The organism is Listeria rocourtiae FSL F6-920 (assembly GCF_000525975.1).
GTDB classification, from domain to species: Bacteria; Bacillota; Bacilli; order Lactobacillales; family Listeriaceae; genus Listeria_A; species Listeria_A rocourtiae.
Genome location: NZ_AODK01000002.1, coordinates 1 through 46,991 on the forward strand (window position 1 = coordinate 1; position 46,991 = coordinate 46,991).

Here is a 46,991-nt window from a genome sequence, read left to right on the forward strand (position 1 = left end):
TTCATCCGCTATGGTGCCATAACAGGTGATACATTCAAAATCTATGCCTCCGATGTTGCCCTTATGAAATCAGAAGGCCAAACATTCGAAGTAGTCGCTGTTGATAACCTTGGCAACGAAGGTGAACGCGCTTCATCTGATGTCAAAGTGAAAAACATCAAAGGTAGTGTCATGCCTAACGAAACAACGACACTTTCCACGTACAATACTGGGACAGTCTCAGGCGATGTACACATGATTGCACTCTATGTAGATGGTAAATTTGTCCGCTACGGCGCAGTCACTGGAACAGACTACAAAGTATATATTTATGACGTTCCATCTTTACGCATTGCTGGCAACACTTTTGAAGTAAAAGCATTAGATACAGCTGGTAACGTTCTTTACACATCCACACAAACTGTTCAATAAGCCAACAAAAAATACCCCGATTTCTCACGTACCGCAGAGAAATCGGGGTATTTCTTTATCATGATGCCTGCCTAATCTTCGCCACATTACTCGTAAACAATCCTGCCACACAAATCGCAATAAGTACGAAAATAAAACGCGTTAAGCAAACCAAAATGATTCGCCAAAAATCCAAGCAACGGTGGCCCTGCAAGCGACGCGCTATACCCAGCCAGTGTAACCAAACTCACGCGCCTCACCGCATATTCGCTTTCGTCCCCAGCTGCTGAAATTGTCATCGGGAAACCTAGCGAAGCACCAAGTCCCCACAAGAAAATCGCGATGACACATAGTACAATCGAAATTTTTAAAATAACGAGTAGCAAACCAATTGCAGCAAGAGCTACAGCGATGCGAAGTAGCAACACTCGGCCATATGTATCAATCAAGCGACCACTCACCAACCGCCCGCTAATCATACCGGTCAAGAAAACACCATAAATAATCGTACTAAAGCTATGCGAAACGTTATAGCCATCCACCATCGCCAGCGGAATCCAATCATTCGCAGAACCTTCAACAAAAGCAAGGCACAACGCCATAATCGCCAGCGCTATCGTCCGTTTATTTAGCCATAATCGCCGATCCATAGTTCGCTCCTCCGTACCCGCCTTTTTGTCCTCCACTGAATCTTTACCAATCCCCGCTGGCACAAATCGTGTTGATATCATCAGAATCGCGAATAACAAGCACGCCACAATCGTCAAATGCAAGCTAACCGATATACCTAATTTAATAAAAAGCGCACCGATTCCCGCTCCCGCAAGCGTTCCAATACTAAACGCCGCATGCAAAACTGGCAAAATGGTCTTTTGAATCCGATACTCAATCTCAGTCCCTTCTAAGTTCATCGCCACATTACACATTCCTGCGCCCATTCCAAAAATGAACAACGCCGCGAAAACTATAAGTTGACCAGCCATAAGCGCACCAATCGAAAGCATCATAAAACCGCCAAACATGAAAAATGCACTCGTCATAATCGCAAATCGACCGCCCCGCGCCCGTACAAAAACATTAGCCAGTACCAGCCCAAGAATTGAGCCCATCGACAGCCCTAATAAAATGATTCCCATCGTCCCTGTTGTCGCATGCAAAGCATCGCGTAACTCCGGTGTTCGTGAAATCCAACTCGAAAAACTAAAACCACACGTCGTAAAAATAATCAAAATCGCGTAATACCATTTTTTCTCCATAAAAACTCCTTTTTTCTAGCACATTTACTGTAATGTTAAAATCTGCTGAATTGTGCGCAACACCCCGTCCTCATCGTTCGATCGCGCGATGAAATTAGCAGCCTCCTTCGTTTCTGGAAAACCATTACGCATCGCAAAACTATACAGTCCAGCCTCCATCAGCTCCAAATCGTTCAGTCCATCACCAAAAACCATCGTCTCATCATGCGTCACACCAAGAATCTCTTGCAACCTAGCCACCGTCGTTCCTTTGTGAACACCAACATCCGAAATATCAATCCAAGCTCCTTCTGAAGCAACAATATACGCCTTATCAAAAAAAATCTGCCAATTGCGTGCGCGTATGAAAACTATCCTCTTTCACATCGTAGACAGAAATTTTCACAAAATCAACATCAATTTCGTTAAAATCAGCGACCCGACTAACTTCCGAATAGGAATACTTCATCCGGTTAAAAAGCTCATCTGAAACCGTATCTTTCATAATCGCACCCGTTGATGTACAAGCAATAATCACATAATCTAGACGATGTGCTTCCAACTTTGCAATCATCTCAAGCCCCAACTGATTCTTAATCAGCGACTCATAAACAAACTCACCGTTTCGCTTAATCCGTGCCGCACTATCCCCCAAAATCCATAAATCTTTCGTATCCTCGGGTCCAAACAATTGCTCCACACGGTCACATTGTTTCCCAGTACAGGCTGCGAAGGCCACATTTTTCCGTACCATCATTTCCTTCACTTCTTGGTACAGTTCGCGATTGAACTCGCCCTTGCTATCTAAAAAAGTACCATCCATATCCGTAATCACTAATTTAATCATCTATTTCACCGCTTCCCATAATTTTGCAACCAATGTTTCATTTTGAATACTATACGTAAAACCAGCGTCTTGGAACTGCACTTTATCTCGATTACCCTCGCATGTCGCCAAGATTTTATGAATTGGAACAATCATGGCATAGTCTGATTCCTGATGAACTGCTATCATGTATAGACTATTTTGTGACAATTTACAAAACACATCATACTCCCACTGTTCGCGCTTTTTCTCGATTTTCAGCAATCCCCTCATTGCCAACACTCCTCACTATTTCAGGGTGAGATACGCTACATCTGACATTGCAAGCCACTGCAAGCCCGCCATTACGTCCTCATCAAAAGAATCTGCACAGAAAAATCTCGCCTTGTTCGGCTGTTCCTGCAAAATCCTATCCTCAGAAATTCGTGCCGCAAGCTCAGCCTGACTCAACCCTGCCATATGGATTACAAATGTATGCGGCGCTAAAAGACTATTGTAAATACCGATTATCTCCAACAAATTCTGTACCGACTCATCAAACGAACTCGCACATTCCCTACCAATCAGCTGTGGCAAGTACCGTGCTTCCCCAGCCAAACCATCCTGACCTCTGAAAAGTCGATTATTGTGAAAAAGGCTAGCACCAGGCATACTCATTGGCAAATAATAAATCCCAACTACATAATCTGTTTCCGGAATTTTCACCGCTTTGCAATAACCAATCGTTGCAAGATTTGCGTCGTTCTCCACATAAACAGGGATTCCGAATCTGCTCCCTATCTCTGTCTCCAAGTCCCATCCATTAAGTGCATTGCGCCAACTAACCGCAATTTTAGAACCGATTGTCTTACCAGGAATCGAGATTGCAATACTTGTAATCGCTATTTTTTCTGCCAAAATTTCTTTGACAGCATCTACAACTACACCTACTTCCACCTCTTCCATCGGATAACCTTTCCTCAACTTTACATCTCCACGCATGTTCACAACGCGAGCAACAATATGTAATTTTCCAGCCGTCTCTTGAATCGAAATTAACATATAGTGCTCAAAATTATAGTTAAAATGATAATGCACAGACGGACGGCCAATTTTAGGGTGAATCAGTTCCCCGCCGATAAATTCGCCAGCCTCCACTAGTTCTTTGACAAGCCCATTCACCGTAACCGTGCTTATATCCGACTCACTCGCTAATTTCGCTTTCGTCGCTGAACCATATTTGAACAAAATACTCCTGACTTTATCCAAATTTGCTACTTTCACCACATGCTTATTTTCCATTTATTTCACCACTTCAAAACATATTTAAATAACTTAATTAAGTTCCTTAATTATATAAAAATTAACCGGAAATGTAAAGCTTTTCTTAACGTAAAAAAATCACATACACCATAATATACTCTCCTGCAACGCATCGATGGCTAATATTTTTTGCGCACTCAAAGCAAGTTTCCTAATGTAGATAGCGACTCTATCACAACATAAAAAAACCCGTTCTCATTGTCAAAAACAACAAAAACAGGGCTTTTCTACGCGATTTATATTACCATTTAATACTTGACCTATAGTTTAATCGGGCGATCCAGTTCATACAAGTGACGATACCGCTCTTTGGTCCGTAATAATTCCTGATGCGTCCCATCCATAATCACATCACCATTTTCCAAGAACAACACCCGATCCATTTTCTCCACACCAACAAGATGATGCGTCACCCAAATGAGTGACTTCCCTTGTAGTGTCTCAAAAATCGTGCCGAGTAGTGATTTCTCCGTGATCGGATCAAGTCCAACTGTAGGCTCATCCAGCACAACAATCGGCGTATCCTGTAGTAAAACCCGAGCCAGTGCAATCCGTTGACGTTCCCCACCAGAAAAACGCGCACCCATCTCTGCCATCTGTGTACGATACCCATCCGGCATGCTCATAATAAAGTCATGTAGCTTCACCTGTTTCGCAACCTCTGCCACTTCCTCATCCGTTGCATCCTGATTTCCCATCCGAATATTATTCAACACCGTCGTATTAAACAAATGCGCCTTCTGATTCAACATCGAAATCATCTCCGAAATTTGTGGTCCAAGCTTCGCCACATCATCACCGTTCAACGTAACTGAGCCTGATGTCGGTGCCAAAGCCCCCTGCACTAATTTCAAAAATGTCGATTTACCCGTACCACTACGTCCCAGCATGGCGACCTTCTCACCCTGCTTCAACTCAAAATCCAAATCACGCAAAACTGGTACCTTTGACTCTGTGTAACTAAAAGTCAGTTTTTCCGTACGCAAAGTGACATTTTCTGAATTGATTGCTAGTTTTCCAAGTGCACCTTCCTCTTCCCAAGTCAGAAGTTCCGCGTCTTCGATTTCTTCCAATCGCGCAATCGAATCCTTATAAAGCGAGCCATCACTGACCGCATTACTCACCGGAATAAAGCTCTCTGATAATGCCAAAATCGCCAACACGAATGCTGCAATAAACGTTGGTTCAAAAACGCCGTCCACGACTTGCCCATTTGTCCAGTACACCATGGAAAGAACCATGACACCAATAATCAGTTGCCCAACAAAGTCTCGCAATGATGCAAAACGCGCCTGTTTCGTCTCTGCGACCAAAAGCTTTCTCTCATCCGCCTCATAATTCGCAATAAAACTTTTTTCGCGTCCACTAAACATCCAGTCACTAATCCCAAACACCGCATCTGTGAACTTTTGATACAGCTTATTGCGTTCCTGCTTCATGTACGCATTTTTTCCACGCGCGTAAAGTAACGAAACCCCAGGCATCACAAGCACAAGAAGCGCAATATACGCGAAAAATAAAATCGCAAACGGTATCGAAAAGACACCGAGTGAAATCACAATTCCGCCATATAACACCATCGCCACAATATTCGGGAGCAGCGTCGTCAAATAGTAATTTTGCAAATGCTCGATATCATCCGACAAAAGCCCCAAAATATCTCCTGTCCTGTAACGCGAACGCATCAACAACGCCTGCGGTTCAATGATTCGGTACAAACGCACACGCATCTTTGCCAAAATCCGCAAAACGAGCGAATGACTCGCCAAGCGTTCAATATACCGCGACACCGCACGCATAATCCCAAATGCCCGAACCCCAACGATCGGTACATAAATCAATAAAATCGTCTCCGGAATCGTTGCCGCTGTTGAAATCAAATACCCCGATGTAAACATCAACGCCCCCGTTGAAAATACTGTTAGCAAACCAAGCAAAATAACCCAGAGGAAAAGCATCCGATTTTGTTTAATATAAGGACCAATCCAGCTACTTTTTATCATCAGATCTCCTCCAATTGGGCTTTGATTAATTCCGCATAAAAGCCATTTTTCGCGAGCAATTCCGCGTGCGTGCCAACTTCCACAATCGCGCCATGATTCAGTACAATAATCCGATCCATTTCAAGCATCCAATGCAGACGATGCGTCGCAAAAAAAACAAGACGATTCGCAAACAAATCCAGCATTGGTTGTTTCAATTCATACTCCGTCTCAATATCCAAATGCGCAGTCGGCTCATCCATCAACACAATCCGACGGTCACTAAGAAATGCTCGCGCAATCGCAATCCGCTGCTCCTGGCCACCACTAAGCACACGCCCAGCCTCACCAACAAGCGTATCATAACCCGCATCAAGCTCCGCAACTAAATCACGCAACCCTGCCGCATTCGCCGCTCGCTCCACCGCTACATCATCACTATCCGGCGCATAAAAACGAATATTTTCTCGCACTGTCTCATGGAATAAATAAGGATGCTGTGGAATATACGTCACCTGACTCTGCCAAGCCGCATCTCGCAAACCCACACGCTCCTCACCATTCCATAAAAATGCACCATCCGTCGGTTCTAAAAAGCCACTTAAAACATCGATCATCGTTGACTTCCCAGCCCCCGTCGCACCGATAATACCAACTTTTTCAAAGCCTGACACCGTAAAACTCGCCGCATCAAGCGATATCGGAGAATCCAGCTGGTGCTGCACCGTCACCTTTTCCAAACTAAACGACGTATTAACGTCATAATCCAAAACCTGATCCGTCGCAACCTCCGCCATATCCTTATCAATAATCTCCTGAATCACGCGTCCAGCCTCTTGCCCATCCAGCGTCGCATGATAGTCTGAACCAACCTCACGAACCGGCAAAAAATACTCCGGAGCCAAAATCAGAATCGCAAGTGCTGGCTGCAAAATCATTGTTGACTCAATCAGGCCCAAGCCAAGAAACACCGCCACCGTTGCGACCGAGAGCATCGTAAAGAAGTCCAGCGCAAACGAAGACAAAAACGCCATCCGCAAAGTCCCCATCGTTGCTTTTCGATAATCCTCACTCACTTTCGCAATATTTCCCTCATGTGAGCGACTAATCCCCAGATACTTGAGCGTTTCAAGTCCTTTTAATGAATCCACAAAATGATTCGACAAAACCCGATGCGTCTCAAACTGGCGATCTGCCTGCGCCCTCGTTGCCAGCCCAATCATCACCAAAAATAGAATTAAAATCGGCAACGTCAAAATTAGAATCACGCCTGATGTCGTGTCTTCTATAAATACGTAGATTAAAATCATCGCCGGAATAATCGACATGTTCATCAACTTCGGCAAAAATAACTCCAAATAACGACGGAAATTAGCGACACCTTCCATGACCATCGTCACCACTTTCCCTGTCCCTTCCGCACTCGTAAATCGCGGCCCAAGTAGAAACAGTTTCGAAAGCAACGACTCACGCATTGCAGTTCCCGTTTTGGCGGCATAGTCATACACAATTTTGCGTTTCCATACATTCAAAAAATGCCGCACGAGATAAGCCCCCGCAAAGAGGCTTAAATCGAACAGCGCGTCTGCCCACGGCTCTCCATGAAACAGCGTCGTAATCGCAGTTGCTAAGTATTTCGCCATCGCAATGATAGCCGCGCCCTGAACTACTGTCAGGACGGCTAGCACGGCAAGGATTGGTTTGATACCTTGGTATTTCAATAAATCTCTACCCATCAGTACGTCATTTTCTCCTTACTGGATACACGCTTGCGGAACACATAATAGCTCCAGATTTGATAACCTAGTACGAACGGCAAAAGCGTCAGAGCCACGATTGTCATTACTTTTAGCGAATAATCGCCGGATGCTGCATTATGAATCGTCAAATCATACAATGAACTCGTCGAACTAATCATAACACGTGGGAATAATCCTGCAAAAATCGCACCGATTGTCCCAACAATTCCAAGTCCACTAAAGGCAAACGCCCAACCTTCGCGCCCCTTCCAGAGAGCAAGCGCAGAGATTACATAGAACACGACCGTTGCACCAATCATAATCGGTAACAACATCGGACGAGCTTGGAAAATATCTGTATAGAAGAATGCCATCACAACAAAAATGGCTAGTACAGGAACCGTTACAAACCACATCCGCTTAGCAATCCGAGTCGCACGCTCACGAAGATCGTCATGCGTACGAAGCGTAATAAATAGCAAACCGTGGAAGTAACAAATAAGCGTCACCGTAACCCCACCCATAAGCGAGAACGGTGTAATATAATCAAAGAAACCTGCATTCATATTCATTTCACTATTAATCGGCATCCCGGCAACAAGTGACGAGAACAAGACACCCAGCAAGAATGGCGGCAAAATACTACCGATAAAAATGACCCAATCCCAGGTTTTCACCCAAGCCTTCGTATCATGCTTCCCGCGGAATTCAAACGAAACCCCACGGCCAATGAGCGCCAACAAGAAGAAAACAAGCGGGATATAATAGCCACTAAACATCGTTGCATACCAGTGAGGAAAAGCCGCAAAAATCGCGCCCCCAGCCGTTAACAACCAAACCTCATTCGCATCCCAAAACGGCCCAATCGTATTAATCAAAACACGGCGTTCCAGATCATTTCGAGCTACAAATCGAGTTGACATCCCAACACCGAAGTCAAAGCCTTCCAAGAAGAAGAACCCGATGAAAAGCACAGCAACTAAAAGGAACCACAGTTCGTTTAACTCCATCTTAATTCGCCCCCTTTAAATCAAATGGATCAACAGACGCAGGCGCTTTTTTGCCTTTTTTCTTATCATGATTGTGCGCGTCAGGTCCAGCCTTAATTTCACGAACAAATAGCCACACGAGTACAAGCGCGAGTGCTAAATAAATCGCCGAGAATGCAATGAGCGAGAATAAAATCGAGCCTGCCGAAACGTTTGGCGAAACGCCATCTGCCGTTGACATGTAGCCAAATACTACCCATGGTTGACGCCCCACTTCCGTCATGATCCAGCCCATCGAGTTCGCGATGAATGGGAAAGCAATCATTGGAATCATCAAACGTAAATACCATTTTGAAGTCGTTAATTTCTTGCGCCACGCTAGGAAAGCTCCCCAAAGACCGAATAGAATCATTAACATCCCCGAGAGAACCATAATACGGAAACTCCAGAATGACGTTTTAACTGGTGGAATGTAGTTCATGTCCGCCCCGAAACGATCCTTATACTTCTCTTGATACTCTGCTTGCAGCGACTTCATACCTTGCACGCTACCAGAGAAAGTCGAATACGAAAGGAAACTTAGCGCATACGGAATGTTGAGTTCCCAGGTGTTCTTCTGGTTTTCGACATCAATACCCGCAATCATCGTCCACGGTGCCGGATCGGCCGTATCATCCCAAACTCCTTCTGTCGCCGCCATTTTCATCGGTTGCGTTTTAACAAGATATTGCGCCTGTTGGTGACCACTAAAAGCCGTACCAAAACCACCAATTATCACGAGCACCAGCGCAATCTGGAACGATTTCCGGAAAAAGTCGACATCTTGCTTTTTAAGTAATTTGTAAGCACTGACTCCGGCGACAAAGAATGCCCCCGTTGCGAACGCACCAAAAATAACGTGTGGGAACTCCACAAGTAACTGTCCATTCGTAATAAGTGCCCAGAAATCGTTCATTTCCGCACGACCATTAATTTCTTGGAACCCTACCGGATGTTGCATGAACGAGTTCGCTGCTAAAATCCAGAACGCAGAGAACACGGTCCCAAGAGCAACGAGCCAAATACACATTAAGTGTAATTTCTTGTTCAAGCGATCCCATCCAAAAATCCATAGTCCGATAAACGTCGATTCCATAAAGAAAGCGAGTAGCGCTTCAATTGCAAGCGGCGCTCCAAATACATCCCCCACGAATCGCGAGTAATCCGACCAGTTCATTCCGAATTGGAACTCCTGAATAATCCCTGTTACAACTCCCACAGCGAAGTTAATTAGGAATAAATGTCCCCAAAACTTCGACATTTTTTTTGTAGACTTCTTTTTTCTTCACAACATACAATGTTTCCATGAGAGCAACCATAAATACAAGTCCAATAGAAAGTGGTACGAATAAGAAATGGAACACGGTTGTTGAGCCGAATTGAAGCCTAGCTAAGAAAAGTTTATCCACCTTTTTTCCTCCTTTTTGTAATTTGGGTGTTTAACCCTTTTTGTTTGTGTTATTATAATTGGCCGACTCTTTACTTATACACATAAATTATTTGTGAAAAACTGTGAATACTGTGGCGCTTAGTTGTGCTTTAATTCACAAATATTTTTATGAGAAAATGAATACATGAAAATCCTCTATATCACGAGAACTATTTCTACTTTTCACACTTTGTCTATTTCCTCACATAAATAGGAAAGAGTCTTCTAATTAGAATAAGTTTCACCTAATCTTTATTCTATCTCATTTCCATGTAAATTTGTTTAGTCCTTTTGGTTCTATTTTCATAAGGGAAAACATGGAGGCGCGAAATGAGACAGGTGGCTTAGTTAAGTGACATCAGTTTATTGCGCACTTTTTCACATAATCATTTGTAATGGATTTTCCTTGCATTAATATAGGTATTAAGACTCTTTTCGTTGCTTTTTCTTTGCGCGCAAGTCTCGAAAGAAATTAGTGAGGATGGTACCGCATTCATCAGCTAAAATTCCAGCCTCAACTTCACATTGGTGATTGAAGCGCGAATCTTGAAGCAAGTTCATGAGTGTTCCTGCGGTTCCAGCTTTTGGATCAACGGCTCCGTAATAAACGTTAGCAATACGGGAAAGTAGAATTGCACCGCTACACATCGGACACGGTTCAAGCGTAACATATAGTGTAGCACCTTCGAGTCGCCATGCATCTTGATTTTTACAGGCATCTTGAATCGCGAGAATTTCGGCGTGTGTGATAGCATTTTTTGTTGTTTCGCGGAGGTTGTGGGCGCGTCCAATAATTTCGCCGTTTAGTACGACAACAGCACCGATTGGAACCTCACCTTTTTCACGCGCTTTTTCGGCTTCAACTAGAGCCTCACGCATGTAGGTTTCTTTAGACATGGATTGTTCTCCCCTCTTGATTACTCTTCATTTTAGCATAGGTATACGATTCATGTCTTTTATTTGCTTTGGGGATTCATATATAGTACCATGTATTAGTACTAGGTCATAAAAAAATGTCACCCTTTGGATACAAAAATATAAGGAGATGTTGCTACATGAAATCAGAAAATTTAATCGCCCCTGAATTTTATAATATTACGGATGAGATTGCACAATTTGACTCGGAGAAGACGGCGCTCATTTGGCAGGATGGAGATGGGGTTGTGAAAGAGTGGTCGTACCGCCATTTACTCGCAACAGCGAATCGATTTGCCAATGTGATGGCAGCTGCCGGAATCAGAAAAGGGGACCATGTGATTGTGATGATGCCGCGGTTGCTTGAGACATACGCGGTCTATATGGGGATTTGGCTGACTGGTGCAATTATTATTCCCGCCTCTGAGCTTTTAAAGGCGCATGATTTGGAATACCGGATTCACCATGCAGATGTGAAAGCGCTAATTGCAGATGCAAGCTGTACGAACGAGTTTGATAAAATCGGAGCCGCACCAAGTGTTGTGACACGGATTGTTATTGGTGCAGACAGCAAGATTGATAGTTGGCAAAGTTATGAGCAGCTAATTGATGGAGCCGCGACACAGTTCAAGAAAGTGCCAACGCGCAAAGATGATCCGTGTTTGCTTGCCTTTACTTCAGGCACAACAGGAAATCCAAAGGGTGTAGTACACGCGCATGGTTGGGGCTATGCACATATTCGGATTGCTGCGGATCACTGGTTGGATATTCGCGCGGATGACACGGTTTGGGCAACGGCTGGACCTGGCTGGCAGAAGTGGGTTTGGTCGCCATTCTTGTCAGTTCTCGGTAAAGGCGCAACTGGTTTCATTTATAATGGGCGTTTTCGTCCTGCCAAACAGTTGGAACTTCTGCAAGATAGGAAAGTGAATGTGTTATGTTGTACCCCAACAGAATACCGCTTGATGGCAAAAGCAGATCATTTGAATACGTATGATTTGAGTCAGTTGCGAAGCGCTGTTTCTGCCGGTGAGCCGCTAAATCGCGAAGTAATTACCGTTTTTCAAGATAATTTTGACCTAAAAGTTCGTGATGGTTATGGTCAGACAGAAAGTACGCTCTTGATTGGAACGCTTGTCGAGTTTCCAATTCGTCCGGGCTCAATGGGCAAACCGATTATGCCGGAGTACATGGCAATTATTGATGAGTTCGGGAAACCTGTCGCTGTTGGTGAAGTTGGCGATATCGCGATACGCAAGGATTTTCCGGCGTTGTTCCAAGAATACTACAAAGAACCGGAGCGCCTAGAAAAAGCGATTCGTGGTGATTACTTCGTTTCCGGTGACCGAGCGTATCGTGATGAGGATAACTATTATTGGTTCCAAGGTCGCAACGACGATATTATTATTAGTTCGGGCTATACGATTGGCCCTTTTGAAGTCGAGGATGCACTGACGAACCATCCGAGCGTGAAGGAAGTCGCTGTCGTTGCGAGTCCTGATGAGATTCGTGGCACGGTTGTGAAAGCATTCATCGTTTTGAAAGACGGGTTTATTGGCGATACCGAGCTCGTGAAAGAGTTGCAGAACTTCACGAAAGAGCACACCGCACCGTATAAATATCCACGACGTATTGAATTTGTAGAAAGTTTACCAAAGACCGATTCTGGAAAAGTTCGCCGCGTCGCTCTGCGCGATGCAGAATTCGCGAAAATCTCACAATAATCGTTGCTAAATACAGCAAAATTGGGTACAATCATTCCAAGTAACTTGCTTTTAAGAGAGGGAATGATATAGATGGAAACACGGTTTATAGAAGCCATCCAAACACACGATTTGCGCCACCGCGTGCTGATTCCAGATCACCCAGTGGAAGCACTTGTCTATCCAGGAGACGAGGATCAGGCGACGTTTCATGTTGGAGTGTTTGATGATGACAAGCAGTTGGTTGCGATTGGGAGTTTTTACGAAGAATCTGACAGCCACTTTAAAGGTCACAAACAGTACCGATTGCGTGGCATGGCGAGTGATCCTAAGGCGCGATTGCGTGGGCTTGGAAAAGCTGTCATTGTGTTTGCAGAAGAAGAGCTCGCGCGGCGGGGTGCTGATTTACTCTGGTGTAATGCACGCGTGATTGCGACTGGGTTTTATGAGAAAATGGGATTCTATTCAGTTGGCGAAGAGTTCGTGATTCCGAAGATTGGTGGGCATTATCGGATGGGGAAAGACTATAAATGAGGATTGGGGTGCCTAGATTTATTAGGCACTCTATTTTTATCTAGATTATCCGAGAAATTGATGACGCTGCAAAATACGACCTTCCTAATATGCTATCATTAAGAAGCCGTCTACCTCTAGACGAGAACAGCATCTAGGGAAGGAGGGTAGCATGTGGATATCTTTTCTACTATTCTTGCGCCGGTCATTGTTGGTTGCATCCTCGCGGTCTTCAATCATTGGTTAGAGACACGACGCAAGAAAAAGCAGCAGCAGACGATTTGCTAACCAAAAAGAGCCCCCACCTCCTGGACGAGGTGGGGGGGGGTCACTTTGGGTAGACTGTGAATATCTTTTTCCAACTCCATTATAGCATCTCAGTACTGATATGCCTATAAAAAAATTTTATCACGTCTAACTCGGGGTTTCTGATAATTTTACACAAGCAAACCCGCTATTATTTCGTCCTCTCATAACTCTGTAAAATAAATTGTTTCGCCTTTTGAAAATCAGCATTATTCTTTAAATCGATTCGTAAGTCACCCGTCCCAAAATGACCCACATTTCGAAGATCCCTCGTAAAACCTTCTTCTAGCTTAATTTGATCAGGATTGATATTTAGATTCAGTACTACATGCTTATTATGAATTTCAACACACGCGAAATTACGTATTTTTTTATAAGCAATATAATATTTCAATACCGTTTCTTGAACTTCATCCCCAAGTGATAATAAATATGCCTTCAGATCATCATACAATACCCTTGTTTCTGGGCAGCTTTTCTTACTTCGCTTTAGAAGAACTGTCTGGAGTATTAACTAAATTCAAAGAGATATCCAAACAGTTTATTTGCGCTTCTCATCATCATCTACTGCGTATATATCTTTTCACTCACTCCATTTTATCAATTACATTAGCTCAAAAATTGTCCAGCTCTTTTTGATAAATCCCTAGCTTTTCCCTTACGTCCCCCGCCCATTTCCCTTGAAAAGAATCAGCCAAGTGACTTGTGACTCCTGCAATGCGTTGGCTCGTTGTATCCGTTGTTGTATCTATGGTCACGCCTACCATTTGTTTTTTTGTTTTCTGTGGTGGTAATGGCTCCATTAGCCACTGTATATCTGACAATCATTTTTTCTATATTTTTCTTGATATCATCGAATATGTCAATCACTATTGTTCACCCCTTGTATCCAGTAACTCCTGCTCATATTCCGCTTGTTTTTTTTCGATGTTTTTTCTCTAGTTCTTCTATTTTGTATGTTAGTGCATCTTCTTCTTTACGATAAACCATTGTCACTTCGTCACTTGCTGAGCCAATCATGTGAAATGCTTGATTCAAATCACTTCTATCGGCTACAAAATCTTGCAGGTAATAACGCGTTCTATCTGCTAGGTCATCCAACGCTCGGATTGTTTCGATTTTCTGCTGATATAACGCTTCTCCTTGATTCATGAGCCCTTGTTTTTCACGAAGGAACACTGCCTCTTCCTCTTCTTGTTTCCTGCGAATACGCCGTGATTCCTCTGTCATAGCTGTAGCTCCTTTGCCAAAGCTGAATCAAGGGATAATTGTGCCTCAATACCTGCTTTGATTTCAGTCACAAGTGCTTGATATTCTTTCTTTATTTTTTCCGCTTTTGCTATCTTTTCTTCATAATACGTTACTGGTTCATCCATAATACGAGCTTTGGTTGCCCCACCGCTTGTTAGAGCATCCATTACTTCGTAGTAGCTCAAATGAGATGCTACGTTTTGTGCACGTTGTACCGTATCTTGCCAATGTTCCTCTGTCTCCTTTATCGCTTGTCGGCATACTTGAATGATTTCTGAGAAACTTGATTCCACCATCGATGCCACACCATCTACAATAATGAAAACTTCACTACTGTCTAAATAAATCTGTTCGGATGCCGATAAATGACCACCGCTTTTTGTTAGCCTGGTAGCTAGTAACGCTAACGTTTTTAATTGATCTTGCATCACGATGTCCACTTGCGCCATTTTTAACTGTATTTTCATATTCGTTGTTGTGCGAATGCTGCCATCCTTATCAAATTGATAGCCACCCCACATATGTTGTTCTATTGCATCACTAGCTTTTTTAGAATCAATGCGAATCAGCATGCCAACAGTACTAGCTTTCGCATAACCAATCGCTATGTAATCCTTGTCATCAATATAATTAAAAATCCGCTGGTTTAATTTTTCTGCCGTTTTCCGTTGCGTGTCGTTTAATAAGGAGTGGATATTGGGCCCTTCGTAGAGATACGCCGCATGAATCCGATCAGGATATTTTGTATCAGAAACCGCATATTGTCCATTCATAGAACCCAGAGAATGGCCATATACATCAAACATAGCATTTTTATAACGGCTCATGGCATTGTCTAGCGTTTGCGAAGCAGATTTAAATTGCGCAGGTGGTTTTTGTTGTCCGCCTCCAATAATCTGACTTCCGGCTGGCAAGTCGGTGTTAATCCAATCTTTGACCCAATCGTCTCCTTTGCCAGGCATCGTAGACCCGCGATACAACACGGTGACATTCGTAACTTTGTTTAAATCAGATGATGTTGGATTTTTGGGTAGCTTTTCTGGTGTAATGATATACGCTTGTTCTCCTGTTTCTTTGTTATCAACAATCTCCTCCACATAACCAACTGTTCCAATGTCTTTGATTTTTATTGGGTCCCCAACATCCAGAGAAGCGTATTCCCAGTTAGCCATCTCTACACGTTGTTTATCATTCAAATTCATAATCTATTCTCCTTTTTGAAGGAACTCATCTAATTTTTCTTTAGGGGATACATTGGATGTCTCGATTTTTTCCTGATATTCTTGGAGCCCTGCATTAAATGTTAGAGTAGGCTCATCATTAACAAATCCTTGAAACAAAAGCCCCCCCATCGGACTTTTTGTAATAGAATCATAATCAATAGATATCGATTTAATTTTATCGTATTTGTCATCCTGTTTTAAATCAGCCTTCACTAAATCCTGATTGGCTTTAACTACCTTCACCATCTCATCTTGTAATTTCTGTTGATCCATCTTATACTTCACTCCAAATCCTATGGCAATGACTGCTAGTATCACAACCACTATTCCGATTATTTTTATGTATTTCATAAGTCCCCCATTCTTCCATTTTTTAATATCATTTTAGCATAGTAGTTTGTTTTTGGAAATATCTAGTTTGATGAAACTAATATGTTGCTTTATAAGGAAAACAAGCTCTCTTATACCCCATACAAAAATAGCTGTTGCAGTCTATAAAAAATACTCCCTAGAACTTTATTTCTCTGTTCTAAGGATAGTATGATATTCCTTCGTTTTTAGATATTTAGATCATTCTCTCGCCTACATCAATAGTAGCAGAATATCACGCTCCTTCATGCCGTCAACAAACGCATTCACCGTCTCTTCATTGTAATCCGTACAAAACGAAGTACTGAGCCACAAGCCAAACGACCAAGCAGGTAGCAATGCTGGTTTCCCTGTCAAATCTGTATACTACCGCAAAATCTCCTCCATTACATGTACAGCTAAAAAAGCCACCCAACACGGAGCGGCTTTCTTATTTCGTAGTCGTTCCTTTTAAATTTACCGGATATTTACCACTAAATTTGTTACTGTTCAGTTTCAAAATATTAATTTTAGGAATCGTTGGTGCCTTTTCGCGTAGAAAAAATGCCTTTTTAGAGATAACACTACCAGCACGAGGTTTTATCGTATTTCCTGTAATTTGTACAAAACCAATCGTTGCCCTGCCCTGCAAACTAAACAAATTTTGATAATTAGCAAGGCCTTTTAGAATGAATTGATTTCCTTGGATGGTCAGCCGGTTCACTCTTCCAATCAGGATTGTATCGTAGTTCGCAGGTGCAGTATCTGTGTCTATTTTATTATTTGAAAAGTTGAGTTGTTGCACAGTATAGGCTGTATTGTTGCGCCATGCAATAATCGCTGGACGTAGCTTTGTTTTTTCATTTTTGATGGTATTATTCGTCACTTCTACACTTCTTGTTGTACCATTGATTGCAATGAATTTGTTTAGAACATTGTATGCACGGTTATTCGTGATTTTGAAGTTTCCACCAGAGAGAACAATGCCTTCGTCAGGAGAATTCGTGTTTTTTGTCTTGTTGAAGTCATTATTGTAAATGTTCGCTACAGGGATATTTAGCAGATATAGACTATTATCAACGACAGCATTAAACACGTTATTGTAAACGTTAAATTTACTTATCCTATTGCCATTTACGACGATTGCTTGGTTTACTTTTGTAAATTCATTGTTGGAAATTGTATAATTGTCACCGAAATTTCCTTGGATGGTAATGCAACGATTTAGCTCGTTTAGAACTCTGCCATATTGGTAGCCATTATTTATAAAGCGGTTATTTTGAATGATTATATTCTTGCTATCCGTGAAGCAAATAGAACTATCCACCGCTCGCCAGCCATATGTTTTAGAGTAGCCTGTGAAAAAACAGTTTTCTACGATGATATTAGTATTTTGATAAAAGTTTACAGCTCCTCTCCCAATTAATGCTAAATCAAAATGAACGTTCTTGATGGCAATATTGTCGATACCAGCCTGATAGTGAAGTAAGGAGGGCGTCTCTGCATTTCCATATCCTTTGAAGTTCGCCTTAATAACAGAACCACCTACCGCCCCTTGAATGCTACATCTCACATTCTTAATTGGCTCATTCACGACATAGGTAACTTCTTTTTTACTTTTTAAAATGAGTTTGCCACTACCGGCCTTTTCGATCAGCGGCTTAAGATCGACAATACTAGCAGATTTTACATTGACTGAAGAACCTAAACAAACGAAATAGAGTATAGTGAACAGCAAAGTAATGCCTAATAAATAAAATTTTTTCAATATCGCTCCCCCCTTACATATTTTTAATGGACGTCATGATCTTATGTATTAGTCAGTTCCCCAAAAACGGTAATAAAAAACTAATAATTATTATAATGATACATAAATAACTTTTTTCACTTAATGTCTTATTAGACAAACCCCTATTTTACAGCTACAATAGATAAGAGAATAAGGAGGTACCGCCATGTTTGCAAATCGAACAGGGATTAGAGAATCCAATGAACGCACGGTTTTGAGTGTCATCGTTAACGACGGTCCTCTTTCACGCGCGAACCTTTCTGAAAAAATCGGTCTAAATAAAGCTAGCGTTTCCGCAATCGTCAAGAAACTAATCGAACAGAACTTAATTAAAGAAACCGGTATCGGCGAAAGTACCGTTCAAGGTGGCCGCAAACCGATTATGCTCGAACTAAATAAAGCTGCGGGTTTCGGGATTAGTATGGATATTGGCTACGATTACATTGATACAATGGTTCACTATTTAGATGGCACAATTCAAAAACGAAAATTACTCCCTTTTCATACTATCCAAAAAGCAACAATTATTGCTAAATTAGTCACCATCATCCAAGAAATCACTGCCAAGCTACCAAAATCGCCTTTTGGCATCGTTGGTCTAACTATCGCGATTCATGGCGTCATCCACGATAATCAGATTATCTTCACACCAGCCTATGATTTCACTGATTTTCCATTAGTAGAAGAACTTCGAAAACACGTCGACTATCCTGTCTTCTTGGAGAATGAAGCCAACCTACTAGCAATGAGTGAACACGCCAAAAATCGACAAGATAGCAATCTTGTCTGCATCAGTATCCATGCCGGTGTCGGTGCTGGCATCATGATGAACGATACTCTGTATACTGGTGAAAATGGCTTGAGCGGTGAGATTGGCCACATGATTGTTCAGGCGAATGGTAATGCTTGTACATGTGGCGGAAAAGGCTGCCTCGAAACCTACAGTTCTGAAAAAGTCATTTTAGACGCGTACCGTGAGATTTCCAAAAATCCCAAAGCCATCATCCCTGATTTATATCGCGCCTACACTGCAAACGATTCAATCGCTTTAAAATTAATCGCTAATATGGTCGACTACCTAAGCATTGCTGTTCACAACATCATCACGCTCTATAATCCAAAAGTAATCGCCATCCACAGTGAGATTAGCCGCTTAATTCCTGATTTTCCAGAGAAGATAAAACAGCAATTACCACGTTTAACTGCGCAAAATATCGAAATGAAGAAGGTCAGCCTAGGCGAAGAAGCCATTTTATTCGGAGCTTCCGTCGTGACCATTTCCAATTTTTTAGAAATCCCAACGTTTGAACTAAAAAACTAGTATAAAAAGGCGCGTTCCCTCTGTCGATAAAAGTAGGTACGCGCCTTCCATTTATATAGAACTGTATCAATAAACGTCCATCACTTCAAACCGCTGGCACACCAACAATAAATCTGGCGTGAATGCAAGTCCATACTGCCCCAACTCCCACGTAAAAAAACCTCACGTGTCCGTCATACCAGTACTCATAACTCAAATCGCCTTCTCCCTCTGCGCTTGCAAAGTCCCGCGCCACCTCATTCATTTTCACCAATTCGACTTCGGTATATCGGATAATCGCCAATGGTTCATTTTTGCCATTCAAAACGATATTGTATTCACCAACTTGCGGAATTGCCTCTCCCTCTATTTCATGAATGCGATGTGCCGCACATGTAGCTGTTTTAACGCCATCCACAACAAGCGCGCCTAAGTTGTCCGCCATTTCAGCTCCATCACCAAACGCCCATGCTGCTGGACACGCAGAATCCAATCCGTTCTTTTTAGCAAACGTTTCCCAGTATGATTCAATCAACACAAACATCCCCTTCTCCTATTTCTGCAAATAGTATAACATATTCTGTTTTTTCTCCAAAACCAATAATACATAATAAAAAGCCAAGTCGCATAAAACTGGACTTGGCTTTAACATCTAATTTAATCGTTCGCAAATTGGCTTTGTAGCTGGGTAAATCGCTTGATACGTCGCATAAAAACCGTCATATTTTGCATGATTCGCCATATTTGGCTCAAACGTCGCTTTCTTCTTAATAAAGGCTGGAACTGCACTCGATAAGTCAGAGAATATGCCACTTCCAACAGCAGCAATCATCGCCGCACCTAATGCTGGGCCTTGTTCGCTTGCCAACGTCTCAATTGTCACACCTAAAATATCCGCCTGCATTTGAAGCCAGTCCTTGTTCTGCGCTCCGCCACCGGTTGAAATAACCGCTGTAAAATGCTTCTGTGCACGCGTCTCCATTAAATGCATCGAATCCCGCAATGAAAACGTAATTCCCTCCAGCACCGCTTTTGCAAAATGAGTTCGCGTATGACGCGCATCGATGCCAATAAAACTACCTCGAATTTTGCTATCCGCATAAGGCGTTCTCTCCCCGACAATGTACGGCGTGAACAGCAAACCATCAGCACCAACTGGGATATCCTTAATCCCATCCAGCAACTCCACATAGCTCTCGCCAGGTGCAAACTGCTCCTTGAACCAGCTCAAACTATAACCCGCTGCAAGCGTCACGCCCATCGAATAATATCCATCTGGACTTGCATGGTGAAATAAGTGCAAATCACCTTGATAATCCTTATCTGCATCCGATTCGTACGTCAAAAACACACCTGATGTTCCAATACTGAGTAATGCTTTGCCTTCCTCCAAAATTCCTGTTCCGACCGCTGCACACGCATTATCCGCGCCACCAGCGAAAACTGGAATCCCACTCGGCAAGCCAGTCATATCCGCTATCTCAGGCAACAATGTTCCAATCTGATCCGTCGAAGCAACTAAATCCGGACAAATCCCTTCAGAAATCCCGAATGCATCCAGGACCTCCGAGCTCCAAGCCCCTTGTGCCAAATCCAGCAACAATGTTCCCGCTGCATCCGAATAATCCATATGCATCGTGCCTGTCAATCGGAATCCAAGATAATCTTTCGGTAATAAAAACTTCGAAACTCGCGTCCAAATCTCCGGCTCATGTTCCTTCACCCATAACAGTTTAGGCAATGTGAAACCTTCCAACGCCTTATTTTTCGTAATATCCAGCAGCCGTGACTCGCCCAAAGTCTTCGTAATCGCCTCACACTGCCTCGTCGTCCGCACATCATTCCACAAAATCGCGCGCCGTAAAACTTCTGCCTTCGCATCTAATAGAACTAGACTATGCATCTGCCCCGAAAAACTGATTCCCGCAAGCTCCCGACTCTCCGGGTGCTTCCCTATCTCCGTAGCCGCAAACACAAACGCATCAAACCAATCACTCGGATTCTGCTCACTAAAGCCAGCCTGATCCGCAAAAATCGGATATTCCGCAGAAGCCTCCGCAACTTTTTCACCATTTTCCGCAAAAAGCACCGCCTTCAGCGCACTCGTACCTAAATCAACACCCAGTACATATTTCATTTGTCATGCCCACCTTCTTAGAATAAAAAGTCGTTCAAGCGCGATTTCACAAACTCCAAACGCGTTGAAGTATTTGTGATTTGATCATTCTCCATCGCATACTTACTAAGCGAATGAAAATCCATTTTGCCAGCCACAATATCCGCGCCCACGCCTGTTTTAAAACTAGCATAACGATCCGCAACCAAATTATCCAAGAAGCCAGCTTCCTTCATACGAGCCGCTGCTTTCAAACCACGCGCAAACGTATCCATGCCAGCAATATGTGCCAAGAACAAATCATCCATCTCAAACGAAGCCCGTCGTACTTTTGCATCAAAATTCACGCCCCCACGGCCAATACCACCATTCTCCAAAATCTGATGCATTGCCAGCGTCACCGCATATAAATCCGTAGGGAACTCATCTGTATCCCAACCAAGCAACAAATCGCCTTGATTCGCGTCAATCGATCCCAGCGCCCCGTAACAACGCGCCACATTTAACTCATGATCAAACGTATGCCCCGCAAGCGTTGCGTGATTCGCTTCCAAATTCAGCTTGAAACCCTTCGCTAAATCATATTTTTGCAAGAAAGCCATCGTTGTTGCCGCATCAAAATCATACTGATGCTTCGAAGGCTCTTTCGGTTTTGGCTCAATCAAGAACTGTGCATCAAAGCCAATTTCACGCGCATAATCCTTCGCCATGTGGAAGAAGCGCGCAATATTATCTTGCTCCAAGCCCATATCCGTATTAAGTAACGACTCGTAGCCCTCACGTCCGCCCCAGAACACATAGTTTTCTCCACCGAGTTCCTTACCAACTTCAAGCGCTTTCTTCACTTGCGCTGCAGCATAAGCAAACACATCCGCATTACTCGTTGACGCCGCACCGTGCACATAACGCGGATTCGAAAACATATTCGCCGTATTCCAAAGCAATTTCACACCAGTTGCCTCTTGTTGCTCCTTCAATAATTTCACAATCACATCTTGATTCTTAAACGACTCAGCCAAGCTCGCTCCCTCAGGCGCAATATCCACATCGTGAAAACAGTAAAAAGGTACACCAAGCTTCGTGAAGAACTCAAACCCAGCTTCCACTCGATTTTTCGCCGTTTCCAAAGGGTCATTCGTCAACCACGTCCGCTGGTTCGTCGCCATACCAAACGGATCAGAACCATCCTGCGTCAACGTATGCCAATAAGCCACTGCAAAACGCAAATGCTCCTTCATCGGCTTCCCTAAAACAATCTCGTCTGCATTATAATGTCTAAAAGCAAAAGGATTATCCGATTTTGCACCTTCAAATTCAATTTTATTCACATTTGGAAAATAGCTCATATTCTTCTTCCTCCTCAGGTTGGTTAGTTTTGCAAACAAACTATATAAACATCATATTAGTGCAACAACAGATTTTTGTCAAGCGCTTGCATTGTTGGGACTGTATGAACAAAGTGAATTACAGTCCCAATATGCATGTGAGTGCAACGAGCATGTAATCCTTCCCGGCTGTTCGACACAACACTAGACAAAAAAACATCGCCTACAACTTATTTCTCTATCTCTATTTACGATAGAAAAACAGTTGTAGCCCGATGTAACTCGATATTTTTTTCATGATTATTTATCTCAAACCCATCTTTTAAACCATTTCCGGATTTTTAAACAATCCGCGCCACGTTCGTAGCATAATAATCAAACATACGGTAAACGCCCCAACATCTGCAAGTGGGAAGGCATACCAAACCCCATCCAAGCCCCAGAAACTAGGCAAAACGAGGAGTAACGGAATTAAGCAGATAATCTGCCGCATTAGCGAAATCACAAATGAAATCCGTGCCCTTCCAAGCGCTTGGTACAATCCTCCACAAACAATCTGAAAACCGATCGTTGGAGCTGCTAACAAGACAACTTGTACTGCATGCGCTCCATCTTTTAGTAATTGTTTATCATCCGTAAAGACGCTGACCAATAAATCTGGAAATAGCTCGACAACAGCAAAAGCAACGATAGACATCACGGTTGCTGCAACAATAGACAGCTTCACCGCTTTTATCACACGCTTATACTCCCGCGCGCCGTAGTTGAAGCCCACAATTGGTTGCATCCCCTGCGTCACACCATTAATCGGCATAATCATGAATGATGCGATTCTATTCGCCACACCATAAGCCGCAATCGCCATCGTCCCGCCGTGTATATTGAGCATCCAGTTCACAGATATCGATACAATACTTCCCGCCGACATCATAATAAACGATGGAAACCCAATCGCCATAATACTTCCCGATAGCTTCCAATCGATATGGAATCGAAACCCTTTTAACGTTAGCGAACTTTTCCCTGATAGGAAGTAGATGAGCAACCAAACCGCGCCAACTGCTTGCGCTATCAATGTTGCAAAAGCGGAACCACGAATTCCCATATCTAGACCCATAATAAAAATTGGATTCAAAATCATATTCAAAACTGCCGAAATAATCATTGTCAACATCGCAATTTTAGCATTTCCCTCTGAACGAACAATGTTATTCATCGCCATCGCAAACGTTTGGAAAACCGACCCTAGCAACAAAATTTGCAAGAAATCTTTCGCGTACTGATGGATTTCTGGTGTTGCACCAAACATTGTCACAAGCGGATCAAGGAAAATAAACGTGATAATTGCCAGCACTAAACTCGAAATGACAACCAGCCAAATCACCTGATGATACACCCGGTTCGCTTCCTCACCCTTTCCAGCACCGAGAGCTCGCGAAATAATCGATGCACCCCCGATTCCGAACATTGCCGCCATCGCCATCATAATCATCTGCACTGGAAATGCAATCGAAAGCGCCGCAACCCCAAGTGACCCAACACCTCGCGCCACGAAAATCGTATCAACAATGTTATACATACCCATCACGAACATTCCGACAAATGCAGGAACTGACAAGCGCCACATCAACGAACCAATTTTATCTTCACCCAGTCGTTTACTCTGCTCCTTCATCTACTCATCCGCCTTCTCATAATTTTGCACATTATCCGCCATTCGAAGTAACAACTGCAATAACTGCTCCTGCTCCTCTTCTGAAAACCCCTTTGTCAAAATCCCAGACCAGTCCATCATTGTTTCCTCAATAAAAGGCTGTACCGCCTTCCCTTTTTCCGTCAAGTAAATCCGATGTTTCCGTTTATCTTGCTGATTCACTTCCCGACGAATCATGCCCAGATCCTCCAAGCGCTGAATATGTCTTGCCACATTCGCCTTATCAACCATAAAACGCTTCACAATCTCATCCTGCGACAAACCATCATGATGATAAAGCGTCGTAATGTAACGTAATTGCCCAACTCCTAAACCATATTCTTTCAATCGATTTAATTTAAATGTATTTCCACACCGATTCACAATGGACATCGATTTTGCGATAATTTCATATTTTTTTGCCATCATTCGCCTCTTCTCTAACCTTCAAATGGTTGCGACATCAACTATACTCATTATAGCGAATAAAGACACATCCCGCAATCAAATTTGACTTTATCAAGCAGTTTTGACACAATAAATAGAGTAGAAAGCGAGGTTAACATAATGTTGATAAAAAAACTAAAAGAGCGCTATCCCGACCTTACATATTCCGAAAAACCGTTAAAAATAAATACAACACATCTCTTCTTTTATGAAAACCCTTACTATTTTGCGATTCCTAAGAAAACGCTAACATCAGAAGAGCAAGCCTTATTGCAAAGTCTTTTCCAAGCACCCGCTCCGGTTTTCAAGAACGAACAATTAACAGAATGGCACACCTTATTATTCACACAAGAAGATGTCATAATCCATCCAGAGAACAATTCTTTCCGCATCATTCAATTCCAAATTCAATCCACGTCACTCTCAAAAAAAAATACTACTCGAATGGCAAAAGGCACTGGTCAGCTTTTTCGCACAAGATACAGAGCTTATTATGCTCACCGAAGATTATGGCATCTTGATTGAAAAAATAGCCGGTTCTCTACTTGGCGAAGATGAGCTTGACGCTATCGCAACAACGCTAGAAAGTGATTTTTATATCCAAGTACACTTTTTTATGGGCTTATTCCACGAAAAAAATGCCTTACTTCGCGACCTATTCGCCGAGGAACAACGCCTATTCCGCCAAAATTCTAATCAACTCGTCCAAACCGTCGAATCCAATTGTTTACCAATGATAGCAGCACAGTTGACCAACAGTTTATTAGCCCAGGAAATCAGTCGGCTTTTCGAGAAAGATGAGACGTGGAAGCCACTCATCAAAGCGCTCTGGGAGAATCAAGGCAATTTAAGCATGACCGCAAAAGCTTTATTCATGCACCGAAACACGATGCAATACCGCATCGACAAATTTCAAGAATTAACAAACCTCTCCCTCCGAAAAACAGATGGCTTACTTTTCGCTTACCTGAGCTGTCTTCTTTTTGAAACAACAGAATAAGAAAAATAAGCAAGATATCACGATTCCTGTTCTTACGTTTAGCCAAGTAATAAGTCGACACAATAGGTAGACCATTTAGGCACATTGAAGAAAGCCTATCTCTTTTTCTGGACAAATGGCTATACTAAAGTGGGCATTTTTTATTACCATATACAATAAAAAATGCCAAAACCCTTCGTAAAAAGAGCCTCAGCATTGCTTTAAAAATCACTCATTTTTGTGATATACTTAGATGATGCAAACGAGTTTATGGTGGTTGGCAGCCTTCTTTTTATGAAAGTAGGTGGTGCCTATGTTATTATTCATGGCTTCTCCTGGAAATGACAAAAAATAAAATCCACCCATAAGCTTGACGGCTAGGCGGATTTTATTATCTAATACAGCTGTCACCATCTTAAATGGTGTTTGCGCTAGGAAGTCATGTTAGCGCATGGCTTCCTTTTCTATTTCATTATAGCACTTTTTGACAATATCGTCAAAAAACGTTCTTTCCTATTACTACGATCTAAATGCTTGATAAAAACCACGGTCCCCTTCTCCATACTAATCACAGGACTCAACAAGCAAGGCCTGATACTTTTGTAGCCGCGGTAAATAATCGTGTTGTACTTGTTTTTGTTGTTTGATCCACATCCGCTTCTCTTGTTTTAAAGCTTTTTCTTCGATACCAGCCGCTAACTCATCTTAGTATGTTTTTCGGATAGGACGTGAATCTTGCTTATAATCGAGCACTTCTCGCCACTTTATTTGGCTTATGCCTCAAGCTTATCGATTTCTTAATTGCGAATCATGTAATCGAATGCACCAAGAGCCGCAGTGGCACCTGATCCCATCGAAATAATGATTTGCTTATAAGCGCTATCTGTACAATCCCCAGCTGCGAATACACCTGGAACACTTGTCTCACCGTGCTTATTAATTAGAATTTCGCCCATTTTGTTGCGCTCTACAGTACCTTCAAGAAATTCTGTATTCGGAACTAAGCCGATTAAAATGAATACACCTTCTACATCAATATGAACCTCTTCTGCCGTATCACGATTCACATAAGTAATGCCATTCACCTTATCTTGCCCTGTAATTTCTTTTGTTTGTACATTTTTTAGTACAGTAACATTCGGCAATGAATACAAACGCTCTTGCAAAACTTGATCTGCTTTTAATTCAGGCATAAACTCAAGAACAGTCACATGCTTTGTTGTCCCGGCAAGATCAATCGCTGCTTCAATACCAGAGTTCCCGCCTCCGATAACCGCCACGTTCTTCCCTTCAAAAAGTGGACCATCACAGTGCGGACAATACGCTACACCTTTGTTCTTAAATTCTTGCTCACCTGGAACACCGACATTCCGCCATCTTGCTCCTGTTGAAATAATCGCGGTTTTAGTCGTTAAAACTGCGCCATTTTCAAGTGTTACTTCCACGTTTTCTTTCTTTTCGATGCTTTTCGCGCGAACTTGCTTCATCACGTCAACGTTATATTCATGCACATGTTCTTCAATTTGAGCCACAAGTTTTGGACCTTCTGTATACTTCGTCCCAATGACGTTTTCAATACTTAAAGTCTCTAAAACTTGTCCTCCGAAAGTATCCGCAACAATCCCAGTCCGAACGCCTTTTCTCGCTGCATAAATTGCTGCACTAGCACCCGCGGGACCTGCACCGATAACAAGAACATCGAATGGATCTTTATTCTCAAATTCCGAAGCATCTGCTGCCCCAACAATTTTCTCAATGATTTCATCAATCGTCATTCGGCCACTACCAAACAGTTCGCCATTCACAAAAACGGTTGGAACTGCCATGATATTTCGCGCTTCAATTTCATCCTTGAAGCTCCCGCCTTCAATCATCGTATGTGAAATATTCGGATTCAGCACACTCATGATGTTAAGCGCTTGTACAACATCAGGGCAATTATGACATGTCAAACTGATATATGACTCAAATTGTAGCGACTGGCTGATATTCTTAATCTTGGTAACAACCTTATCATCAATCTTAGGCGCTCGCCCACTCACTTGCAGTAAAGCTAAAATGAATGATGTAAATTCCTCACCGAGCGGAATACCAGCAAAAATAATACCACAATCTTCATCTTCACGTTCCACACTAAAACTTGGTGTTTTCGCAAGTGAACCGTGCTCTAAACGAATTTTTGGTGACATAGCTACAATTTCTTCTACAAACTCAAGTAACTTTTGCGAGCTCTCATCTGTTGCGACACTCACTCTTAGAACAATATTTTGTTCAAGCAATTCCAGATAGCCAGCAAGCTGTTCCTTGATTCCTTGATCTAATGCCATTTTTAAATCTTACCTACTAAATCTAGGCTTGGCTTCAGTGTGTCTGCGCCTTCTTTCCATTTTGCAGGACAAACTTCACCTGGATTGTTACGCACGTATTGCGCAGCACGGATTTTATCGACTAGAGTACTAGCGTCGCGACCAATACCATCCGCATTAATTTCAACTGTTTGAACAACACCGTCTGGATCAAGAATAAAAGTTCCACGATTAGCTAGTCCTTCCACCTCATCTAAAACGTCAAAAGCACGCGAAATGTTGTGTGACGGATCGCCAATCATAATATATTCAATTTTGCCAATTGCCTCAGACGCATCATGCCATGCTTTATGCGTGAAATGTGTATCTGTTGAAACGGAATAAACCTCAACACCTAAATCTTGTAGTGTTTTATATTGATCTTGCAAATCTTCTAATTCAGTCGGGCAAACGAATGTGAAATCGGCTGGATAAAAGCAAACAACACTCCATTTTCCTTTAAAATTTTCCGATGAAACGTCAATAAAATTACCTTGGTGGAAAGCTTTCGCTGCAAATTCCTCAATTTCTTTACCGATTAATGACATTTTATGTACCTCCTTAGATTTATATATGTGAATTACCACACTTAGAATTATCAACTTCTTTTAGACTAATGTCAAGAGTTAATTGGAATATATCCTATTTTAAAATGAGTATAAATTAATTATTTTGCTTTATTATTGGTGTAAAGCCTTTTGATTATCAATTTAAATTATCACTTAAACAACTATTTTATCGTTTACTTATAAAACAAGCAGGAAATCAGAGAAACCCATGAATCCTGCTTTAACTGAGAAATATACATTTTATTTTCCAGTCGGTATCGGTTCCTGCAACAAAACAGCACCTGCGCCATCTCGATATGTTACCACCATTTCAGCTAAATCTGAATGCCAAACCGAAACACCTGCTAAACCTGCCAACTCACAAAATTGCTCGAAGTCAATTTTTCCCGATTGGGCTTGCTTCACAGCTTCTTTTATTCCAGTTATTGAGGATTCCGAAGCAATATTTTTGGGCACACCGTTTAATTGTGCTTCAACTGTCGCTCCTTCTTCGTCCCAGAAAACATACATCCCCGTTTTCACTAGATAATCGTATTTTACAACGCCAGCAGCTTTAAATCCTTGTACAACCTTTGGAAAATCACCAGCATTTTCTTCACTTGTCGCAACTTGCATAATCTTTTTCTGCGTCAGCAAGAGCCTCTCCTCCTATTCGAACGTTGTCAGTTGCGGTGTTGCATAGATCGAATTATTATTGAAAAACAACAACGCCTGATTAATATCGTATTTTTTCACGTATGCTTGTATATCTAGATTCTTGTAATAGCGCAAATCCAATACGTGTACATTCGCATAATATGGGGCAATAAACTGGATAAATGCATTCGCATAAGAATCCTTGAAAATTAGTAGATTCTTCTGCGTCAGCGGGTTTGGTGTCTTGATATGAAGTTCGGGATAATCCGTTCCAATATAGGCCGTATAACGATTCGCGTACACCGCTGGGTCTGTCAATCGACTCATCACGTATAGTGAATCACGCTTCTCCCTAATAACATCTAACTTATATGGTGCACTCAAATTCTTCTGTTCTGCAACCATTACCTGATCCGGCTTAGATACGAGAGAGGACGTTGTTTTCCGAGCATCAGACCCATAAAATGACAAACCTTCCAATTTCCAAATCCAGTCATCCATCGTCAATTGCTTCACATCAGGATTCATCACCTTTGTGACTTTTTCCGAAGCTAAGAATGCTGCTTTAGCCTGCCAATGGTGATCCGTATAGAAAAACATGTTTTTTTCATTCTTATTCTTGTAAAGTACTTTTGAAACATCGATATTTTGCACGTATTGCTTATCAATAAGCGGCATCAAACGCTCGTAGCCTTCACGTCCAAAGCTTGGATAATATGTTGGGAATTTTTCCTCAAACACCGTTGACTTATTCGGAACGAGCACCAAGCTTGTCGCAACTCCTTGCTTTTGCAACAACTTCCCAACATTATTCACACGCGCCGCAATTTTTGTCTGCATCAGCTTTCGTGTATTGTTCTACTTTTGTCAGTAAATAGCCATCTGGTGCCACGTATACATCTTTATACACATCTTGTCCAAGTGCCATTTGATTGACGCGCATATTGAGCTCTGTAAACGCATCACGACGCGGGAACTGATCATTAAAAAAGACATCCCAACTTCGCATATATTGACCGCTTTGTACTGCTTCTGCACTGAATTCAGGCTTCTGTGCTAAATTACGGCTCTCTAGAATTGATACTTGGTTTTTCCCAGCAAACAGATAGAAGAAAAAAGACTCCGAAAATAAAGAGTAGAAATCCAGCCGATAGTAAAAGATTAAATAGTTTTTTATTCACAGTTATTCTCCTAACGTTTTAAAATCTGAAATAAATGAATGGGTTGAACGTCGAGCCAACAACGAGCGCTACAGAGTAGATGAATATGAAAGCCATAACAGCAAGTGTTGCAACGTCTTTTGTCACATGAAGTGCGCGATGACTTTGCATAAACGTTAGTAATTTCTCACTTGCAAAAAAAGTTTTTCACGAGTGGCGTACATGCAATGATTGCAACAATTAAAACAATGGCATATTCATGTATATAGTACGTTGCGCGTGCATCCCAGAATACACTGGAACCGAACATCGAGCCGAGGTAACTCCAAATATCGCTTACGTTGTCGATTCGGAATAAGAGCCAACCAAAGATGATGACTATTAAAGCATACACATGTTGTAGCGCTGCCGGAACTTTCAGCAAAGCTTTTCCTAAAAAAGCTTTTTCAAGCATAATGAACAGCCCATAATAAGCACCCCAAAGCAGGAAATTCCAACTTGCACCGTGCCAAATTCCTGTTGCCAGCCAAACAATCGCCAAATTTCGATAGACCTTAATAGGAGAAACACGATTTCCACCTAGTGGAATGTAAAGATAATCTTTAAACCATGTTCCAAGCGAGATATGCCATCTCCGCCAAAATTCTGATACTGATTTTGCGATATACGGATAGTTAAAGTTTTCGAGAAACTTAAAGCCGAACATCCGTCCAAGACCAATCGCCATATCGGAATAACCCGAGAAATCAAAGAAAATTTGAAGCGAATAAAAAACAAGACCAATCCAAGCGGTTCCAACCGACAAACCGCCACCCTGACTTTGAAAAATCTGATCTGCGACAAGCCCGCAGTTATTTGCGATAAACATCTTCTTCGCCAACCCGATAATAAAGCGCTTTACTCCGCTTGCAAACAAATTGATATCAACTTTTCGATTCTCAATCTGATCAGCAACCGTCTGATAGCGTACAATAGGGCCCGCCACAAGTTGTGGAAATAATGATATGTATAGCGCAATATTCAGCGGATTCTTCTGTACGCGTCCATCGCCACGGTAAACATCCATCACGTAACTTATCCCCTGGAACGTATAGAACGAAATCCCAAGTGGCAATGCAATCGCTGTCCATTCAAAATTCGATCCAAAAAACGTCTCTATATTGAATACAACAAAGTTTGCATATTTAAAAATTCCTAAAATCGCTAAATTCCCGATAATCATCAATGTGATAACTAATTTGCCATACTTCCCTTCCCTCTTCGCCTTGTCCGCAAGCAGTCCGAACACATAGTTGAGTAAAATAGAAAGTAACATCACATAGATAAATTTCGGCTCTCCCCACGCATAAAAAAATAAGCTAGCTAACAATAGCATAATGTTTTTTAATTTCTTAGGCGTGATCAGATAAATAGCTAAAACAAGCGGTAAAAATACAAATAAAAATGTCGTAGTACTGAATAGCATGCCCTTTTTCTCCCTTTTCTTGAAGTTTTTGAATTCTGCATATCCTATTCATTTTACTACGACAAGCACCAAAAAACAACACGCATTTCACATCAAAATCGAGGTTGCACAATATGCGAGTAAGAGTGCCATCACAATGTTCAGTCCTCTCTTATGCTCAACAAATATCCTGCTAAAAATCGAACCAAACATCGCCCAACAACACGTCCCAGAAAAGCCGACAACCGTCAAAATCAAAATAAAGAGAGAGATTTGCCAAAAACCACTGAAATAAGGCAAAACAAGCGTTGAAAAAGTTGTCACTCCATATAAAATCACCTTCACGTTTACAAATTGCATTACCATACCTGTAAAGAAACAATTCGGTTCCAAGCGCACTTTTTTTGGCATTAGAACACTTTGGTTTATCGCGTAAAATCGTCCAAGCTAACCATAAAATATACGCAGCCCCAATTAAACGCATAAATGGCTCGATTGTTGGTATAAAATCATATAAAGTCGCGCTAAAAATTGCTGAAGCTAACACAATAACAAAAAAGCCGGCCAAAACTCCTAAACAGAACTTAAAACTCTTTTTAAAACCATCATTACTCGCATTCGACATCGCCATAATGTTATTTGGCCCTGGCGTATAAGCTGTCAAAAATATATAAGATAAAAAAACGCCGCAATATTAAACATATTCTTTACCTCCCTTTCTCCGGATGATATAATACACAAAAAGGATATTATAACGTTCGTACAGTATACAATACATTACGTGCGTTATATTGTCAATGTGAAAGAAGGACAAACTAGTGGATAATATTAGTGCTGTAGTCTCAGAAAATTTGAAATTAGCTCGACAAAAAAAAACGCCTCAGCCTCGATGAACTCGCAAAACTAACTGGTGTCAGTAAGAGTATGCTTGGACAAATCGAACGCGGAGACGTTAACCCAACGATATCAACTTTATGGAAAATCGCGAATGGTTTAAAAGTTTCTTTTACAGAATTAGTGACGAAACCAAAAATAGATTATGAAGTAATTGACCGTAAAACTCGTGAACCACTCATTGCCGATGATGGGAAATGTCGTAATTATCCGATGTTTACTTTTGATAGCGAACGCCGCTTTGAGACATACTATTTGGAAATTGACCCCGATGGACGTCTTGAATCAACGCCTCATCCAGATGGGACAGAAGAATTTATTAATGTATTTTCAGGGGAACTTGTTATTACGACAAACGGAGAAGAGCTGAGAGCTAAAGATGGTGACTCTATTCGTTTCAAGGCGGATCAAGAGCATGTATACACGAACGCAAGCGAAGAAATTTGCCGGCTAAGTATGATTATTTACTATCCAATCTAAGCAGAAAAATAGCGTGAAATTCGGTTTTGGTGTGCACCGAATTCACGCTACTTTTACATTTGAAATACTTTTTGAATCAATGCGAGTGACAATTTGGATGTATCACTCACTAATTCATCCGTTCCGACAAGCCCAGTTCCAACACCAATCGCTTTCATACCAGCAGATTTAATAGCCTCGACACCAGCCTGTGCATCCTCAATTCCAACGGCATTCGCTGGCTCTACATCGAGTCCAGCTGCTGCTACAAGAAAAATTTCTGGATCAGGTTTGGAGCGCGTAATTTTCGCAGCATCAGCTAGGTAATCAAAGTTAGCCGTCAAACCAAGCGCTGAAAGGACCATCGGTGCATTTTTCGAAACTGATGCCAAAGCAATCTTCAGGCCCGCCGAACGAATCGCTTCTAGCAAGGACTCGATTCCCGGTAAAATATCCGCGGGAGACAAATCTTTCAATAGCTCCACGTAATGTGCGTTTTTCTTAGCCGCCAACTCTTCTTTTTGCTCCAGTGTGAAGTCATTTTCGCGACCACCTTTTGCCAGAATCAAATCAAGCGAGTCCATCCGACTAATCCCTTTTAGCGTCTCATTGAATGCTTCATCGATTTCAATATCAACATCAGCCGCTAACTGTTTCCACGCTAAATAATGAAAATGCGCGCTGTCCGTAATAACACCATCCAAATCAAAAATAACTGCTTCTAACTGTTTCACCGTATTCTCCCCTTCAGCAAGACTGCCACATTACGTGCTGTCCGCTCAATATTTTCACGCGTTTTAGGCAAAATTTCAGCAAGCGTTCCAGCCGTTGCAATCGTTGGGAAAACCGCATCTATTTTCGAATAAACCGCTTCAATCCCATCTCCAATGCTACCACAAATGCCAATTACCGTCGTATTTTCAGGAGCACAATTTGCAACACCAATCGGCGCTTTCCCAAAAATCGTTTGACCGTCCATCCGGCCTTCGCCAACCAGAATAACATCCGCATCTGCGCAAGCTTCCTTCATCTTTAGTTCTCGCAAAACAAGTTCAATTCCCGCTCAAATTCAGCGCCAGTAAATAACATCAAACCAGCGCCCATTCCGCCACCAGCACCGCTTCCTGGCAACCTACGCACATCCTTCTCAAAAATCGAATAAAAACCTTGCATCGCGTTATCAATACTTGGAATTGCGTCTTGTGCCAATCCTTTTTGTGGTCCGAAAATAGCAGCCGCACCATTCTCACCACATAGCGGATTTTCCACATCAGCCGCAATCCGAATCACCGTGTCACCAAGACGAGAATCCAAATCCGTCAGCGAAACTGAACTGATTGCGCTTAAGTTGGCACCAATCGGAGTTACCGCCTCACCACGCAAATTATAAAAGCGCGCGCCTAGTGCCGAAGCCATACCAATACCGCCGTCATGGGAAGCACTTCCGCCAACTCCAATTATGATTTCCCGAACTCTCGCGTCAAGCGCATGCCGAATCAATTCACCAACACCCGACGTGCTCACCGCTAAAGGATTACGTTTTTCCAGCGGCACCAAATGTAGCCCACACGCCTCCGCCATCTCAATAAACGCCCGTGTCCGATCCGCACTAAACGCCATTTTCGCTGTTACCAATTCGCCAAGTGGTCCCGTTACAAATACTTCCTCCATCACACCATCAGACGCATCTGCAAGAATCGCAATCGTTCCTTCTCCGCCATCGCCCACCGGCAAAAGCTGATACTCCGCGTTCGGAAATACATCTGCGAATCCCACTCGAATCGCTTCGGCAACCTCCTGCGCCGTTAAACTTTCCTTATATGAATCTGGGGCAATGACTATTTTCATGAATGCTCTTCCTTCCAAATTTAGATTTCTAGTCCTGTCGTCATACGATGCTTTTCACCAAAAACATGTATCTCAATTGGCGCTGTCGTTTGTTTCGTTACACGAATGGTGTCCTGTTCCAATACTATTTCCAAACGTTCGCCGTGCCATACAAATGAAAATGCCAAGCGCTTCCATCCAGCTGGTAACCGTGGATTCAAATGCAGTGAACCATCCGAGATTGCGACACCACCAAAACCGAATATCGTGGACAACCAAATCGCACCAAGCGAGGCTGCATGTAAACCTTCGTCCGAGCCACCCGGAGCTGCCTCAAGGTCAATTCGGCACGCCTCTTCAAAGAAACGATACGCCTTTTCCTGCTGACCAACACGATTCGCCACAATCGCATGAATCGCCTTACTTAGCGAAGAATCATGAATCGTATGCTCCTCGTAATAGTCCAAATTCCGCCCCACGATATCCTCTGAAAACAGATTGGGCAGTAAATACAACAACATTACCACATCTGCCTGCTTCAAAATCTGCATCTCATTCACTTCTGCCCGCGAATAATCCAACAGAATCGCCTGGGACCCTTGCCGCGCCTTATATTCCGACAAATCAATTTCTGGTTTACCCAAAAATGTATCGTCTTGAGGAATCAACTTCGATGCGTCCGGTTGCGGCAAATAAATTTTTCGTAAAAACGCCTCGCATAAATCATAAAATGCTGTATGTTTCTGGCCATATTTCGCCATAAAGCGTAACGTCTGATATACATTTTCATGCGCCAAATAATTCGTGTAAGCATTATTATCTACATGCTCCGTATATTCATCGGGACCGATTACATCTAATATAACATATTTCCCGTCTTTTAACACAGCTCGACTCAACCAAAAGCGCGCCGTATCCTGCAACATTTGTAAGCCATCATGCTCCATAAACAGCTCATCTTGACTCGCCTCGTAATAATTAACAACAGCATGCGCTATATCCGCCACAATATGGTGTTCTGCAAGAGCCGATGCCACTTTTTGACGTTTCCCAGTACGGACGTTAATCGCTGCAAATTCAGGCGTCTCTTCCTCGCCACTAAATGCGCTCTCCCAAGGAAACAAAGCCCCTTGATAGCCATTTTTCTCAGCCTTTTTACGTGCCTGCTCCAAATGAAGGTAGCGATAACGCAGCAATTTCCGTACTTTTTCCGGGTGATTATACAAATGAAATGGTGCAATAAAAATCTCCGTATCCCAGAACACATGCCCCTTGTAGCCTTCACCCGTCAAACCTTTTGCACCAACACTAAAACGCTCATCATGAGACGGTGTCATCGCTTCCAAATGATACGCCGAAAAATCAAGCGCTAACTGGTCAAATGCGCTTTCCGATGTCACCTCAACACGATAATCCTGCCAAAACTCCTGCCAAACATCGCGCGATTCCGCTAGAGATTCCTCATATCCCTTCGCCTCACGTATGTCACCAAGCCCAAATTCAGCCGGATTTTCCGTCTCTAAGCTTGTGGCTATGACGCTTACCTTTTCCAATGTAAACGGCTCATTTTCCGCCAACTTCTGATTCACCGTAACAAGCAACTGCCGATTCTTCGCTGTAAAACTTCCTGGCGCACTAATCATCGATGTCACCGCTACATCATGTCCACTTTGCGTTGTTACATAATCGCCCTGCATCCACGTTTCACTAAATACCCGAAGTGAGCGCTCCACCAAATGTTGCGTCCCAAAATTCGTTTGTTGCCCATCAATCCCCGTCCGAATCCGCACATCTGCGTCCCCAGAAAGGCTTGTAATCTCTATCTTCGCATACACTCTATGTAATTTCTTCTTACTTACAAAGCGCTTAAAACAAAGCCCAAAACGTTTCCCATTCGGATGCTCCCAAATCAATTCACGATTTATCTCACCCGTTTCCAAATCAAATACCCGCTGAAAATCTAGAATCTTCCCACGATGCATCGAAAAATTCACATTCTCAATTTCGAGCTCAAATCGCGTCACATCAGGCAAATTAACCAAATCCGAACTCACTTGTCCTTGCGCTTTATTGTAAACTCCTGCCACAAACATACCACGCGTCTGCTCAGGATAATCCTCTTCAAATCCAGCACGGACGCCCATATAGCCATTTCCCGCTGTCATCAAACTCGCATACGTATCAAAATAATGCGGATCTATTTTATTCTCCCGTAACACACTAACTCTACTCATAAATATACACTCTCACCTTTTTCCGCCGATTCGTAAATCGCCTCAATCAAACGCTGAACTTGATAACCCTGTTCCGCGTCAGCCACCATAACATCCGCACCAAGTACCCGGTCTACAAATGCTTGCATACTTTTTGCATGTCGCTCCTCATCCGCGGTCTCCTTCTTCAAAATCGTAACCAACTCGCCAGCCCGATCCGTGTAAATCTCTGCTGGAAACAGCGTCGCACCAGCCTCATCACCAAAAAATTCGACATTCAATACCGCTTTGTCTTTCATCTGCAATACAAACGAAGTCTCCAACTGTAGCAAGCCACCATTTTCAAATTCAATAAACGCAAAAACTGCGTCCTCAACATCATATTTTGTCGGATCCCAAGTTCCAAATGTCCCTTCCGACTTCTTTGTCCCAATTTTTTGAAACATTTTAGCAGTCACTTTCTTGACTTGTGGGAAATCAAGTACGTACATCGCTGCGTCTAACATATGAATCCCAATGTCAATCAATGGCCCACCACCTTGCAACGCCTTGTTCGTGAAAGATCCCCAACCTGGAACGCCTGAACGACGTAACGCTTTTGCTTTCGTCATATAAACCTCGCCTAGCACGCCATCTGCGTACGCCTGCTTCACTTCACGCATATCTGTCGCAAACCGATGATGGAAATCATATGCCAAAACAAGATTCTTTTTCATTGCCAAATCACGCATTTCTTTTGCCTCATTTGCCGTCATCGCAGGCGGTTTCTCACACATAACCGCAGCACCGTGCGACAAAGCTAGCATCACATTATCAAAATGAAACCGATTCGGCGTACAAATGCTCACCATATCAGGCTTCTCAGATTCAAACATTGCTGTTGCATCTGTGTAACTTCGTGCAAATCCGTTCTGTTCCGCAAAATCACGCGCACGTCCCGCATCCGGGTCTACAACCGCGACCAACTCCAACTCCTGAGTCCGTGTCTGGTAATATGCCGCGTGCACCTTCTCAGCCACCTGCCCTGCACCAATAATCGCCACTTTCTTCACGTTCTAGTCCCCCTTAAACACTGCCCCCAAATTAAATTTAGAGGCAGCCCACTATTTTTATCTACAATTTTTTTAAGTGTTCCAGCGCATCCCGATACGCTTTTTCTGGATCATCCGCACGAACACGGCATTCAAACGTCAAGAACCCGTCATACCCATCCGCCTTCAACTGATCGAAATGCTTTTTAAAATCAAGTGATCCACTGCCTGGCTGATAGCGATGATTATCCGCCACATGCACATGCTCTACTAAATCACGATTCGCATGAAGTGCCTCAGAAATCCCATCCTCTTCAATGTTCATATGGTAGAAGTCCGCGATAATTTTCACATGTTTCAAGTTATTTTTCTCAATATAGCGACGCGCATCGCCAAGCAAATTAATCATGTGATCCTGATAACGATTCAACGGCTCCAAGAAAATCGTCGTACCCGTCTCTGCTGCAATTCCGTCCAAATAAACTAGCGAATCACTCACTGCTTTGAAATCACCAGCTTCCGAACGCGGCGAAACCATTGGCGGCAAACGATACGTAAACATTCCCCAAGCAGCTGGTACCACAATCCCTTTCCCACCAACTTCTTGCAACGCCTCCAAAATTAACTTGATTTCCTGCAAACCACGCAAACGACGTTCCTCGATGAAATCACCAATCCAGCCATCGTAACCACCGCACGCTGTCGAAACCGGAATCCCTGTCGCTGCAATTGCCGCTCCTACCTCCGCTACATTTTCCACGAGCAATTTTCCATCAATTTCGAACCCTTCAAATCCCATTTCCTTCACATATTCGAATTTCTCCATAATACCCTCTGGAAAAAATGCCTGATTCTGCGTCCCAATTTTCATAACTGTTTTTCGTCTCCTTTAAAGTTCGATTCCCATCTTAATACTCAAATCTGGATTTTGATCCACATACTTCATATAAGCCTGCGCACTTTCATCTAAACTCACAATTGGGTCAATCAAATCTTCACAATCAAGATATCCGTTCATCAAAAGTTCCCAACACGTCTCCTCAATACGTTTCCGATTCCAACGCGGATAATCTGGATTCGGCTCACTGGACGCGCGTGCAAAAACGATTTTGGCATTATTAAAATGTGCTTCTCGTCCCAAATTAAACCCATCCGGAAACGGCTTTGCAAACGCCACGTACGAAATAGTTCCACCATACGCAATCCCGCGGAGCGCCGCCTCAAGCGCCTGCGAATTCCCACTTGTTTCAATGATTGAATCCGCGCCAAGTTTGCCAGTCAATTTCTTCACCTCAAACCCGACATCCGTTCCAATTGGATTAAAACAAGCATCCGCACCATGACGCATTGCAATTTCACGACGATGTTCCAAAGGATCGACACCAATCACGATACTCGCCCCAGCCTTTTTCGCCAGTTGAATTGCGATTTGTCCAATTGCACCTAGGCCAACAACCACGACATAATCGCCCGCACGAACATGCGCCTCACGCACACCACTCATCGCGAACTGCGCTGGATCATAACAAACCGCATTTTTCCAACTAGCACCCGCCGGCATTTTCCGAAGTTTATAATTATCGACAGCCTTCACAATAACCGTCTCCATAATCGGCCCGTACGAGCAAACCATGTCACCAATCGCATACTCCGTCACATCAGAACCAATTTCAACAATCTCGCCAACAACCATATTTCCAAGCTGAAATTCGCCGAACACAATCCCACGCGCCGAACCTTCCGCACGTGGCATAAACATGTTCCACTCCTCATTAAACTCTTCATCAATAAACGGGCTCACACCACGGAAATCAACAACTTCCGTACCATGCTTAGGCGACGCAAACTTCACTTTAATCCGAGCCTCATCCTTTGCCAACGCACGATCCTCATATTCCACCAAATCCGCAACCCGCGGCTCTGTAGCAATCAATTTCTTCATCAACTAAACTTCCTTTCCAAAACCCAAATCCATGTCCAAATGTCCATCTCTTGAGTAAATAATCCATCCTAATTCCCAACCAAGTCCGCGCCTCCAAACACGCCGTCAGAGCGGCGAGAAACTTTTAGCTTCTAGGCAAAAGTGAGTACCAGCCTCGGAGCGTACTTCCGTACGTGAGCACTGGAACGGAACTTTTAACGACGAAGATGAACGCTTCTCACCGCTCTGACCTAGCCTTTGACGCCGCCGTCGGTAAGATTCCCTTTTATGAATCGCTCTGACAAGGCGTACATAATAACGACTGGTAATGCTGTCACAAGAGATGCGGCCATCATACGGCCCCAAATGTAATCCGGCGTACTAAATAGCGTATTTAAACCAATTGGTAATGTAAACAACTCTGAGTCAGATAAGAAAATCGATGCAAACAAGTAGTCATTCCAAGCTACCATGAAACAGTACACGAATACAGAAACAATTCCTGAAATAGCTAATGGTACGATAATCCGCAAAATAATTTGCATTCGATTCAAGCCATCCATCATTGCTGCTTCCTCGATATCGACTGGAATTGTATCGAAATAACTAATCAGCATAAAGATTGCAGTTGGTAATGTCTGCACAACCATTGTAATAATCAGCGCTGTTCTTGTGTCATACAAGCCAACACTTGAAATAATTTTAAACAACGGCACGATTAATAGAATTCCTGAGAACATGTAAACTGTATAGAAACTCGCATTAATCGTTGTACGTGCCCTAAAACGTAATTTTGATAGGGCATATGCGCCTAAGATCCCTAAGACAACAGCGACTCCAGCAGCAACTAGAGCTACAATGAAACTATTTTTGAAATACGTTAAGAATGGGAAGATATCTGGATTAAAGATATCTAAATAGTGCTGGAACGTCCATTCTTTAGGAAAAAAAAAAGTTGGCGTTGTGGAAATTGCCTCTTTTGGACTCTTAAACGATGTCATCATCATAATCAAGAATGGAAACAGCGTGAACAAGAGAAATAACACTAAACTCACATCACATAAAAAGACTATTTTCTTTGTCCGTTTTGCTTTTTTACTACTTACTGCCATTTAAATTCACTCGCTTTCTTGTAACCATGATGACCACAAAGATGATGACAAATAGAACTACTGAAATTGCTGATGCCTTACCTAAGTCATTGAACGCAAAGGCTGTTTGATACAAGTAAACCCCAAGAATATTGACCTTGTTTGTCAGCAAGTATACATCGGTAAACATGTAGAACATCCAAATGGCACGCAATGTCACAACTGTTGCCAAAACTGGCATGATTGCAGGCAATGTTACAATTTTAAATTTGTCCCAAACGCTTGCTCCATCCATGTCCGCTGCTTCATAAAGCGATTTATCCACTGTTTGTAGAATAGCTAGGAATGAGATGAAGGCATATGGGAAGTAGCGCCAAATCGCAAATAGCACAACCAGAATAAAACTTGAAACCGGGTTATCAAACCATAACGGCGCATCTTTCCATAGATGCAAAATATCGCCACCTACGAAATTAATCACGCCGTAACTATTGTTGAACATATATTTCCAAGCAAAAATCAATGAAATCGACGGCGTTACGTATGACAAAATAATAAGTGAACGTGCCGTTTTACGGAATCTGAACTCCCGGTTGAAGAAAATCGCAACCAGAAGCCCCATTCCTGTACTACCAATGACTACCAAAATTGTATAACCAAACGTTAACGCCAATGACTTATAAAATTCGGCATCCGTTAAAATATCAATATAGTTTTGCAACCCAATAAAAGTAGAGTCTAAGTTCGGATTAAGCGGTAACTCTAAAAAGCTAATTTGAATGTTAGAAATCATCGGATATGCCACTAACACAAGTAATAAGAGGATACTAGGCGACAGCAGTGCCAACGCCATTTTTGCATCCGATCGTTTATATGCTTTTGTTTTCATAGTGCCTCCTTATTCTTAGTTATTGGATTCAGCCGTACTCTGCGCTTTTTCAAGCTCTGATTGGACGTCTTTACCGCCAACCGTCACGTTATTAACCATTTTCGCAATAACTCCTGAGCTTGTGATATCACCCATCTTCGTGAAGTTTTTACCATCAACTAGACCAAAAATTTGAATGTCATCAAACGATTTCGCAATTTCTTCTGATAAAGCACCAAATGATTTCACGACTTCATTATTTTTATATGTTTCGTTTTCAATAACGCCTTTATTTACTGGTTGTGCACCACCTGGAGACATTAATACCCATTTTGTTTGGTTCTCAGGCTGTGACAAGAACTCCACGAATTTTTTACCTGCTGATTTTTGAGCGTCATCTAGGCCGTCCGAAAGTGCTAGTGCTGAAACGGTTCCATATACTGCTTTTTTCTTTTTTCTTCTGGGATGATAAAACCAACATTGCTTGGATCACCATCTGTGAATACTGCCGGTAAAATGTACGTCGAATACATCGCCATTGGAGCCGTGCCATTCATAAATGCATCCTTAATCTCCGTTACATCATTCGATCCAGGCATCGTATATTTCGATAATTCTTGATAAAACGTCAACGCTTGTTTCATTTCTTTCGTATCGATTGTAATATCGCCTTTCGCATCTAGCACGTTCGCCTCATTAGAAAGCGCAAATTGTGAAAATGCTTGCTCTGCCATCGCACCTTCCGCTGTTGGGATCGCAATACCGTATTTCTTGTTCGCTTTATTCGTAAAGTGCTTCGCAATTGTTAAAATGTCGTTCCAGTTCTTTGGTTCCTCAAAATTCGCCGCAGCTAAAGCTTTCTTATCGTACCAAATACCTTGTACCCAGCCCGTAAGCGGAACACCAATATAGCTTTTGCCATCCTCAGAACGCACAAGGTTTAGCGCGCCTTCATAGTAGCTATCTTCGCCAACTTCTTTGATGACATCTTTGACTGCTGCTTGATCGATTAATTTATCTTTATCCATTACTTTCGCAAAATCTTGACTTACCTCCAAAACTGCCGGTAGCTTTCCAGAACGCGCCAATGTTACTACTTTTGTGTTGAATGCGTCTTCTTCTACTGGTACTTGCTTCACTTTAATGTTTGGATTTTCTTTTTCAAATTTCGCTACTAATTCTTTGATAACATCAAGACGTTCCTTTTCAACGGAAGAATGCATGAACTCAATCGTCACTTCTTTATCATCTGCACTTCCTGATGAACCGCCACACGCCGCTAAAATCGCACTTAACATTAACACAACAACAAGTAAAATCGAACCTCTCTTTTTCACCTTAAAAAACCTCCTAGTTTTTGTTTGTTAACCAACGGAATTCATATGGAGCAAGAACAATTGGAGCGCTCCCATAAATCGGCTGACCTTTTAAAATATCCCAATTTGCAATGACATCACACGATATCGCTTGATTAGATAAATTATGAACTACAAGAATACTGTCCCCCGAAGCATCTGCACGCTTAATTGCAAAAATTTCTTTGCCTAAATCCATAACTTCCATCGGTACATTTGGGTGGAATAACGTTTGTCCTTTGCGAACTTGGATTAATTCTTTAATTCCCTCAAAAGTGCGGTGCATCAATGTTTTCTCATCTGCAAGTCCTACCTCAATCTCTGAAAGTGGGTATTTTTTGCGGTTGATAGAACGATTATGCCCTGTTTCTGCGACGCCATCCAAATCGTTTCGCGCACCTAATATACTTTGCACGTAAACCGCTGGGACACCTGGGATTGTTAGTAAAATTGAATGAGCCAGCAAGAATCGCTGTAACCTTGTATCATCATTATCTGCCAATCGATTTAGCGCATCCATATACGTCACATTAATCTCATAGGGGCTCTGCGTCCCATCTGGATTTTGTTTATAAGAGACAAGCGCGCCCTCATCCTCCAAATCCGCTACCAATGCCAAAATATCAGCTTCCGGCAAAATTCCCCGAATCGGATTCAAACCAATACCATCATGCGAGGCGAGGAAGTTGAAAAACGTAGCGTCTTCACCAGGTAATTCCAAATCACGCGCCCAGCCTGATAATGCACTACCATTACCTGTATGTATCGCTTGCAACACAAGCGGTGGCAATGGGAATTGATACACCATATGCGCCTCATCCTGCCCATCTCCAAAATAGGTAATGTTATCCTTATGTGGCACATTCGTCTCCGTTATCATCACTGTTCCCGGAGCAATTTCCTCCAAGATATCGCGGAACAGTTTCACAATCTCATGCGTTTTTTCCAAGTGAATGCACGTTGTCCCAGGTTCTTTCCACATAAATCCAACTGCATCCAACCTAATATATTCCGCACCTTCCTCTAAATAAAACGCCAAAACATCAATCATTTTTAACAACACGTTAGGATTCTCGAAATTAAGGTCAATCTGATCCGCGCTAAAAGTCGTCCAAATATGCTCCTTCTCACCATTTGCCATCTCAAACTCCGTCAAAACTGGCGTTGCACGTGGCCTAGTTACTGCCGACAGGTCCGTTTCTTTTGGCAATGACACAAAGAACTCGTCATACTGTTTATCCTGCTTCAAAAAACTTTGAAACCAATCGCTTTTTGCAGATATATGATTACAAACATAATCAAACATAAGTCGCGTTGATTTCGTCAAATCGGTAACATCCTGCCAATCACCAAGCTTCGGATTCACTTTTTTGTAATCAATCACCGAGAAGCCATCATCCGAAGAGTACGGATAAAACGGCAAAATATGAACGACCTCAAACATCTCATTCAAGTACGTATCATACATCTTTTTGAATGTCGTTAACGTAGCCCGATCCTTCTCCCAAAATTGGTCACCATATGTAATCATCACCACATCTTCTTGGTCCCAGCCTGACTTACGTTGTTTTAATTTTTTCAATTGGGCCTCTTGAATTCGCTCTCTAATCGCTTGTTCCATTGATATAGCGCTTTCAGCCCCATATATGCTTTCCAATCTCCTCAAAATGATATTCATTTTTTGCCTCCTTTTATGGTACCGCTCCCACAAAAAAGAGTATATTACAGAAAGCGCTTTCTGTCAATGATATTTTTTACACATCCTATACAAAAAGTTTTTATACCCTTATATATAGCAATTTTTTTTACCATTGGACATCTTTACCACAATTGAGTAGAATAGAATTTATGATATATATAACGATGGGAACGGTCTCATCAAGATAGAACAAGGAGGAACAACTAATGGGAGCCACAATTTACGATATTGCTCGTCACGCGGGAGTCTCGAAATCAACAGTTTCACGCGTACTAAATAATCAAACAAACATTTCTGCCGACTCCAAAAAGCGTGTTCTAACAGCAATCGAAGAACTAAAATATAAACCGAGCAAACTAGCACGAGCGCTAACCAATTCTGGATTCGACGCTATCATGGTCATTTCAAATCGGCCAACCAAGACTACAGCAGGAAATCCTTTTTTCTCAGAAATCATTCACTCCATCTCGGCTATTGCGGAAGATCAGAACTTCGATTTAATCCTGCAAACATCTCGGAATACCGATGATGAGCTCGATAAATGCATTGCCAAAATAAAAGAAAAAATGATTAAAGGCATTATCATGCTAAGCTCTCCTGCCGATGAAACTTTTTTCAAGAAACTAGATCCATTCAACATTCCTATCGTTGTGACTGGAAAAATCGATGGTACCTATAAAAAATGTCTACTCAGTGGATACCGATAATTTCAAAGATTCCTACGAACTCACGAGTCTGCTCATAAAAAACGGCCATAAAAATATCGCTTGCTTACATGCACCACTGAATCATCACGTTTCTATTGATCGACTCGCTGGCTATCGCAGTTGCCTATTTGATCACAATTTGGATATTCGTCGCGACTGGATTTTAGATAGCGGATATGTCGCTGAAGATGCTTACAACGCAGCAAATCAATTACTTTCACACCCAAATCGGCCAACTGCCATTTTTGCTACCGATGATTTAAAAGTACTTAGCATTTACAAAGTAGCAGCCGAGCATAACTTGCGAATACCAGAAGATCTTTCAATCGTTGGCTACAATGACCGTGTCGCATCAACCTTCTTATCACCACCACTAACAGCCATTGATATTCCCACCAAACGTTTAGGAAAATCGGCTACCGAGTTACTTTTCAAATTAATTCAACACAACGGTAAAAACAGCCCAAAAATGATTATCGAAACAAAACTGATAAACGGAGCATCCATACAATCTCTAAAGCCACATTAACAATATGGAAGAAGTCCAAGACAAAAGGTTCTCTGAACTAGAAAAATACGTATCAAAAATCTGAATTTAGATTTTTGATACGTATTTTTTCCTTATTAAATTTCCCTAATAGATTTCTAGATTACTACGTGCGTGCTATGTTTACAATTGACCGACAGTAATCGTTTCTCCCACATAGCCAGGAATTTGAACACCGGCATCAATGGTCACCCGATCGCCATCGCGTAATTTGCGACGTTCACCTTTTTCATCCACGATAAAGCGGGAATACATCTTAAATTTCCCTGTTGGATCAATCCCACCGGCTGCCACAACTTCTAAGTCTTTCACCGCTGTAATTGTCCGCTGAGGTACACCATTCACCACTAAACGTAAGACCGACGTGCCTGCTGGCACAAATCCCA

At 42.3% G+C, this 46,991-nt stretch carries 39 protein-coding genes and 10 pseudogenes; 9 read left to right on the forward strand and 40 right to left on the reverse strand.

The features are described 5' to 3' along the window. The coding region (locus PROCOU_RS17625) for an immunoglobulin-like domain-containing protein (protein WP_036068922.1) at nucleotides 1-411 on the forward strand (411 nt) is incomplete at its 5' end. Nucleotides 412-497: 86 nt separating this feature from the next. Here PROCOU_RS17625 and PROCOU_RS00215 read toward each other — a convergent pair. The 9 genes and pseudogenes from PROCOU_RS00215 to tadA form a co-directional block, all read right to left on the reverse strand. Then, nucleotides 498-1,646, reverse strand: coding sequence for an MFS transporter (locus PROCOU_RS00215; RefSeq protein ID WP_244266192.1), 1,149 nt, complete (start codon nucleotides 1,644-1,646; stop codon nucleotides 498-500). Nucleotides 1,647-1,670: 24 nt separating this feature from the next. After that, nucleotides 1,671-2,472 (reverse strand): annotated as a pseudogene (locus PROCOU_RS00220) (HAD-IIB family hydrolase). Continuing rightward, nucleotides 2,473-2,724, reverse strand: a complete 252-nt coding sequence (locus tag PROCOU_RS00225; protein WP_036068923.1) for a hypothetical protein — start codon at nucleotides 2,722-2,724, stop codon at nucleotides 2,473-2,475. It abuts the pseudogene before it with no gap. 15 nt (nucleotides 2,725-2,739) lie between these two features. Then, nucleotides 2,740-3,732, reverse strand: coding sequence for an ROK family protein (locus PROCOU_RS00230; RefSeq protein WP_036068924.1), 993 nt, complete (start codon nucleotides 3,730-3,732; stop codon nucleotides 2,740-2,742). A 281-nt stretch (nucleotides 3,733-4,013) separates the two neighbouring features. Beyond that, on the reverse strand, nucleotides 4,014-5,756 hold the full coding sequence (gene cydC / locus PROCOU_RS00235; protein ID WP_036068925.1) for a thiol reductant ABC exporter subunit CydC: 1,743 nt from the start codon (nucleotides 5,754-5,756) through the stop codon (nucleotides 4,014-4,016). Continuing rightward, nucleotides 5,756-7,471: a thiol reductant ABC exporter subunit CydD gene (gene cydD / locus PROCOU_RS00240; protein WP_036068926.1), complete on the reverse strand. Its 1,716-nt coding sequence runs from the start codon at nucleotides 7,469-7,471 to the stop codon at nucleotides 5,756-5,758. The genes cydC and cydD overlap by 1 nt, the downstream gene beginning before the upstream one ends. Beyond that, a complete protein-coding gene (cydB, locus tag PROCOU_RS00245; protein WP_036068927.1) occupies nucleotides 7,471-8,484 on the reverse strand; it encodes a cytochrome d ubiquinol oxidase subunit II in 1,014 nt (337 codons plus the stop codon). Before cydB ends, cydD begins: the two co-directional genes overlap by 1 nt. Before the next feature lies 1 nt (nucleotide 8,485). Beyond that, nucleotides 8,486-9,911: pseudogene (locus PROCOU_RS00250) on the reverse strand (cytochrome ubiquinol oxidase subunit I). Between the two features lie 443 nt (nucleotides 9,912-10,354). Continuing rightward, nucleotides 10,355-10,828, reverse strand: a complete 474-nt coding sequence (gene tadA, locus PROCOU_RS00255; RefSeq protein WP_036068929.1) for a tRNA adenosine(34) deaminase TadA — start codon at nucleotides 10,826-10,828, stop codon at nucleotides 10,355-10,357. A gap of 158 nt (nucleotides 10,829-10,986) precedes the next feature. Between tadA and PROCOU_RS00260 the strand changes: the two genes are divergently transcribed. The 3 genes from PROCOU_RS00260 (at nucleotide 10,987) to PROCOU_RS17365 (ending at nucleotide 13,350) form a co-directional block, all read left to right on the forward strand. Then, entirely contained in the window at nucleotides 10,987-12,570 is a 1,584-nt protein-coding gene (locus PROCOU_RS00260) for an acetate--CoA ligase (protein ID WP_036068931.1), read from the forward strand. A gap of 72 nt (nucleotides 12,571-12,642) precedes the next feature. Then, the gene (locus PROCOU_RS00265; RefSeq protein ID WP_036068933.1) at nucleotides 12,643-13,083 is read left to right on the forward strand and encodes a GNAT family N-acetyltransferase; all 441 of its coding nucleotides are present in this window, start codon (nucleotides 12,643-12,645) and stop codon (nucleotides 13,081-13,083) included. A 153-nt stretch (nucleotides 13,084-13,236) separates the two neighbouring features. Then, entirely contained in the window at nucleotides 13,237-13,350 is a 114-nt protein-coding gene (locus tag PROCOU_RS17365) for a type I toxin-antitoxin system Fst family toxin (RefSeq protein ID WP_133621112.1), read from the forward strand. Nucleotides 13,351-13,519: 169 nt separating this feature from the next. Here PROCOU_RS17365 and PROCOU_RS00270 read toward each other — a convergent pair whose 3' ends face one another. The 7 genes and pseudogenes from PROCOU_RS00270 to PROCOU_RS00295 all read right to left on the reverse strand — a co-directional run bounded on the left by PROCOU_RS00270 (nucleotide 13,520) and on the right by PROCOU_RS00295 (nucleotide 17,958). Beyond that, nucleotides 13,520-13,822: a DUF5655 domain-containing protein gene (locus PROCOU_RS00270; RefSeq protein ID WP_051993982.1), complete on the reverse strand. Its 303-nt coding sequence runs from the start codon at nucleotides 13,820-13,822 to the stop codon at nucleotides 13,520-13,522. A gap of 160 nt (nucleotides 13,823-13,982) precedes the next feature. After that, nucleotides 13,983-14,192, reverse strand: coding sequence for a hypothetical protein (locus PROCOU_RS00275; protein ID WP_149023594.1), 210 nt, complete (start codon nucleotides 14,190-14,192; stop codon nucleotides 13,983-13,985). A gap of 79 nt (nucleotides 14,193-14,271) precedes the next feature. Next, nucleotides 14,272-14,598, reverse strand: coding sequence for a hypothetical protein (locus PROCOU_RS00280; RefSeq protein ID WP_036068935.1), 327 nt, complete (start codon nucleotides 14,596-14,598; stop codon nucleotides 14,272-14,274). Beyond that, complete coding sequence (locus PROCOU_RS00285; protein ID WP_036068936.1) at nucleotides 14,595-15,821, reverse strand: hypothetical protein; 1,227 nt, start codon at nucleotides 15,819-15,821, stop codon at nucleotides 14,595-14,597. Before PROCOU_RS00285 ends, PROCOU_RS00280 begins: the two co-directional genes overlap by 4 nt. 3 nt (nucleotides 15,822-15,824) lie before the next feature. Then, a complete protein-coding gene (locus PROCOU_RS00290) occupies nucleotides 15,825-16,193 on the reverse strand; it encodes a DUF1310 family protein (RefSeq protein WP_036068938.1) in 369 nt (122 codons plus the stop codon). 243 nt (nucleotides 16,194-16,436) lie between these two features. After that, nucleotides 16,437-16,577, reverse strand: a pseudogene (locus tag PROCOU_RS17370) (TIM-barrel domain-containing protein); the annotation flags it as partial. A 64-nt stretch (nucleotides 16,578-16,641) separates the two neighbouring features. Then, nucleotides 16,642-17,958, reverse strand: a complete 1,317-nt coding sequence (locus PROCOU_RS00295) for a right-handed parallel beta-helix repeat-containing protein (RefSeq protein WP_051993985.1) — start codon at nucleotides 17,956-17,958, stop codon at nucleotides 16,642-16,644. Between the two features lie 187 nt (nucleotides 17,959-18,145). Here PROCOU_RS00295 and PROCOU_RS00300 point away from each other — a divergent pair, with 187 nt between their 5' ends. Next, nucleotides 18,146-19,300 (forward strand): ROK family transcriptional regulator, encoded by a 1,155-nt coding sequence (locus tag PROCOU_RS00300; RefSeq protein ID WP_036068940.1) that lies wholly within the window; start codon nucleotides 18,146-18,148, stop codon nucleotides 19,298-19,300. 66 nt (nucleotides 19,301-19,366) lie between these two features. Here the strand turns inward: PROCOU_RS00300 and PROCOU_RS00305 are convergent. The 5 genes and pseudogenes from PROCOU_RS00305 to PROCOU_RS00325 form a co-directional block, all read right to left on the reverse strand. Beyond that, nucleotides 19,367-19,823 (reverse strand): annotated as a pseudogene (locus tag PROCOU_RS00305) (ASCH domain-containing protein). Between the two features lie 108 nt (nucleotides 19,824-19,931). Then, a complete protein-coding gene (gene xylB, locus PROCOU_RS00310) occupies nucleotides 19,932-21,416 on the reverse strand; it encodes a xylulokinase (RefSeq protein WP_036068942.1) in 1,485 nt (494 codons plus the stop codon). 17 nt (nucleotides 21,417-21,433) lie between these two features. Further along, nucleotides 21,434-22,741 carry a xylose isomerase gene (xylA, locus tag PROCOU_RS00315; protein ID WP_036068943.1) on the reverse strand — a complete coding sequence of 436 codons (1,308 nt, stop codon included), beginning with the start codon at nucleotides 22,739-22,741 and terminating at the stop codon, nucleotides 21,434-21,436. A gap of 301 nt (nucleotides 22,742-23,042) precedes the next feature. Beyond that, nucleotides 23,043-24,395: an MATE family efflux transporter gene (locus PROCOU_RS00320; protein ID WP_036068944.1), complete on the reverse strand. Its 1,353-nt coding sequence runs from the start codon at nucleotides 24,393-24,395 to the stop codon at nucleotides 23,043-23,045. Then, nucleotides 24,396-24,839 carry a MarR family winged helix-turn-helix transcriptional regulator gene (locus tag PROCOU_RS00325; protein WP_036068945.1) on the reverse strand — a complete coding sequence of 148 codons (444 nt, stop codon included), beginning with the start codon at nucleotides 24,837-24,839 and terminating at the stop codon, nucleotides 24,396-24,398. It abuts the gene before it with no gap. A 141-nt stretch (nucleotides 24,840-24,980) separates the two neighbouring features. Here PROCOU_RS00325 and PROCOU_RS18150 point away from each other — a divergent pair, with 141 nt between their 5' ends. Both PROCOU_RS18150 and PROCOU_RS18155 read left to right on the forward strand, forming a co-directional pair. Beyond that, nucleotides 24,981-25,385 (forward strand): hypothetical protein, encoded by a 405-nt coding sequence (locus PROCOU_RS18150; RefSeq protein ID WP_244266193.1) that lies wholly within the window; start codon nucleotides 24,981-24,983, stop codon nucleotides 25,383-25,385. Next, entirely contained in the window at nucleotides 25,378-25,860 is a 483-nt protein-coding gene (locus PROCOU_RS18155; protein ID WP_244266194.1) for a helix-turn-helix domain-containing protein, read from the forward strand. Before PROCOU_RS18150 ends, PROCOU_RS18155 begins: the two co-directional genes overlap by 8 nt. Before the next feature lie 776 nt (nucleotides 25,861-26,636). Here PROCOU_RS18155 and ahpF read toward each other — a convergent pair. The 8 genes and pseudogenes from ahpF to PROCOU_RS19145 form a co-directional block, all read right to left on the reverse strand. Continuing rightward, complete coding sequence (gene ahpF / locus PROCOU_RS00335) at nucleotides 26,637-28,166, reverse strand: alkyl hydroperoxide reductase subunit F (RefSeq protein WP_036068946.1); 1,530 nt, start codon at nucleotides 28,164-28,166, stop codon at nucleotides 26,637-26,639. A 2-nt stretch (nucleotides 28,167-28,168) separates the two neighbouring features. Next, the gene (gene ahpC / locus PROCOU_RS00340; RefSeq protein ID WP_036068947.1) at nucleotides 28,169-28,732 is read right to left on the reverse strand and encodes an alkyl hydroperoxide reductase subunit C; all 564 of its coding nucleotides are present in this window, start codon (nucleotides 28,730-28,732) and stop codon (nucleotides 28,169-28,171) included. 261 nt (nucleotides 28,733-28,993) lie between these two features. Continuing rightward, nucleotides 28,994-29,389 carry a DUF1398 domain-containing protein gene (locus tag PROCOU_RS00345; protein ID WP_036068948.1) on the reverse strand — a complete coding sequence of 132 codons (396 nt, stop codon included), beginning with the start codon at nucleotides 29,387-29,389 and terminating at the stop codon, nucleotides 28,994-28,996. Nucleotides 29,390-29,401: 12 nt separating this feature from the next. Continuing rightward, a complete protein-coding gene (locus PROCOU_RS00350) occupies nucleotides 29,402-30,229 on the reverse strand; it encodes a DHHW family protein (RefSeq protein ID WP_036068950.1) in 828 nt (275 codons plus the stop codon). Next, the gene (locus tag PROCOU_RS19445) at nucleotides 30,198-30,398 is read right to left on the reverse strand and encodes a hypothetical protein (RefSeq protein ID WP_036068951.1); all 201 of its coding nucleotides are present in this window, start codon (nucleotides 30,396-30,398) and stop codon (nucleotides 30,198-30,200) included. The genes PROCOU_RS00350 and PROCOU_RS19445 overlap by 32 nt, the downstream gene beginning before the upstream one ends. A 190-nt stretch (nucleotides 30,399-30,588) precedes the next feature. Continuing rightward, nucleotides 30,589-32,014, reverse strand: a pseudogene (locus tag PROCOU_RS00360) (MBOAT family O-acyltransferase). An 87-nt stretch (nucleotides 32,015-32,101) separates the two neighbouring features. After that, on the reverse strand, nucleotides 32,102-32,404 hold the full coding sequence (locus PROCOU_RS18160; RefSeq protein WP_244266195.1) for a LysE family translocator: 303 nt from the start codon (nucleotides 32,402-32,404) through the stop codon (nucleotides 32,102-32,104). Between the two features lie 43 nt (nucleotides 32,405-32,447). After that, nucleotides 32,448-32,624 (reverse strand): annotated as a pseudogene (locus tag PROCOU_RS19145) (lysine transporter LysE); the annotation flags it as partial. Nucleotides 32,625-32,811: 187 nt separating this feature from the next. On the opposite strand from PROCOU_RS19145, the pseudogene PROCOU_RS00370 reads away from it, so the two are divergent. Next, nucleotides 32,812-33,367 (forward strand): annotated as a pseudogene (locus tag PROCOU_RS00370) (helix-turn-helix domain-containing protein). A 53-nt stretch (nucleotides 33,368-33,420) separates the two neighbouring features. Here the strand turns inward: PROCOU_RS00370 and pgmB are convergent. The 10 genes and pseudogenes from pgmB to PROCOU_RS00420 all read right to left on the reverse strand — a co-directional run bounded on the left by pgmB (nucleotide 33,421) and on the right by PROCOU_RS00420 (nucleotide 45,330). After that, nucleotides 33,421-34,080 carry a beta-phosphoglucomutase gene (gene pgmB, locus PROCOU_RS00375; protein ID WP_036068952.1) on the reverse strand — a complete coding sequence of 220 codons (660 nt, stop codon included), beginning with the start codon at nucleotides 34,078-34,080 and terminating at the stop codon, nucleotides 33,421-33,423. Continuing rightward, nucleotides 34,077-35,194: pseudogene (locus PROCOU_RS00380) on the reverse strand (glycerate kinase). The gene pgmB and the pseudogene PROCOU_RS00380 overlap by 4 nt, the downstream one beginning before the upstream one ends. Nucleotides 35,195-35,214: 20 nt before the next feature. After that, nucleotides 35,215-37,407: a glycoside hydrolase family 65 protein gene (locus PROCOU_RS00385; protein WP_051993991.1), complete on the reverse strand. Its 2,193-nt coding sequence runs from the start codon at nucleotides 37,405-37,407 to the stop codon at nucleotides 35,215-35,217. Continuing rightward, complete coding sequence (locus PROCOU_RS00390; RefSeq protein WP_036068953.1) at nucleotides 37,404-38,438, reverse strand: Gfo/Idh/MocA family protein; 1,035 nt, start codon at nucleotides 38,436-38,438, stop codon at nucleotides 37,404-37,406. The genes PROCOU_RS00385 and PROCOU_RS00390 overlap by 4 nt, the downstream gene beginning before the upstream one ends. 61 nt (nucleotides 38,439-38,499) lie before the next feature. Next, nucleotides 38,500-39,288 carry a sugar phosphate isomerase/epimerase family protein gene (locus PROCOU_RS00395; RefSeq protein WP_036068954.1) on the reverse strand — a complete coding sequence of 263 codons (789 nt, stop codon included), beginning with the start codon at nucleotides 39,286-39,288 and terminating at the stop codon, nucleotides 38,500-38,502. 18 nt (nucleotides 39,289-39,306) lie between these two features. Next, entirely contained in the window at nucleotides 39,307-40,359 is a 1,053-nt protein-coding gene (locus PROCOU_RS00400) for a zinc-dependent alcohol dehydrogenase (protein WP_036068956.1), read from the reverse strand. Nucleotides 40,360-40,589: 230 nt separating this feature from the next. After that, nucleotides 40,590-41,450 carry a carbohydrate ABC transporter permease gene (locus PROCOU_RS00405; RefSeq protein ID WP_036068957.1) on the reverse strand — a complete coding sequence of 287 codons (861 nt, stop codon included), beginning with the start codon at nucleotides 41,448-41,450 and terminating at the stop codon, nucleotides 40,590-40,592. Next, the gene (locus PROCOU_RS00410; protein WP_036068959.1) at nucleotides 41,437-42,318 is read right to left on the reverse strand and encodes a carbohydrate ABC transporter permease; all 882 of its coding nucleotides are present in this window, start codon (nucleotides 42,316-42,318) and stop codon (nucleotides 41,437-41,439) included. The genes PROCOU_RS00405 and PROCOU_RS00410 overlap by 14 nt, the downstream gene beginning before the upstream one ends. A 15-nt stretch (nucleotides 42,319-42,333) precedes the next feature. Next, a pseudogene (locus PROCOU_RS00415) lies at nucleotides 42,334-43,595 on the reverse strand (ABC transporter substrate-binding protein). A 52-nt stretch (nucleotides 43,596-43,647) separates the two neighbouring features. Continuing rightward, on the reverse strand, nucleotides 43,648-45,330 hold the full coding sequence (locus PROCOU_RS00420; protein WP_036068961.1) for an alpha-amylase family glycosyl hydrolase: 1,683 nt from the start codon (nucleotides 45,328-45,330) through the stop codon (nucleotides 43,648-43,650). 227 nt (nucleotides 45,331-45,557) lie between these two features. Here PROCOU_RS00420 and PROCOU_RS00425 point away from each other — a divergent pair. Continuing rightward, a pseudogene (locus PROCOU_RS00425) lies at nucleotides 45,558-46,587 on the forward strand (LacI family DNA-binding transcriptional regulator). 141 nt (nucleotides 46,588-46,728) lie between these two features. Here the strand turns inward: PROCOU_RS00425 and PROCOU_RS17630 are convergent. Continuing rightward, a partial coding sequence (locus PROCOU_RS17630; RefSeq protein WP_036068963.1) for a hypothetical protein occupies nucleotides 46,729-46,991 on the reverse strand: 263 nt, incomplete at its 5' end.

Coding starts and splice junctions, on each gene's coding strand:
- PROCOU_RS19445 (WP_036068951.1), bottom strand. CDS start 30,398: ATGCGAAGTTGGGATGTCTTTTTTAATGATCAGTTCCCGCGTCGTGAT.
- PROCOU_RS00285 (WP_036068936.1), bottom strand. CDS start 15,821: ATGAATTTGAATGATAAACAACGTGTAGAGATGGCTAACTGGGAATAC.
- PROCOU_RS00385 (WP_051993991.1), bottom strand. CDS start 37,407: ATGAGTAGAGTTAGTGTGTTACGGGAGAATAAAATAGATCCGCATTAT.
- PROCOU_RS00320 (WP_036068944.1), bottom strand. CDS start 24,395: ATGAAGGAGCAGAGTAAACGACTGGGTGAAGATAAAATTGGTTCGTTG.
- PROCOU_RS00410 (WP_036068959.1), bottom strand. CDS start 42,318: ATGAAAACAAAAGCATATAAACGATCGGATGCAAAAATGGCGTTGGCA.
- PROCOU_RS00300 (WP_036068940.1), top strand. CDS start 18,146: ATGTTTGCAAATCGAACAGGGATTAGAGAATCCAATGAACGCACGGTT.
- PROCOU_RS00420 (WP_036068961.1), bottom strand. CDS start 45,330: ATGAATATCATTTTGAGGAGATTGGAAAGCATATATGGGGCTGAAAGC.
- PROCOU_RS00400 (WP_036068956.1), bottom strand. CDS start 40,359: ATGAAGAAATTGATTGCTACAGAGCCGCGGGTTGCGGATTTGGTGGAA.
- PROCOU_RS00265 (WP_036068933.1), top strand. CDS start 12,643: ATGGAAACACGGTTTATAGAAGCCATCCAAACACACGATTTGCGCCAC.
- cydD (WP_036068926.1), bottom strand. CDS start 7,471: ATGGGTAGAGATTTATTGAAATACCAAGGTATCAAACCAATCCTTGCC.
- PROCOU_RS00290 (WP_036068938.1), bottom strand. CDS start 16,193: ATGAAATACATAAAAATAATCGGAATAGTGGTTGTGATACTAGCAGTC.
- PROCOU_RS18160 (WP_244266195.1), bottom strand. CDS start 32,404: ATGCCAAAAAAAGTGCGCTTGGAACCGAATTGTTTCTTTACAGGTATG.
- xylB (WP_036068942.1), bottom strand. CDS start 21,416: ATGAAATATGTACTGGGTGTTGATTTAGGTACGAGTGCGCTGAAGGCG.
- PROCOU_RS00230 (WP_036068924.1), bottom strand. CDS start 3,732: ATGGAAAATAAGCATGTGGTGAAAGTAGCAAATTTGGATAAAGTCAGG.
- PROCOU_RS00395 (WP_036068954.1), bottom strand. CDS start 39,288: ATGAAAATTGGGACGCAGAATCAGGCATTTTTTCCAGAGGGTATTATG.
- PROCOU_RS00260 (WP_036068931.1), top strand. CDS start 10,987: ATGAAATCAGAAAATTTAATCGCCCCTGAATTTTATAATATTACGGAT.
- PROCOU_RS00325 (WP_036068945.1), bottom strand. CDS start 24,839: ATGGCAAAAAAATATGAAATTATCGCAAAATCGATGTCCATTGTGAAT.
- PROCOU_RS00225 (WP_036068923.1), bottom strand. CDS start 2,724: ATGAGGGGATTGCTGAAAATCGAGAAAAAGCGCGAACAGTGGGAGTAT.
- cydC (WP_036068925.1), bottom strand. CDS start 5,756: ATGATAAAAAGTAGCTGGATTGGTCCTTATATTAAACAAAATCGGATG.
- PROCOU_RS00350 (WP_036068950.1), bottom strand. CDS start 30,229: ATGCAGACAAAAATTGCGGCGCGTGTGAATAATGTTGGGAAGTTGTTG.
- ahpC (WP_036068947.1), bottom strand. CDS start 28,732: ATGTCATTAATCGGTAAAGAAATTGAGGAATTTGCAGCGAAAGCTTTC.
- ahpF (WP_036068946.1), bottom strand. CDS start 28,166: ATGGCATTAGATCAAGGAATCAAGGAACAGCTTGCTGGCTATCTGGAA.
- PROCOU_RS00215 (WP_244266192.1), bottom strand. CDS start 1,646: ATGGAGAAAAAATGGTATTACGCGATTTTGATTATTTTTACGACGTGT.
- tadA (WP_036068929.1), bottom strand. CDS start 10,828: ATGTCTAAAGAAACCTACATGCGTGAGGCTCTAGTTGAAGCCGAAAAA.
- xylA (WP_036068943.1), bottom strand. CDS start 22,741: ATGAGCTATTTTCCAAATGTGAATAAAATTGAATTTGAAGGTGCAAAA.
- PROCOU_RS00280 (WP_036068935.1), bottom strand. CDS start 14,598: ATGACAGAGGAATCACGGCGTATTCGCAGGAAACAAGAAGAGGAAGAG.
- PROCOU_RS00405 (WP_036068957.1), bottom strand. CDS start 41,450: ATGGCAGTAAGTAGTAAAAAAGCAAAACGGACAAAGAAAATAGTCTTT.
- PROCOU_RS18150 (WP_244266193.1), top strand. CDS start 24,981: ATGTTGATAAAAAAACTAAAAGAGCGCTATCCCGACCTTACATATTCC.
- cydB (WP_036068927.1), bottom strand. CDS start 8,484: ATGGAGTTAAACGAACTGTGGTTCCTTTTAGTTGCTGTGCTTTTCATC.